At 67.9% G+C, this 57,671-nt stretch carries 51 protein-coding genes and 3 pseudogenes (1 of these 54 running past the window's edge); 19 read left to right on the plus strand and 35 right to left on the minus strand.

From position 1 onward, the window contains the following. Positions 1 to 933: pseudogene (locus tag ACLBYD_RS10215) on the plus strand (diacylglycerol/lipid kinase family protein); the annotation flags it as partial. Here ACLBYD_RS10215 and prcA read toward each other — a convergent pair. From prcA to arc, 6 genes are all read right to left on the minus strand, one after another. After that, on the minus strand, positions 834 to 1,646 hold the full coding sequence (gene prcA / locus ACLBYD_RS10220; RefSeq protein ID WP_447816335.1) for a proteasome subunit alpha: 813 nt from the start codon (positions 1,644 to 1,646) through the stop codon (positions 834 to 836). The pseudogene ACLBYD_RS10215 and the gene prcA overlap by 100 nt on opposite strands. Then, a complete protein-coding gene (prcB, locus tag ACLBYD_RS10225; RefSeq protein ID WP_420714436.1) occupies positions 1,643 to 2,497 on the minus strand; it encodes a proteasome subunit beta in 855 nt (284 codons plus the stop codon). Before prcB ends, prcA begins: the two co-directional genes overlap by 4 nt. Beyond that, positions 2,494 to 2,685, minus strand: a complete 192-nt coding sequence (locus ACLBYD_RS10230; RefSeq protein ID WP_006552173.1) for a ubiquitin-like protein Pup — start codon at positions 2,683 to 2,685, stop codon at positions 2,494 to 2,496. The genes prcB and ACLBYD_RS10230 overlap by 4 nt, the downstream gene beginning before the upstream one ends. 165 nt (positions 2,686 to 2,850) lie before the next feature. Further along, a complete protein-coding gene (gene dop / locus ACLBYD_RS10235) occupies positions 2,851 to 4,344 on the minus strand; it encodes a depupylase/deamidase Dop (protein ID WP_006552172.1) in 1,494 nt (497 codons plus the stop codon). Between the two features lie 55 nt (positions 4,345 to 4,399). Continuing rightward, on the minus strand, positions 4,400 to 4,786 hold the full coding sequence (locus ACLBYD_RS10240; RefSeq protein WP_447816336.1) for a nitroreductase/quinone reductase family protein: 387 nt from the start codon (positions 4,784 to 4,786) through the stop codon (positions 4,400 to 4,402). Between the two features lie 89 nt (positions 4,787 to 4,875). Further along, entirely contained in the window at positions 4,876 to 6,645 is a 1,770-nt protein-coding gene (arc, locus tag ACLBYD_RS10245) for a proteasome ATPase (protein WP_447816337.1), read from the minus strand. 187 nt (positions 6,646 to 6,832) lie between these two features. On the opposite strand from arc, the gene ACLBYD_RS10250 reads away from it, so the two are divergent. Then, on the plus strand, positions 6,833 to 7,312 hold the full coding sequence (locus tag ACLBYD_RS10250) for a nuclear transport factor 2 family protein (RefSeq protein WP_447816338.1): 480 nt from the start codon (positions 6,833 to 6,835) through the stop codon (positions 7,310 to 7,312). A 21-nt stretch (positions 7,313 to 7,333) separates the two neighbouring features. On the opposite strand, the gene ACLBYD_RS10255 is transcribed toward ACLBYD_RS10250, so the two are convergent. Further along, complete coding sequence (locus ACLBYD_RS10255) at positions 7,334 to 8,185, minus strand: tRNA (adenine-N1)-methyltransferase (protein WP_060653154.1); 852 nt, start codon at positions 8,183 to 8,185, stop codon at positions 7,334 to 7,336. A gap of 89 nt (positions 8,186 to 8,274) precedes the next feature. Here ACLBYD_RS10255 and ACLBYD_RS10260 point away from each other — a divergent pair, with 89 nt between their 5' ends. Together ACLBYD_RS10260 and ACLBYD_RS10265 are read left to right on the plus strand one after the other, a co-directional pair. After that, entirely contained in the window at positions 8,275 to 9,240 is a 966-nt protein-coding gene (locus tag ACLBYD_RS10260; RefSeq protein ID WP_447816339.1) for a RecB family exonuclease, read from the plus strand. Next, on the plus strand, positions 9,237 to 10,076 hold the full coding sequence (locus ACLBYD_RS10265; protein ID WP_447816340.1) for a thioesterase family protein: 840 nt from the start codon (positions 9,237 to 9,239) through the stop codon (positions 10,074 to 10,076). The genes ACLBYD_RS10260 and ACLBYD_RS10265 overlap by 4 nt, the downstream gene beginning before the upstream one ends. Before the next feature lie 41 nt (positions 10,077 to 10,117). Here ACLBYD_RS10265 and hisG read toward each other — a convergent pair whose 3' ends face one another. The 6 genes from hisG to metH form a co-directional block, all read right to left on the minus strand. Next, entirely contained in the window at positions 10,118 to 10,981 is an 864-nt protein-coding gene (gene hisG / locus ACLBYD_RS10270) for an ATP phosphoribosyltransferase (protein ID WP_447816341.1), read from the minus strand. A gap of 91 nt (positions 10,982 to 11,072) precedes the next feature. Next, positions 11,073 to 11,354 (minus strand): phosphoribosyl-ATP diphosphatase, encoded by a 282-nt coding sequence (locus ACLBYD_RS10275; RefSeq protein ID WP_170318512.1) that lies wholly within the window; start codon positions 11,352 to 11,354, stop codon positions 11,073 to 11,075. A gap of 40 nt (positions 11,355 to 11,394) precedes the next feature. After that, complete coding sequence (locus tag ACLBYD_RS10280; RefSeq protein ID WP_447816342.1) at positions 11,395 to 12,282, minus strand: pseudouridine synthase; 888 nt, start codon at positions 12,280 to 12,282, stop codon at positions 11,395 to 11,397. 4 nt (positions 12,283 to 12,286) lie between these two features. Beyond that, positions 12,287 to 13,147: an oxygen-dependent tRNA uridine(34) hydroxylase TrhO gene (gene trhO / locus ACLBYD_RS10285; protein ID WP_447816343.1), complete on the minus strand. Its 861-nt coding sequence runs from the start codon at positions 13,145 to 13,147 to the stop codon at positions 12,287 to 12,289. 1 nt (position 13,148) lies between these two features. Continuing rightward, positions 13,149 to 13,856: an HAD family hydrolase gene (locus ACLBYD_RS10290; RefSeq protein ID WP_447816344.1), complete on the minus strand. Its 708-nt coding sequence runs from the start codon at positions 13,854 to 13,856 to the stop codon at positions 13,149 to 13,151. Further along, positions 13,849 to 17,418 carry a methionine synthase gene (gene metH / locus ACLBYD_RS10295; protein WP_447816345.1) on the minus strand — a complete coding sequence of 1,190 codons (3,570 nt, stop codon included), beginning with the start codon at positions 17,416 to 17,418 and terminating at the stop codon, positions 13,849 to 13,851. The genes ACLBYD_RS10290 and metH overlap by 8 nt, the downstream gene beginning before the upstream one ends. Positions 17,419 to 17,469: 51 nt before the next feature. On the opposite strand from metH, the gene ACLBYD_RS10300 reads away from it, so the two are divergent. Both ACLBYD_RS10300 and ACLBYD_RS10305 read left to right on the plus strand, forming a co-directional pair. Beyond that, positions 17,470 to 18,369, plus strand: coding sequence for a PAC2 family protein (locus ACLBYD_RS10300; RefSeq protein ID WP_016690813.1), 900 nt, complete (start codon positions 17,470 to 17,472; stop codon positions 18,367 to 18,369). Then, positions 18,366 to 19,511 carry an MFS transporter gene (locus ACLBYD_RS10305; RefSeq protein WP_447816346.1) on the plus strand — a complete coding sequence of 382 codons (1,146 nt, stop codon included), beginning with the start codon at positions 18,366 to 18,368 and terminating at the stop codon, positions 19,509 to 19,511. The genes ACLBYD_RS10300 and ACLBYD_RS10305 overlap by 4 nt, the downstream gene beginning before the upstream one ends. A gap of 151 nt (positions 19,512 to 19,662) precedes the next feature. Here the strand turns inward: ACLBYD_RS10305 and ACLBYD_RS10310 are convergent, their stop codons facing one another. After that, on the minus strand, positions 19,663 to 20,679 hold the full coding sequence (locus ACLBYD_RS10310; protein ID WP_447816347.1) for an AraC family transcriptional regulator ligand-binding domain-containing protein: 1,017 nt from the start codon (positions 20,677 to 20,679) through the stop codon (positions 19,663 to 19,665). Positions 20,680 to 20,801: 122 nt separating this feature from the next. Here ACLBYD_RS10310 and ACLBYD_RS10315 point away from each other — a divergent pair, with 122 nt between their 5' ends. Further along, a complete protein-coding gene (locus tag ACLBYD_RS10315) occupies positions 20,802 to 21,710 on the plus strand; it encodes an SDR family oxidoreductase (protein ID WP_447816348.1) in 909 nt (302 codons plus the stop codon). A gap of 25 nt (positions 21,711 to 21,735) precedes the next feature. Here ACLBYD_RS10315 and ACLBYD_RS10320 read toward each other — a convergent pair whose 3' ends face one another. Then, on the minus strand, positions 21,736 to 22,197 hold the full coding sequence (locus tag ACLBYD_RS10320; RefSeq protein ID WP_447816349.1) for a 6,7-dimethyl-8-ribityllumazine synthase: 462 nt from the start codon (positions 22,195 to 22,197) through the stop codon (positions 21,736 to 21,738). 120 nt (positions 22,198 to 22,317) lie between these two features. On the opposite strand from ACLBYD_RS10320, the gene ACLBYD_RS10325 reads away from it, so the two are divergent. The 4 genes from ACLBYD_RS10325 to ACLBYD_RS10340 all read left to right on the plus strand — a co-directional run bounded on the left by ACLBYD_RS10325 (position 22,318) and on the right by ACLBYD_RS10340 (position 27,571). Then, a complete protein-coding gene (locus ACLBYD_RS10325) occupies positions 22,318 to 23,385 on the plus strand; it encodes a helix-turn-helix domain-containing protein (RefSeq protein WP_447816350.1) in 1,068 nt (355 codons plus the stop codon). Positions 23,386 to 23,492: 107 nt separating this feature from the next. Continuing rightward, positions 23,493 to 24,308 (plus strand): trehalose-phosphatase, encoded by an 816-nt coding sequence (gene otsB, locus ACLBYD_RS10330; protein WP_447816351.1) that lies wholly within the window; start codon positions 23,493 to 23,495, stop codon positions 24,306 to 24,308. 64 nt (positions 24,309 to 24,372) lie between these two features. After that, a complete protein-coding gene (locus tag ACLBYD_RS10335) occupies positions 24,373 to 26,790 on the plus strand; it encodes a glycoside hydrolase family 65 protein (protein WP_447816352.1) in 2,418 nt (805 codons plus the stop codon). A 16-nt stretch (positions 26,791 to 26,806) separates the two neighbouring features. After that, positions 26,807 to 27,571: an HAD family hydrolase gene (locus tag ACLBYD_RS10340; RefSeq protein ID WP_447816353.1), complete on the plus strand. Its 765-nt coding sequence runs from the start codon at positions 26,807 to 26,809 to the stop codon at positions 27,569 to 27,571. Positions 27,572 to 27,574: 3 nt separating this feature from the next. Here the strand turns inward: ACLBYD_RS10340 and ACLBYD_RS10345 are convergent, their stop codons facing one another. Continuing rightward, a complete protein-coding gene (locus tag ACLBYD_RS10345; RefSeq protein WP_447816354.1) occupies positions 27,575 to 29,941 on the minus strand; it encodes a phosphoketolase family protein in 2,367 nt (788 codons plus the stop codon). A gap of 531 nt (positions 29,942 to 30,472) precedes the next feature. Between ACLBYD_RS10345 and ACLBYD_RS10350 the strand changes: the two genes are divergently transcribed. Then, the gene (locus tag ACLBYD_RS10350) at positions 30,473 to 30,805 is read left to right on the plus strand and encodes a hypothetical protein (protein ID WP_447816355.1); all 333 of its coding nucleotides are present in this window, start codon (positions 30,473 to 30,475) and stop codon (positions 30,803 to 30,805) included. 96 nt (positions 30,806 to 30,901) lie between these two features. Here ACLBYD_RS10350 and ACLBYD_RS10355 read toward each other — a convergent pair whose 3' ends face one another. The 4 genes from ACLBYD_RS10355 to ACLBYD_RS10370 form a co-directional block, all read right to left on the minus strand. After that, positions 30,902 to 31,603, minus strand: coding sequence for a DNA alkylation repair protein (locus ACLBYD_RS10355; protein WP_447816356.1), 702 nt, complete (start codon positions 31,601 to 31,603; stop codon positions 30,902 to 30,904). Positions 31,604 to 31,733: 130 nt separating this feature from the next. Beyond that, positions 31,734 to 32,864, minus strand: coding sequence for a tyrosine-type recombinase/integrase (locus tag ACLBYD_RS10360; RefSeq protein WP_447816357.1), 1,131 nt, complete (start codon positions 32,862 to 32,864; stop codon positions 31,734 to 31,736). After that, positions 32,861 to 35,353 (minus strand): aminopeptidase N, encoded by a 2,493-nt coding sequence (pepN, locus tag ACLBYD_RS10365; protein ID WP_447816358.1) that lies wholly within the window; start codon positions 35,351 to 35,353, stop codon positions 32,861 to 32,863. Before pepN ends, ACLBYD_RS10360 begins: the two co-directional genes overlap by 4 nt. A 50-nt stretch (positions 35,354 to 35,403) precedes the next feature. After that, positions 35,404 to 36,249 carry an NmrA family NAD(P)-binding protein gene (locus tag ACLBYD_RS10370; RefSeq protein ID WP_447816359.1) on the minus strand — a complete coding sequence of 282 codons (846 nt, stop codon included), beginning with the start codon at positions 36,247 to 36,249 and terminating at the stop codon, positions 35,404 to 35,406. A gap of 121 nt (positions 36,250 to 36,370) precedes the next feature. Between ACLBYD_RS10370 and ACLBYD_RS10375 the strand changes: the two genes are divergently transcribed. Beyond that, the gene (locus tag ACLBYD_RS10375) at positions 36,371 to 36,745 is read left to right on the plus strand and encodes a winged helix-turn-helix transcriptional regulator (RefSeq protein WP_447816360.1); all 375 of its coding nucleotides are present in this window, start codon (positions 36,371 to 36,373) and stop codon (positions 36,743 to 36,745) included. A gap of 96 nt (positions 36,746 to 36,841) precedes the next feature. Here ACLBYD_RS10375 and ACLBYD_RS10380 read toward each other — a convergent pair whose 3' ends face one another. From ACLBYD_RS10380 to ACLBYD_RS10390, 3 genes are all read right to left on the minus strand, one after another. Then, positions 36,842 to 37,483 (minus strand): hypothetical protein, encoded by a 642-nt coding sequence (locus tag ACLBYD_RS10380; protein WP_447816361.1) that lies wholly within the window; start codon positions 37,481 to 37,483, stop codon positions 36,842 to 36,844. Next, entirely contained in the window at positions 37,480 to 37,725 is a 246-nt protein-coding gene (locus ACLBYD_RS10385) for a hypothetical protein (RefSeq protein WP_447816362.1), read from the minus strand. Before ACLBYD_RS10385 ends, ACLBYD_RS10380 begins: the two co-directional genes overlap by 4 nt. 202 nt (positions 37,726 to 37,927) lie before the next feature. Further along, positions 37,928 to 38,068: a hypothetical protein gene (locus tag ACLBYD_RS10390; RefSeq protein ID WP_447816363.1), complete on the minus strand. Its 141-nt coding sequence runs from the start codon at positions 38,066 to 38,068 to the stop codon at positions 37,928 to 37,930. A gap of 854 nt (positions 38,069 to 38,922) precedes the next feature. Between ACLBYD_RS10390 and ACLBYD_RS10395 the strand changes: the two genes are divergently transcribed. Next, on the plus strand, positions 38,923 to 39,360 hold the full coding sequence (locus ACLBYD_RS10395; RefSeq protein WP_447816364.1) for a carboxymuconolactone decarboxylase family protein: 438 nt from the start codon (positions 38,923 to 38,925) through the stop codon (positions 39,358 to 39,360). Between the two features lie 522 nt (positions 39,361 to 39,882). Here the strand turns inward: ACLBYD_RS10395 and ACLBYD_RS10400 are convergent. The 3 genes and pseudogenes from ACLBYD_RS10400 to ACLBYD_RS10410 all read right to left on the minus strand — a co-directional run. Beyond that, positions 39,883 to 40,026 (minus strand): annotated as a pseudogene (locus ACLBYD_RS10400) (LysM peptidoglycan-binding domain-containing protein); the annotation flags it as partial. Between the two features lie 132 nt (positions 40,027 to 40,158). Beyond that, positions 40,159 to 40,614 (minus strand): nitroreductase family deazaflavin-dependent oxidoreductase, encoded by a 456-nt coding sequence (locus tag ACLBYD_RS10405; protein WP_447816365.1) that lies wholly within the window; start codon positions 40,612 to 40,614, stop codon positions 40,159 to 40,161. 290 nt (positions 40,615 to 40,904) lie between these two features. Then, entirely contained in the window at positions 40,905 to 41,693 is a 789-nt protein-coding gene (locus tag ACLBYD_RS10410; protein ID WP_447816367.1) for an aspartate/glutamate racemase family protein, read from the minus strand. Between the two features lie 551 nt (positions 41,694 to 42,244). Here ACLBYD_RS10410 and ACLBYD_RS10415 point away from each other — a divergent pair. After that, the gene (locus ACLBYD_RS10415; RefSeq protein WP_447816368.1) at positions 42,245 to 43,312 is read left to right on the plus strand and encodes a hypothetical protein; all 1,068 of its coding nucleotides are present in this window, start codon (positions 42,245 to 42,247) and stop codon (positions 43,310 to 43,312) included. Between the two features lie 173 nt (positions 43,313 to 43,485). Next, entirely contained in the window at positions 43,486 to 46,962 is a 3,477-nt protein-coding gene (locus tag ACLBYD_RS10420) for an indolepyruvate ferredoxin oxidoreductase family protein (RefSeq protein ID WP_447816369.1), read from the plus strand. A gap of 75 nt (positions 46,963 to 47,037) precedes the next feature. Here the strand turns inward: ACLBYD_RS10420 and ACLBYD_RS10425 are convergent, their stop codons facing one another. Next, complete coding sequence (locus tag ACLBYD_RS10425) at positions 47,038 to 47,586, minus strand: RraA family protein (RefSeq protein WP_447816370.1); 549 nt, start codon at positions 47,584 to 47,586, stop codon at positions 47,038 to 47,040. 328 nt (positions 47,587 to 47,914) lie between these two features. Between ACLBYD_RS10425 and ACLBYD_RS10430 the strand changes: the two genes are divergently transcribed. Next, a complete protein-coding gene (locus tag ACLBYD_RS10430; RefSeq protein ID WP_447816371.1) occupies positions 47,915 to 48,400 on the plus strand; it encodes an Lrp/AsnC family transcriptional regulator in 486 nt (161 codons plus the stop codon). Between the two features lie 25 nt (positions 48,401 to 48,425). Here the strand turns inward: ACLBYD_RS10430 and leuD are convergent, their stop codons facing one another. From leuD to ACLBYD_RS10460, 6 genes and pseudogenes are all read right to left on the minus strand, one after another. Continuing rightward, positions 48,426 to 49,022, minus strand: a complete 597-nt coding sequence (gene leuD, locus ACLBYD_RS10435; protein WP_006552134.1) for a 3-isopropylmalate dehydratase small subunit — start codon at positions 49,020 to 49,022, stop codon at positions 48,426 to 48,428. A gap of 29 nt (positions 49,023 to 49,051) precedes the next feature. Continuing rightward, the gene (gene leuC, locus ACLBYD_RS10440) at positions 49,052 to 50,452 is read right to left on the minus strand and encodes a 3-isopropylmalate dehydratase large subunit (RefSeq protein ID WP_006552133.1); all 1,401 of its coding nucleotides are present in this window, start codon (positions 50,450 to 50,452) and stop codon (positions 49,052 to 49,054) included. 56 nt (positions 50,453 to 50,508) lie between these two features. Continuing rightward, positions 50,509 to 51,858, minus strand: coding sequence for a 2-hydroxycarboxylate transporter family protein (locus ACLBYD_RS10445; protein ID WP_039958044.1), 1,350 nt, complete (start codon positions 51,856 to 51,858; stop codon positions 50,509 to 50,511). A 210-nt stretch (positions 51,859 to 52,068) separates the two neighbouring features. Then, positions 52,069 to 52,797: pseudogene (locus tag ACLBYD_RS10450) on the minus strand (DJ-1/PfpI family protein). 73 nt (positions 52,798 to 52,870) lie between these two features. Continuing rightward, the gene (locus ACLBYD_RS10455) at positions 52,871 to 53,311 is read right to left on the minus strand and encodes a VOC family protein (protein ID WP_447816372.1); all 441 of its coding nucleotides are present in this window, start codon (positions 53,309 to 53,311) and stop codon (positions 52,871 to 52,873) included. 146 nt (positions 53,312 to 53,457) lie between these two features. Next, positions 53,458 to 54,054, minus strand: a complete 597-nt coding sequence (locus ACLBYD_RS10460; protein WP_006552128.1) for a hypothetical protein — start codon at positions 54,052 to 54,054, stop codon at positions 53,458 to 53,460. A gap of 80 nt (positions 54,055 to 54,134) precedes the next feature. Between ACLBYD_RS10460 and ACLBYD_RS10465 the strand changes: the two genes are divergently transcribed. Beyond that, positions 54,135 to 54,305 carry a hypothetical protein gene (locus ACLBYD_RS10465; protein ID WP_447816373.1) on the plus strand — a complete coding sequence of 57 codons (171 nt, stop codon included), beginning with the start codon at positions 54,135 to 54,137 and terminating at the stop codon, positions 54,303 to 54,305. Positions 54,306 to 54,329: 24 nt separating this feature from the next. Here ACLBYD_RS10465 and ACLBYD_RS10470 read toward each other — a convergent pair whose 3' ends face one another. Together ACLBYD_RS10470 and ACLBYD_RS10475 are read right to left on the minus strand one after the other, a co-directional pair. Next, positions 54,330 to 55,583 (minus strand): acyl-CoA dehydrogenase family protein, encoded by a 1,254-nt coding sequence (locus tag ACLBYD_RS10470; protein ID WP_006552126.1) that lies wholly within the window; start codon positions 55,581 to 55,583, stop codon positions 54,330 to 54,332. 57 nt (positions 55,584 to 55,640) lie between these two features. Beyond that, the gene (locus ACLBYD_RS10475; protein ID WP_447816374.1) at positions 55,641 to 56,603 is read right to left on the minus strand and encodes a helix-turn-helix domain-containing protein; all 963 of its coding nucleotides are present in this window, start codon (positions 56,601 to 56,603) and stop codon (positions 55,641 to 55,643) included. A 158-nt stretch (positions 56,604 to 56,761) separates the two neighbouring features. Between ACLBYD_RS10475 and ACLBYD_RS10480 the strand changes: the two genes are divergently transcribed. Further along, positions 56,762 to 57,671, plus strand: partial view of a cyclase family protein gene (locus ACLBYD_RS10480; protein WP_447816375.1) — the 5' portion only. Its footprint extends 65 nt past the window's final position; the window shows 910 of its 975 coding nt (coding positions 1–910); its start codon is at positions 56,762 to 56,764; its stop codon lies off the right edge, out of view.

Consider the following 57,671-nt stretch of genomic DNA (forward strand, 5'->3'; position numbering starts at 1 on the left):
CCGCCGAGGAGATCGCCGCGGCGGTCACCGCCGCGCTGCCGGGGGTGCGTCGCGTCGATCTGGATCCCGACGGCGATCCGGCGGAGCAGTTGGAACGGTTGCTGACCGAACATCGGCCGCAGGCGGTGGGGGTGTGCGGCGGGGACGGCACCGTCGCGGCGGTGCTCGACGTCGCCGTCGACGCGCGGCTGCCGGTGGCGGTGTTCCCCGGCGGCACCCTCAACCATTTCGCGCTCGATCTCGGCGTGGTGGACCTGGCGGAGACGGTGCGGGCGGTCACCGCCGGGCAGGCGGTGGCCGTCGGGCTCGGGCAGGTCACGGTGACCGGGCCGGACGGGCGCACGGTGCGGCGGTTCGTCAACACCGCCAGTCTGGGTGGCTATCCGGATGCGGTGCGGTTGCGGCAGCATTGGGAGCCGCGGATCGGCAAGTGGCCGGCGGCGGGGTTGGCGATGCTCGCGGTGCTGCGCACGGCGAGCCCGATGCCGGTGCGGATCGACGGGGCGGGGCGGGCGGTGTGGTTGCTGTTCGTCGGCAACGGCCGCTACACCCCGGCAGATCAGGTGCCGATGTCCCGCGCCCATCTGGATCCGGGCACCCTCGACGTGCGGTATCTACCCGCGGAGAGCCGGTTCTCGCGGCTGCGACTGCTCCTCGCTGCGGCGACCGGCACCCTCGGCGCGTCACCGATGTATCGGCAGCGGCACATCCCGGGCCTGGCGGTGGAGGTCATCGGGGATCCGGTGGCGTTGGCCACCGACGGGGNCCGACGGCACCGGTTTCGACTTCGAGGTGGTGCCGTCGGCGTTGACGGTCTATCGGCTCGCGGTGGATCAGCCCGCGTCGGGACCGGACTCGGTCTCCGAGCCGGTCGCGGTGTCGGACCCCGATTCGGGGGCCGGATCGGCGGGCGCCTCCGACGGCGCCGCCTGAGCGGACCCGGTGCTGGGCAGCAGCGCGTCGAGCGCCGCCCCCGAGATACGCCGGAAGGCGCGGCGCGGCCGCTGCTTCTCGAGCACCGCGACCTCGAGTTCCCCGCGGCCGAGCACCCGCGGCGCCGCGTCGGCGGTGGCGGGCTGCTGCAGCGCGGTCACCGCCACGGCGACCGCCTCGTCGAGCGGCAGACCCGGCTTGTACGACGAGCGCAGCGCGGTGACGATCGGTTCGGTGTTGCCGCCCATCACCACGAACTGCGGTTCGTCGACGATCGAGCCGTCGTAGGTGATGCGGTACAGCTGCGGGCCGTCGTCGGTGTCGGCGCGCCCGACCTCGGCGACGCAGATCTCCACCTCGTACGGCTTGGGCTGCTCGGTGAAGATCGTGCCGAGGGTCTGCGCGTAGGCGTTCGCCAGCGCCCGCCCGGTCACGTCCCTCCGGTCGTAGGAGTAGCCGCGCATGTCGGCGTGCATGATCCCGGCGCGCCGCAGATTCTCGAACTCGTTGTACTTGCCGACGGCGGCGAAACCGACCCGATCGTACAATTCGCTGATCTTGTGCAGCGCCTTCGACGGATTCTCCGCCACCAGCAGCACACCATCGGCGTAGGTCAACGCGATCACCGACCGGCCGCGGGCGATGCCCTTACGGGCCAGCTCCGAGCGATCGCGCATGATCTGCTCGGCGGACGCATAGTACGGAAGTGTCACCGGGCATCTCCTGCGGTGCGGTCGGCCACGATGGTGCGGGCCAGCTCGGACAGGGTTTCCTCCGCGACGGCCACGGCCCCGGCCGCGGTGATCACCACCGCCGTCGGGTAGATCCCGCGGGTGGTGTCGGGACCACCGGTGGCGGTGTCGTCGTCGGCCGCGTCGTACAGCGCCTCGACGGCGCTGCGCAGCGCGCTCTGCTCGTCGGCATCGGCGCGGTAGAGCTTCTTGAGCGACGAGCGGGCGAACAACGATCCGGAGCCGACCGCGTGGTAGCCGGCGCGTTCCTCGTAGCGGCCCCCGACCACGTCGTAGGACACGATCCGCCCGGCGCGGTGCGCATCGGCGGCGTCGAGGTCGAAACCGACCAGCAACGGCACCACGGCCAAGCCCTGCATGGCCGCACCGAGATTGCCGCGCACCATCGACGAGAGCCGATTGGCCTTGCCGTCGAAGGTCAGCGGCACGCCTTCGATCTTCTCGTAGTGCTCGAGTTCGACCGCGAACAGTCGCACGAGCTCGATCGCCAGGCCCGCGGTGCCAGCGATGCCGGCCGCCGAATAGTTGTCGGTGATGAACACCTTGTCGACATCGCGGGAGGCGATCAGGTTGCCCATGGTCGCGCGCCGGTCGCCGGCGATGAGCACGCCCCCGTCGAAGGTCAGCGCCACGATGGTGGTGCCGTGCGGGGCGAGGTCCACGTGGTCACCTCGTTCGAACCGGAACCGGTTCTCCGGCAGCATCTCCGGGGCGTGCATCCGCAGGTGGTCGGAGAACGACGACAAGGGCGACGCGAGGTGCAGCTTCGGCTGCACCTCGCGGTAGGGAAGAGAGGATCGTTCGGCTGTCACTGGCCACCTTTCTGCACATATGCCCGCACGAAGTCCTCTGCGTTCTCCTCGAGCACGTCGTCGATCTCGTCGAGAAGATCGTCGGTGTCCGAGGCGAGCTTCTCGCGACGCTCCTGACCGGCACCGCCGTCACCGACGACCTCGTCGTCGTCTCCGCCACCACCGCGTGTGGTCTGCTCCTGTGCCATAGCCGCCGACCTCCTCCTGTACTCGGCGCGGAACCGTCACCGGTCGACGATCGGTGTGGTCACCGCTGCTTCGAACTCCTACCCTACCCAGCGAACCGGTCCACCGGTGGCGACACGCGTACTCGCGGTCTGTGATCCGGCCACCGCGACCTGCCGGACGGGTGGTCAGTGGGTGAGCTGATCGACCAGTTCCGCCGCCGACTGCGCCGTCTCGAGCAGCTCCCCGACATGCGCGCGGCTGCCGCGCAGCGGCTCGAGCGTCGGGATGCGCACCAGCGATTCGCGACCGAGATCGAAGATCACCGAATCCCAGCTTGCCGCCGCGATATCGGCACCGAAACGGCGCAGGCACTCACCGCGGAAGTAGGCGCGGGTGTCCGACGGCGGGGTGTGCACCGCGTCGAGGACCTGCTGCTCGGACACCAGCCGCTGCATCGACCCGCGGGCCACGAGGCGGTTGTACAGGCCCTTGTCCAGGCGCACATCCGAGTACTGCAGGTCGACCATGTGCAGGCGCGGCGCCGACCAGGACAGTCCCTCGCGGTTGCGGAAGCCCTCGAGCAGCCGCAGCTTCGCGGGCCAGTCCAGCAGGTCGGCGCATTCCATCGGGTCGCGTTCGAGCAGATCGAGCACCATCGCCCACTTGTCGAGGATGTCGAGGATCCGCTTGTCCTCGGTGCCGTCGTGGAACTTCGCGACCCGCTCGTGGTAGATCCGCTGCAGCGCCAGACCTGTCAGCTCCCGGCCGTCGGCGAGCGCGACGGTCTTGCGCAGCGACGGGTCGTGGCTGATGTGGTGCACCGCGGTGACCGGACGGGCGAGCTGCAGATCCGACAGGTCGATGCCGGCCTCGATCAGGTCGAGCACCAGCGCGGTGGTGCCGACCTTGAGGTAGGTGGACATCTCCGCCAGATTCGCATCGCCGATGATCACGTGCAGGCGCCGGTACTTGTCGGCGTCGGCGTGCGGCTCGTCGCGGGTGTTGATGATGCCGCGCTTGAGGGTGGTCTCGAGACCGACCTCGACCTCGATGTAGTCGGCGCGCTGCGAGAGCTGGAAACCGGGCTCGTCACCGGACTGGCCGATCCCGACCCGGCCGGATCCGGTGATGACCTGGCGGGAGACGAAGAACGGGGTCAGGCCCGCGACCACCGCGGAGAACGGGGTCTCGCGGTCCATCAGGTAGTTCTCGTGGGTGCCGTAGGAGGCGCCCTTGCCGTCGACATTGTTCTTGTACAGCTGCAGTCGCGGCGCGCCGGGCACACTCGACGCGTGCCGGGCGGCGGCCTCCATCACCCGTTCCCCGGCCTTGTCCCAGATCACCGCGTCGAGGGGGTCGGCGACCTCCGGGGCGGAATATTCGGGGTGGGCGTGGTCGACGTACAGGCGCGCACCGTTGGTGAGGATCATGTTCGCGGCACCGACCTCGTCGGCGTCGATGACCGGGGCCGGGCCGTTGAACCGGCCCAGATCGAAGCCCCGCGCGTCGCGCAGGGGCGATTCGACCTCGTAGTCCCAGCGGGTGCGCCTCGCGCGCGGCACCCCTTCGGCGGCCGCGTAGGCCAGCACCGCCTGCGTGGAGGTCAGGATCGGGTTCGCCGATGGCTCGTTGGGTGAGGAGATCCCGTACTCGACCTCGATACCGATGATCCGCTGCATGCCCTCGAGCCTAGGCGATCCGGACGCTCACGGTCGTGAACAGCCCCGCCACCGGTCAGCGGTGCGGCTGTGGGGTGCAGTCCAGATAGCCGTGCGCCCCGATCGTCTGCAGCGCCACCCGCACCGGCAGCGGCGCCCAGCTCGCCTGCGGATCGGTCCCGAGCCGCGGGTCGCGCACCGGGATCGCCCTGCCCCGGGTGTGCACCACCGCGTCGCCGGCGGCGCACACGTTGCGCACCCAGTCGGTGTCGGCGCCGTAGGTCAACGCGATCCGCAGATCGTCGCCGACGGTGAACAGCAGCACCAGGGTGCGGAACACCCGGCCCGAGCGGCGCCCGCGATGCTCGACCACCGCGGTGCCCGGCAGCAGCTGCGCGAACGGGGTGGTGACCCGGTTGGTGACGATCTTGTTGAACCGGGCCATGGTGCGCAGCAACGGCACGGTCGGTCCTCCCCCGAGAGGCCGCGACGGCCGGACCGTCCGGAGGAGGAAGGCCCGGCCGCCGCGGATCGATTGTCGTGGGCCGATTCCTACAGGTACTGGCCGGTGTTCGACTCGGTGTCGATCGCGCGGCTCGCGCTGGCGTTCTTGCCGGTGACCAGGGTGCGGATGTACACGATCCGCTCGCCCTTCTTCCCCGAGATCCGGGCCCAGTCGTCCGGATTCGTGGTGTTGGGCAGGTCCTCGTTCTCGGCGAACTCGTCGACGATCGAATCGAGCAGGTGCTGCACCCGCAGACCGGGCGCCCCGGTCTCGAGCACCGACTTGATCGCGTACTTCTTCGCCCGGTCGACGATGTTCTGGATCATCGCGCCGGAGTTGAAGTCCTTGAAGTACAGGACCTCCTTGTCGCCGTTGGCGTAGGTGACCTCGAGGAACCGGTTGTCCTCGGACTCGGCGTACATCCGCTCGACGACCCGCTCGATCATCGCCCGCACGCACGCGACCCGATCGCCGCCGAACTCGGCGAGATCGTCGGCGTGCACCGGCAGGCTCTCGGTCAGGTACTTCGAGAAGATGTCCTGCGCGGCCTCCGCGTCCGGACGCTCGATCTTGATCTTCACGTCGAGGCGGCCGGGCCGCAGGATCGCCGGGTCGATCATGTCCTCACGGTTCGACGCGCCGATGACGATGACGTTCTCGAGCCCTTCGACACCGTCGATCTCGGCGAGCAACTGCGGCACCACCGTGGTCTCCACATCGGAGGACACACCGGAACCGCGGGTGCGGAAGATCGAATCCATCTCGTCGAAGAACACGATCACCGGGGTGCCCTCGGACGCCTTCTCCCGGGCCCGCTGGAAGATCAACCGGATGTGCCGCTCGGTCTCACCGACGAACTTGTTCAGCAGCTCCGGGCCCTTGATGTTCAGGAAGAACGACTTCGCTTCCTTCGAATCGTCCCCGCGGGCCTCGGCGATCTTCTTCGCCAGCGAGTTCGCGACCGCCTTCGCGATCAGGGTCTTACCGCAACCGGGCGGGCCGTACAGCAGCACACCCTTCGGCGGGCGCAGCGAGTACTCGCGGAACAGGTCCTTGTGCAGGAAGGGCAGCTCCACCGCGTCGCGGATCTGCTCGATCTGCCGGCCCAGACCGCCGATGTCGCTGTAGCCGACGTCCGGGACCTCCTCAAGCACGAGATCCTCGACCTCGGCCTTGGGGATCCGTTCGAAGGCGTAGCCGGCCTTGCTGTCGACCAGCAGCGAATCACCGGGGCGCAGCGTGAACGAATTCTCGTCGTCGACGAGCAGATCGGTCTTGTCGTCGGCGGCGGCCGCGGCGAGCGGGGCGGCCAGCCACACGATGCGTTCCTCGTCGGCGTGCCCGACCACCAGCGCGCGGGTGCCGTCGTCGAGCACCTCCCGCAGGGTGGTGATCTCACCGACGCGCTCGAAACCACCGACCTCCACGACGGTCAACGCCTCGTTCAGCCGCACCGTCTGACCGGGCCGGAAGGTGTCGAGTTCGAGATTCGGGGACACCGCGACCCGCATCTTGCGGCCCGAGGTGAACACGTCGACGGTCTGATCGTCGAACGTCTCGAGCAACACCCCGTAGCCGCTCGGCGGCTGGGCCAGCCGGTCGACCTCCTCGCGCAGCGTGATCAGCTGCTGGCGCGCATCCTTGAGGGTCTCGAGCAGTTTGCCGTTGCGGACCGTGAGGGACTCGAGCCGGGTTTCGAGGTCGCGTACCTGATCGGACGGTTCGCCGAGCCGACGACGCAAGGTCGCCACCTCTGCGCGCAACTCTTCGATTTCGCGTGCCGCCGCAACCGCATCCGGCTTCTCTGACGAGCTCATAGCGACTCCCTCCACTGTCGGTCATTCCACGCTACCGGGACATCGCCCCACATGGGGGAGGACACGAAACAGTCGTGTTCCGAACATGTGTCGCGTGTGGGACGCGCCATGGCGCCGCACTCCCGGCACGCTGTTAGGCTCCCCTAAATATCGTGCGTCGACCGTTTCTCTCGAAAGGTACTCCTCCGTGACCCCACGTCCAGTTCGCACACTCTGCGCCGCCACCGCGATCGCCGCCCTCACCGCCCTGACCGGCTGCAGCTCCGACGACGCCGGCGACGACACCGCTGCCACGACCAGCGCCACGACGACCACCAGCACCACCGTGACCGCCGCGGTCACCGTCGAGCAACTGCAGGAACAAATCGACGTGTTCTTCGACCCGGCCGCCACCACCGAGGACCGTGCCGCGGTCGTGGAGAACGGCGCCGCGCGCACCGCCGTGCTCGATCAGTTCACCGGTGTGCTCGCCGGTTACCCGCTCACCGGCACCGTCGGCGAGATCACCACGGTCGACGCCGACACCGTCACCGCGAACACCGAGGTCGCCGGCCCGCACGGCGGCGCCCCGATGCCGCTGACCTTCGAGCAGATCGACGGCACCTGGGTCATCGCCGACGAGAGCGCCTGCTCGATCCTGGCCCTGGGCACGCTCAGCTGCGAATAACCCCTGCCGGTCGGCGTCGGCTCAGCCCTTGCTGGGCCGACGCTGCGGCTTCGGGGTCTCCACCCCGTCCTGCAGGCGCCGGGCACTGACCAGGAACGCCGTGTGCCCCTGCATCCGATGCTCCGGCCGCACCGCCAGACCCACCACGTGCCAGCCGCGCACCATCGACTCCCACGAACGCGGCTCGGTCCAGCAGGTCTGCTCCCGCATCGCCTCGACCACCCGCGACAGCTGCGTCGTCGTCGCCACATAGACGATGAGCACCCCGCCGGGCACCAGCGCCTTCTTCACCGTCTCGAGCACATCCCAGGGGGCGAGCATGTCCAGCACCACCCGGTCGACGCGGCCGTACTTCTCGACGTCGTAGTCCGCCAGATCCCCGAGCACCGTCGTCCAGTTCGCCGGGCGCTCCCCGAAGAAGGTGTCGACATTCCGCTCGGCGTATTCGAGATGGTCCTCGCGCACCTCGTAGGAGATCACCCGGCCGCTCTCGCCGACGGCGCGCAGCAGCGAACACGTCAGCGCGCCAGAACCGGCGCCGGCCTCGAGCACCGTCGCGCCGGGAAAGATGTCGCCCTCCTGCACGATCTGCGCGGCGTCCTTCGGGTAGATCACCTGCGCACCGCGCGGCATCGACATCACATAGTCGACGAGCAGCGGACGCAACGCCAGATAGGGGGTGCCGTTGGTGGAGGTGACCACCACACCCTCGTCGGTGCCGATCAGATCGTCGTGCAGGATCCCGCCGCGATGGGTGTGGAACTCCTTGCCCGGTTCGAGCACCACGGTGTACTTGCGGCCCTTGGCGTCGGTCAACTGCACCCGGTCCCCCACCTGGAAGGGTCCGCTGCGCCCGAGTCCGCCTACTGCCATCGCCGTGTCCACCTTCGTTCCAGCCCCGCACCCGGGATCGGGCACGCGGGTCCGGCACCGTGTCGGACCCGCGTCCTAGCCTGCCAGGTGTGACCACAGCTGCGCCCACACCCCCCACCGACACGACGCGGCCGGTCGCCCTGTCCCCCTCCCGGGCCGCCGACTTCACCCGCTGCCCGCTGCTCTACCGCTTCAAGGCCGTCGACCGGCTCACCGCACCCCCGACCCGCGCCCAGGCGCGCGGCACCGTCGTGCACGCCGCTCTCGAAGCGTTGTTCGGCCTCGACGGACCGGCCCGCACCGCCACCGCCGCGCAGACCCTGCTGCCCGACGCCCTGGCCCGGGTCCTCGCCGCCACCCCCGATCTGGGCGTGGACACCGACGACGCGGGGTTCCTCGCCGAGGCCGCCGCGCTGCTGGACACCTACTTCACCGTCGAGGACCCCACCGCGGTCACCGCCGACGGCTGCGAACTGCGGGTGGAGACCACCCTCGACGGCGACGTCCCGCTGCGCGGCATCATCGACCGCCTCGATGTCGACGCCACCGGTGCGGTGCATGTCGTCGACTACAAGACCGGCCGCGCCCCGTCCCCGCGCGGCGAGCGGGCGGCGCTGTTCCAGCTGAAGTTCTACGCGCTGATCGTGTGGCGGCAACGCGGCATCGTCCCGGCCTCGCTGCGGCTGCTGTATCTCGGCGACGGTCAGGTGCTGCACTACCGGCCCGACCCCGAGGAACTGCGCCGCTTCGAACGGATCGTGCGGGCGATGTGGGCGACGATCCGGCAGTTGCGCGCCAGCGGCGACTTCCGCCCCAATCCCGGTCCCGGCTGCCGGTGGTGCGATCATCGGGCATTGTGCCCGGCGTTCGGCGGTACCCCACCGCCGTATCCCGTCGACGGCGTTGCGACGCAGTCGATCCAGTCGATGCAATCGACACCGTCGATCCAGTCGATGCAATCGACACCGTCGATCCAATCGACGCAATCGACACCGTCGATCCAGTCGACACCGGGTGCGCCCCACCGCATCGAGCAGCAGGAGAATCCCGAGTGAGCGACGCCGCCTACTACGTGCCGGTCCCCCGGCCGACCACCCCCACCGGCCCGGTCGACGACGTCGAGATCGCGGTGTTCCGCCCCACCGAACACACCGTCAGCACCTGGGGACCGCACCTACAGCACGGCGCCCCACCCTCGGCGCTGCTCGCCCGCACCATCGACCGGCACCGGCCCCGCCCCGACACCCGCCTGAGCCGGCTCACCGTCGAACTGCTCGGCCCCGTCCCCCTCACCGACCTCGAGGTGCGCACCCACATCGAACGACCCGGCCGCCGCATCGAACTGGTCGTCGCCGAATTGTGGGCCACCGCCCCCGACGGCACCGACCGCGCGGTCGCGCGCGGCACCGGCTGGCGCCTCGAAACCATCGACCTGCCGCAGGTCGCGCGGACCTCCGAGACCCCGCTGCCCGCCCCCGGCAACTTCGAACCCACCGCCCCGCACGCCTCCTGGAAGGGCGGCTACATCGACACCGTCGACTGGCGCATCATCGTCCCCTTCGGCGCTCCCGGCCTGTCGTCGGCGTGGATGCGCAGCGAGATCGCCCTCATCGAAGGCGAAACCCCCAGCGGCCTCGACCGGTTGATGAGCGTCGCCGACGTCGCCAACGGTGTCGGATCCAAACTCGACCCCCGCGAGTACACCTTCCTCAACACCGAACTGACAGTGCACCTGTTCCGCGCCCCCCAGTTCCGCGAACAGGACTGGGTCGGTATCGCCGCGGAGATGTCCGTCGGACCCGACGGGATCGGCATGACCGCCGGTCTGCTCTACGACGAGACCGGCGCGCTCGGCCGCATCGCCCAGAACGTGCAGGTGCGGCCCCGCTGATCAGCGGGGCCGCACCGGAAGATGTCGGGAACGGTGCGCGTCTATTCGGGGGCGCGCATCGCCCGGCACGAGCGGATGTTCGACGCGAGGATTGCGCGGGCACCGATCTCGGCGAGCCGGTCCATCACCGCGTTGTGGCCCTTGCGCGGCACCATCGCCCGCACCGCCACCGAGTTCTCGTTCGCCAGCGGCGAGATCGTCGGCGACTCGAGACCGGGGGTGACCTGCACGGCCTGCTCGAGCAGGTGCTTGGGGCAGTCGTAGTCGATCATCACGTACTGCTGCGCGAAGACCACACCCTCGAGACGGGCGATCAGCTGGTTGCGGGCCCGATCCGAGCGATCCGAACCCTCCCGCTCGATCAGCACACCCTCCGAATCGCACAACGACTCGCCGAAGGCGACGAGATCGTGCTGGCGCAACGTCCGGCCCGAGCCCACCACATCGGCGATCGCGTCGGCGACCCCGAGCTGGATGGAGATCTCCACCGCACCGTCGAGCCGGATCACCTCGGCCTCGATGCCGCGGGACTCGAGATCACGACGCACCAGATTCGCGTACGAGGTGGCGATGCGCAGACCCTGCAGATCCTCGACCGACCAGTCGCGGCCCTTCGGCGCGGCGTACCGGAAGCGCGAGGACCCGAAGCCCAGCGACAACCGCTCGGTGACCGGCGCCCCCGAATCCATCGCCAGGTCGCGGCCGGTGATCCCCAGATCCAGCTCGCCGGAACCGACGTAGATCGCGATGTCCTTCGGCCGCAGGAAGAAGAACTCGACGTCGTTGACCGGGTCGATGACCGTCAGATCCCGCGAGTCGGTGCGCCGACGGTAGCCGGCCTCCTGCAGGATCTCGGCGGCGGACTCGGACAGCGAACCTTTGTTGGGGACTGCGACGCGCAGCATGACGGATTGGGTCCTTTCGAACGACGAGCAGAAGCGAGGAAGGGATCTACAGGGCACGGACGGCGGCACCGGCACAGCGGGCCACCGGCCGTCACAGATGCTTGTAGACGTCCTCGAGCTTCAGACCCCGCCCCACCATCAGCACCTGCACCCAGTACAGCAGCTGCGAAATCTCCTCGGACAGTTCCTCGTCGGACTGGTACTCGGCGGCGATCCACACCTCACCGGCCTCTTCGAGTACCTTCTTGCCCTGGAAATGCACGCCGGCGTCCAGGGCGGCGACGGTGCCGGAGCCCTCGGGGCGGGTCGCGGCGCGTTCGGACAGCTCGGCGAACAGGGAATCGAAGGTCTTCACAGGGGTCGATTGTTTCATGCCCCGCCACCGGCCCCACAGCCAGGACACCAACCCTCGCTCAGAACTCGAGTTCCCGCCCGCTGACGAACCGCCGCTCCACCCCGCTGATCGGATCGGTGAACTCCAGCGACCGCGCCAGCAACCGCAGCGGATCGGTGAAATCGTCCGCGTCGCGCCGCCGGAACCGCGGATAGAAGTTGTCCCCCACGATCGGCACCCCCAACGACGCCAGATGCAGCCGCAACTGGTGGGTGCGGCCGGTGCGCGGGAACAACCGGTAACGGGCCAGCTCCCCACGCCGCTCGACCAGCTCGATGCGCGTCTCCGAATTCGGTTCGTCGGCGAACTGCTCGGCCGTCGGCTCCCCGTGCCGCTTGACGATCCGCGTGCGCACCACCTGCGGGAACGACAGGTCGGACCGATAACCGGCAACCGCCTCGTACACCTTGCGCACCCGCTGCCGCTCGAACAGCTCCTGATAGGGCCGCCGCCACGCCGGATCCGTCGTGCACAGCAGCACCCCGGCGGTCATCCGGTCGAGCCGGTGCACCGGCACCAGATGCGGCAACTCCAGCTCGCGCCGCAACCGCACCACCACCGACTCGCGGATGTGCGCTCCGCGCGGGATCGTCGCCAAGAAATGCGGCTTGTCCACGACCACGAGACCGTCCTCCCGATGCAACACGCGCACCGGGAACGGCACCGGCACCTCCGGCACCGGATCGCGGTAGAAGTACACGAACCGCGTCGGCTGATACGGCGTGCACGCATCGATGCGGCGGCCGTGCTCGTCGACCAGCTCCCCCGCCGCCATGTGCGCCGCCCAGTCCTCTTCGGGATGGCCGGCCTGCAGGAACTCGACGATCGTGGCCGCGTCGACGTCGGCGGGCATCCGGATGCGGTCGGGGCCGAGCCCGTCGCGCAGCGGCAGCGGTGCAGCACGCACCGGTCTACGCCTCCACGGGGTCCGGGACGCAGCCCTCGCACACCAGGGTCAACTCCCGGCCGTGGAGGTCCGGATGATTCCGGTACCGCGACGTCGGCGTCCCGCACAGGGTGCAGCGGCCGATCACCGTCGCCTCGGCGCTGAACTCGACGTTCATCCGCCCGTCGAAGACGTACAGCGAACCCTCCCACAGGCCCTCGTCGCCGAAGGTCTCGCCGTAGCGGACGATGCCACCGTCGAGCTGGTAGACCTCTTCGAACCCGCGGTTGCGCATCAACGCCGACAGCACCTCACAGCGCACCCCACCGGTGCAGTAGGTGACCACTGGGCGGTTCTTGAGATGGTCGTAGCGTCCGCTGTCGAGCTCGGCGACGAAATCGCGGGTCGTGGCGACATCCGGCACGATCGCATCCCGGAACCGGCCGATCTGCGCCTCGAAGCGGTTGCGGCCGTCGAAGAACACCACCTCGTCGCCGCGCTCGGCGACCAGCTCGTGCACGCCGTGCGGCGACAGATGGGTGCCGCCGTCGACGATGCCGTTCTCGTCGACCTTCACCTCGTCGGGCACCCCGAAGGTCACGATCTCCGGACGTACCTTCACCGACAGCCGCGGAAAGTCGTCGCCGGTGCCGTCGGACCACTTGATGTCGGTGTCCGTGAACGCCGCATAGCCGCGCAAGCCACGCACGTACTTCTTCACGTCGGTGATGTCACCGCCGACGGTGCCGTTGATGCCGTGCTCCGAGATGAGGATCCGCCCGGTCAGCCCCAGCGACGACGCGAGGGTGTGCTGCCACAACCGGATCGCCTCCGGGTCGGGCAGCGGGGTGAACTTGTAGAACAGCACGATCTTCGGGACCGCCACCTCAGGGCACCCCCGCACCGTGCAGCTCGTGCAGATCCTCGGCGCTCAACCCCTCGAGCGTGGACCGGAACACTCGCCGCTCCGCGCCGGGCACATCCACCAGCGACGGCACCACCAGCACCGTGCACCCGGCCGCATCCGCCGCGGCCGCCCCGGTCGGGGAATCCTCCACCGCCAGGCACTGCGCCGGATCCAGACCGAGCAACTCCGCGGCCCGCAGGTAGGGCGCCGGATCGGGTTTGCCGGCCGGCACCTCGTCGCCGCACACCGAATGATCGAAATGCGCGCGGCCCAGGGTCTCGAGGGCCACCTCGCACAGCGCCCGCTCGGTGTTGGTCACCAGCACCGACCCCAGTCCCGCCTCGCGGACGGTGCGCAGCGCGGCCTGCGCGCCGGGCCGCCACGTGAGTCCGTTAGCGAACAACCGGCCCATGTAGTCGGTCAGCCACGCCGCCGCAGCGGCCGCCTCGTCCGGGGTCGGTTCCAGACCCAACCCGGCGAAGGTGCGCAGCACCGCCAGATCCATCGGCCCCCCGATCGTGGAGATGCGGGTCTCGTCGCTCATCGGCCCACCGAGATGCAACGACAACTCGTGCATCCCGATGTCCCACAAGCGTTCCGATTCGAGCAGGGTGCCGTCCATGTCCCACAGCACCGCCCGCAGCGCACCGGTCTGCACCGCGAGCGGCGCCTCCACCCGATCAGACATTGAAGTACTTCGCCTCCGGGTGGTGCAGCACGAACGCATCGGTGGACTGCTCGGGATGCAACTGCAGCTCCTCCGACAGCTCCACCCCGATCCGCTCGGGTTCGAGCAGCTCGACCAGCTTGATGCGATCCTCGAGATTCGGGCACGCGCCGTAACCGAACGCGAACCGGGCGCCACGGTAGGCGAGCTTGAAGTACTCCGCGACCTCCTCCGGATCCTCGTCCGCGGCCGTGCCGCCCTCGGCGAACGCCAGCTCCTGTCGCACCCGCCGATGCCAGTACTCGGCCAGCGCCTCGGTCAGCTGCACACCGATGCCGTGCACCTCGAGATAGTCACGGTACGAATTCGACGCGAACAACTCGTTCGCGAAGTCCGCGATCGGCTGCCCCATCGTCACCAACTGGAACGGCCACACATCCACCTGACCCGACGCGAGCGCATCCTCCCGCGACCGCACGAAATCGGCGATGCACAGGAACCGCGAACGCTGCTGCCGCGGGAAGGTGAACCGGTAACGCTCGGGAGCATCCGGGCGCGGCTCGGTCAGCACCACCACGTCGTCACCCTCGGACACCGCCGGAAAGTAGCCGTACACCACCGCCGCGTGCTGCAGGATGCCCTCGGTCGCCAACCGGTCCAGCCAGTACCGCAACCGCGGCCGGCCCTCGGTCTCCACGAGCTCCTCGTAGCTCGGGCCGTCGCCACCGCGCTGCCCGCGCAGGCCCCACTGCCCCAGGAACAGCGCACGCTCGTCGACCAGCGCCGCATAGTCGGCCAGCGGGATGCCCTTGATCACCCGGGTGCCCCAGAACGGCGGCGTCGGCACCGGCAGATCCTTCGCGATGTCACTGCGCTCGGGGATCTCCGCCGGCGTTTCCGCGGCCTTGCGCTTCTCCGCGATTCGCTTGCTGCGCTCGTGCCGCTCCTTGCGCTCGGCGGCCTTGCGGGCGGCCTCGATCGCCTCTGGGCTGTCCGGCGCCGGACCCTCACCGCGCTTCTCGGCCATGACACGGTCCATCAGCGACAGACCCTCGAACGCGTCGCGGGCGTACGACACCTTGCCCTCGTAGACCTCCGCCAGATCGTTCTCGACGTAGCTGCGGGTCAGCGCCGCACCACCGAGCAACACCGGGAACTGCTCCGCGACCCCGCGGGAGTTGAGCTCCTCGAGGTTCTCCTTCATCACCACCGTCGACTTCACGAGCAGACCCGACATGCCGATCACATCGGCGCGCTTGTCCACCGCCGCGTCGAGGATCGTCGCGATCGGCTGCTTGATGCCGAGGTTGACCACCTCGTAGCCGTTGTTCGACAGGATGATGTCCACGAGGTTCTTGCCGATGTCGTGCACATCGCCCTTGACCGTCGCCAGCACGATCCGGCCCTTGCCCTCGTCGCCCGTCGACTCCATGTGCGGCTCGAGGAACGCCACCGCGGTCTTCATCACTTCGGCGGACTGCAGCACGAACGGCAACTGCATCTGACCCGACCCGAACAGCTCACCAACAGTCTTCATGCCCGACAGCAGCGTGTCGTTGATGATCGCCAGCGGCGGGGTGGTCCTCATCGCCTCGGTCAGATCGTCCTCGAGACCGTTGCGCTCGCCGTCGACGATGCGCCGCTCGAGCCGCTCGAACAGCGGCAACGCCGCCAGCTCCTGCGCCCGCGACTCGCGTGCCGACGCCGCCGACACCCCCTCGAACAGCTCCATCAGCTTCTGCAGCGGGTCGTAACCCTCGCTGCGCCGGTCGTACACCAGATCCAGCGCGACCTGCCGCTGTTCCTCCGGGATCCGCGCCATCGGCAGGATCTTCGACGCGTGCACGATCGCCGTGTCCAGCCCCGCCTCGGTGCACTCGTTCAGGAACACCGAGTTCAGCACCTGCCGCGCCGCCGGATTCAGACCGAACGACACATTCGAGATACCGAGGGTGAAGTGCACCTCCGGATGCGTCTCGTGGATGCGGCGGATCGCCTCGATCGTCTCGATCGCATCGCGCCGCACCTCCTCCTGACCCGTCGAGATCGGGAAGGTCAACGCATCGACGATGATGTCCTGCGGCGACAACCCCCACTTACCGGTCAGATCCGCGATCAGCCGCTCGGCGATGCGCACCTTGTGCTCGGCGGTACGGGCCTGGCCCTCCTCGTCGATCGTCAACGCGACCACCGCCGCGCCGTGCTCGACGACGTGCTCCATGATCCGCTCGAACCGCGAACCCGGACCGTCACCGTCCTCGTAGTTCACCGAGTTCACCGCGCAGCGGCCACCGAGATGCTCGAGGCCCGCCTTGATCACGTCCGGCTCCGTCGAGTCGATCATGATCGGCAACGTCGACGACGTCGCGAACCGCGACGCCAGCTCCGCCATGTCCGCCGCCCCGTCACGCCCGACGTAGTCGACGTTCAGATCCAGCATGTGCGCGCCGTCGCGGATCTGGTCCTTCGCGATGTCCAGGCACTTCTGCCAATCCGCGGCGAGCATCGCCTCACGGAACGCCTTCGACCCGTTCGTGTTGGTGCGCTCACCGATCATCAGGATCGACGCGTCCTGCTCGAACGGCACCGAGGTGTACAGCGACGACACACCCGGCTCCGGCTGCGCGGCGCGCGGCGCCGGCTGCACCCCGCGCACCGCCTCCGCGACCTGCCGGATGTGCTCGGGGGTGGTGCCGCAGCAGCCACCGACGAAGGTCAGCCCGTACTCGGAGACGAAACCGGCCAACGCCTGGGCGAGCTCCTCCGGCTGCAGCGGGTACTCGGCACCGTTCGCGCCCAGCACCGGCAGACCCGCATTCGGCATCACCGACACCGGGATCGTCGCGTGCTGCGACAGATACCGCAGGTGCTCGCTCATCTCCGCCGGACCGGTCGCGCAGTTCAACCCGATCAGGTCGATGCCGAGCGGCTCGAGGGCGGTCAGCGCGGCACCGATCTCGGAACCGAGCAGCATCGTGCCGGTGGTCTCCACCGTCACGTGAGTGACGATCGGGATCCGGCGACCGGCCTGCTCCATCGCCCGCTTGCTACCGATGATCGCGGCCTTCGCCTGCAACAGGTCCTGACAGGTCTCCACCAGGATCGCGTCGGCACCACCGTCGAGCATGCCCAGCGCCGCCTCACCGTAGGCGTCGCGCAGCGCAGCGAACGGCGCGTGGCCGAGGGTGGGCAGCTTCGTACCCGGACCCATCGACCCGATCACCATGCGGGCCATGCCGTCGGCGCCGGGGCCCATCTCGTCGGCGACCTCGCGGGCGAGGCGGGTACCGAGCTCGGACAGCTCACGGATGCGGTCGGCGATGTCGTAGTCGGCGAGGTTGGGCAGGTTGCAGCCGAAGGTGTTCGTCGAGACGACGTCGGCGCCGGCCTCGAAGTACGCCCGGTGGATCCCCCGGATCACATCGGGACGAGATTCGTTGAGGATCTCGTTGCACCCCTCCAAACCGCGGAAGTCGTCGAGCGAGAGATCCGCGGCCTGCAACATGGTGCCCATCGCCCCGTCTCCGATGACAACGCGCTGGGTCAGCGCATCGAGCAGGACAGAATGAAGTGGGGTGGACATGCCCTTCAGACTAGTGGGCGCCCGGATCGGCCCGGGTCGTAGGCTGGACGAGTGAGTACACCCGAGTATCCCGAGACCCCGGACCAGGACGTCCCCGTCCTGCGCGATCCGGTGCTCGTCGCCGCCTTCGAGGGGTGGAACGACGCCGGCGACGCCGCCAGCGGCGCCGTCGAGCACCTCGAGTTGATCTGGGACGCCGAGCCCTTCGCCGAGCTGGACTCCGAGGAGTACTACGACTACCAGGTCAACCGGCCACAGGTCCGTCTCGTCGACGGTGTCACCCGCGAGATCGACTGGCCCACCACCCGACTGTCGCTGTGCTCCCCGCCCGGCAGCGACCGCGACGTCGTCCTGCTGCACGGCATCGAGCCGAGCATGCGCTGGCGCAGCTTCTGCGACGCCATCATCGAACTCGTCGACGAGTTCGAGGTCCACACCGTCGTCCTGCTCGGCGCACTGCTCGCCGACACCCCGCACACCCGCCCGGTCCCGGTGACCGGCACCGCCTACAGCTCCGAGGCCGCCGAACGGTTCAAGCTGCAGACCTCCCGCTACGAAGGACCCACCGGAATCACCGGCGTGCTGCAGGACGCCTTCGTGCGCGCGGGCATCCCCGCGGTGTCGTTCTGGGCGGCGATCCCCCACTACGTGTCCAACCCGCCGAACCCCAAGGCCACCGTGGCGCTGCTGCGCCGCGTCGAGGACGTCCTCGACCTCGAGGTGCCACTCGGCGAACTCCCCCTCCTCGCCGAGGAGTGGGAACAGACCGTCACCGACATGATCGAGGACGACGAGGAGATCGCCGAGTACGTGCGCACCCTCGAGGAGCGCGGCGACGCCGAGGCCGAGGAGGACATCTCCGAGGTCATCGCCAAGATCGACGGCGACGCCCTCGCCGCCGAGTTCGAACGCTATCTGCGGCGACGGGGCCCCGGCGGCTTCAACAGGTGAGGGATCTGCGCGAACCGCTGCAGCGCACGGCGCTGTACGCGGGGGGATTCCTCGGTCCCTTCGGCGGCAGTGTCGTCGTGTCGATGCTGCCCGAGATCGGCGCCGACACCGGTGTGTCCACCGGCACGGCCGCGACGACGGTCACCGCCTATCTCGGTGTGTTCGCCGCCGCGATGCTGTTCTCCGGCACGCTCGGCGCACGGTGGGGACGCATCCGCACCGTGCGCACCGCCTATCTCGTCTACGCGGCGGTCTCGATCGCCGCGGCGCTGGCGCCGACCTTCTCGGTGCTCATCGGCACCCGCATGCTGCAGGGCGCGGCCAACGCGTTCACCACTCCGCTGCTGCTCGCGGCGCTGGCCGTCATCACCCCGAAGGACAGGCTCGGCCGCGCTCTCGGATTGTTCGGGGCGATGCAGGCCGCCGGCCAGACCGTCGCCCCACTGATCGGCGGTCTCGCCGCCGAGGTGAGCTGGAGATGGGCGTTCGTCGTGCTTGCCGGCGCCGCGCTGCTCCTGGCGCTCGCCGGCCTGCCCGAATCGGTGCGCGACGACCCGTCCGGTACCACTCGGGTCCGACTGCGCGATGCGCTGACCCCGCGCGTCCTGCGTATCGGGCTGGTCGCGTTGCTCGGTTGGGGTGCGCTCGGCGGACTCGGATTCCTCCTCGCCTTCCGGGTCGAGGACGACTTCGGGTTGTCCCCGTCCGAACGCGGCGTGGTACTCACCGTGTTCGGACTCGCCGGCATCCTCAGTTCCCGGCCGGTCGGGATGCTCATCGACCGCGTCGGTGCCCGCGCGATCGTGCTCATCGGCGCGGTGAGCGGCGCAGCGCTGGTCGTGGTCGTCGGTACCGTCCCGTGGCTCGTCGTGCTCGGCGTCGCGTGGTTCCTGGCAGGTATCGCTTCGCAGTTCATCCTCGTCGGGGTCAACGCCGCGGTGCTCGGTGGGCCGAGCGGCAACCGCGGTGGCGCGGTGTCCGTCGTGCAGGCCTTCCGCTTCGGTGGTGCGGCCTTCTCCCCTCTCCTGCTGACGCCGGTGTACGGCGCCGACCCGGTCCTCGCGTTTCTGCTGCCCGCCGCGCTGCTCGGTGTGCTCGTTCCCCTGGCCATGACTCGACGCCCGGAGGCATCGAGCCGCTGACACTGTGGCCCTCTTGGCTGGGCTAGTGGTTGTTAGCTGGTGCTGCGGTGTGTGGTGAGTAGGTCGTGAGGGAGGATGAATTCTGGTTTTCTATGGTTTCCGTATTACTCAGAATATCTCCACGGGCTCTCGAACCGGTCCCGCAGTCGCCTCAGACCGAGCGTCTCTCCCGTCGTCGCCCACCCGGCGTCCGGCCGGTCCACCGCTTGAACGCCACCGAGAAGCTCGACGCATCGGCGTAGCCCAGACGGTGCGCCACCCTCTCCACCGGCAGGCCCGCATCCAGCAGCTCCCCCGCCATCGTCCCCAGCGTCTCGGCCACGATCGCCCGGTACGAGGTCCCCTCCTCCCCCAGCTGCCGCCGGAGGGTGCGCACACTCGACCCCAGCTCCGCGGCCACCTGGTCCTGCGTGGGGCCCTCCGCGGCCCGGCGCAGCAGCACTTCCCGCACGCGGGCACCGAGCTCGCCGTGGTTCTGTCTGCGCTGCAGCAGTTCCGCGCACTCCCGCAGCAGTACGGCGGCGGCCTCCGGGCTCGCGGTCGGCATGGGCCGGTCCAACGCCCGCGCGTCCACTACCACCGCATGCGTCGACGCCGTCGTCTCCACCAGGAACCCCCGGTCGCGGAACACCGGCGCGATCCGCTCACCGAGCGATTCGGCCACCTCGATGCGACGGATCTCCGACGGCTGCCCCCACAGCGCACCCCAATGGGCGAGGATCCCCGAGACGTCGCGCTCCAGCAGGAAGCCCCGCAGCTGCGCCGGCACGTGCCGGTCGTCGAGGCAGAAGCGGACCTCGTCGCCCGCATACTCCAGGGCGGCGCGCGAGAAGGCGAAGGTGAGATCGAAGAAACGGGTGCCCACCTCGATGCCGTCGCGCACCGTCGCACAGCTCATCAGGGCGTAACCGAAGATCCCGTGCACCGCCGCCTGGTAGCGCAGACCGAGGGCGTACCCTTCCCCGGGCCGATCGTCGAGCGCGGACACGAGATTCGCGATCACGGCCAGTTCCTGGTCGTCGGTGATCTCCCCGCCCGGATGGGTGATCTCCCCCTTCCCCAACCCGGTACCTGCCAGCAACGTGTCGGGGTCGAGACCGCGCTCGCGTCCGAAGGACACCATCAGGGTCGCGCTCGTCGCCGCGCGGCGGGAGGTCCAGGGGTTCACGAGGCTCCATCCTCGGCAGCGTGGCCGAAATTCACAAGAACTTGCCGATAGTGGCATGGATCACGGAGAGCTCGGTTCGTACCGTCGATTTCACCAGCACAGCGAGGAAAGGACGACACGGCATGAGCCTGAACGTGCACGGCAAGAGGGTTGTCATCACCGGCGGAGCGCGCGGCATCGGACAGGCGACGGCCGAAGCCCTCGTCGCAGCCGGCGCGCGAGTGGCCATCGGCGACATCGACAAGGATCTCGTGCAGGACACCGCCGCCCGGATCGGTGCGCGCTTCGGCACCACGGTGCTCGGGTTGCCTCTGGACGTCACCGACCGAGGATCCTTCGACGAATTCCTCAGCCTGGCCCACATGGAGTTCGGCGGGATCGACGTGCTCGTCAACAACGCCGGCATCATGCCCACCGGCGCGTTCCTCGAGGAGACCGACACGGTCACCGACCGGCAGATCGACGTCAACGTCCGCGGCGTGATCCTCGGTTCGAAGCTGGCCGCCGCGCGGTTCACCGAACAGGGCTACGGACACATCGTCAATCTCGGCTCCGTCGTGGGCATCGAAGGCGCCCCCGGCCTCGCGGTGTACTCCGCGACCAAGCACGCCGTGATCGGCCTCGGATCGGTGCTGCGCCAGGAGCTTGCCGACTCGAACGTCGTGGTCTCCACGATCGCCCCGGGCTTCGTGCGCACCGAGCTGATCGCGGGCATGAAGCCGAACGCGCTCATCGAGAAGCTCGCCATGGTCGGCCCGGACGAGGTCGCCGCCGCGATCGTGCAGGTGATCGCGACGGCTCGTCCCGGCCTGCGGTACGTGCCCCGCACGGCGGGTGCGATCCTCGGAGCGCTGAAGGCGGTGCCGGAGGCGACCCGTCACCGCATCTCCGCGGCATTCGGTCTGCAGTCGCTGGCACTGAATACCGACGAGACCGCGCGGGCGGCCTACCGTCGGCGCACCGAGGCTCCGAACCAGGCAGCGGCCGGCGAGGACTCGGTGGCGAAGGATCCCTCCGGCAGCGCACGCTGATCCGACGCGCGCTGCCGGCCGGGGCTCAGTCTCCGGTCGGCAGCGCGCGCAGCGAGCGCACCGTGGCGTCGACGGCGCGAGCCGCCTCGGCGCCCTTCTTGAGGAAGTGCCGCGTGAAGTACTCGACGTGCTCGTCGTGCTCGTGGAAGTTGTGGGGGGTGAGGACGACGGAGAAGACCGGCACATCGGTGTCGAGCTGGACGCGCATCAGGCCGTCGATCACCGCGGTGGCGACGAAGTCGTGCCGGTAGATGCCGCCGTCGACGACCAGCCCGGCCGCGACGATCGCGTCGTAGCGCCCGGTCTTCGCCAGTCGCTTGGCGTGCAGCGGGATCTCGAAGGCGCCGGGGACGTCGAAGAAGTCCAGGGCGTCCTGCGAGACGCCGAGGCGGGTGATCTCGTCGGTGAAGCCTGTACGTGCCTGGTCGACGATGTTGCGGTGCCAGGTCGCCTGAACGAACGCGATGCGCCCGGTGATGTCGGTCATGGTCACGAAACTAGCGCATGCCGCGTCATAGTTTGCGGTGCGGGAGGGGCGCTGTTCCGCCCTATGGGATTTCGTTTATTTCTCTTTTCCGTCATGCACAGAGTGACTACGGTGGTGGATGTGACACAGTCGGCTCCCGCCCCCGAGAACACCGTCGGTCCCCGCCCCGAGCGGTACATCGACATCTACCGTCGCGCCACCGCCCGACTCGAGGCGTGCCTGCCGCTCGGCTGGTCGCTGTCGAGCGACCGCCCCCGCTCCCCCGAGGCACCCACCCGGATGCTCGTCTCCGCCCCCGACGGCGACACCGTGTCCTTCTCCGTGGTCGCCTCCCGCGGTGTGCTCTCCGGCGACGTCGCGCGCATCGCCGCCGACCTGTCCGACTCCGACCGCGGCTTCGTGTGCGCCCACTATCTGTCCGATCCGGTGCGCCGCCAGCTCGACCGGCACGGCATCTCCTACGCCGACGCGACCGGCAACCTCTCGCTCGTCGCCGACCGTCCGGCGGTGTGGGTCCGCGACCGCGGCGCCGACGCCGACCCGTGGCGCGGCCCGGGCCGCCCGTCCGGGGTGCTCACCGGCGAACCGTCCGACCGCGTGGTGCGCGCACTCGCCGATCACGTCGGGGAGATCTCCGTCCCGGAACTGATCAAGCTGTCCGGCGCGTCCACCGGCGCGACCTACCGCGTCGTCGAGGTGCTCGTCGAACGTGAGCTCGTGCGCCGGGTCCCGCGCGGCCCGATCGTCGAGGTGCGCTGGGAACCGATGCTGCGGGCCTGGGCCGCCGAGCGGAAGGTGTGCGCGGTCCGCCGGTTCACCGCCCCCGAGGGCGTCACCGCGACCCGCGCGCGACTGGCCGAACGCATCGACATCCCCTACGCGCTCACCGGCGTCGGTGCCACCGACTACGCGGCCCCGGCGCTGCTCGAGGTCTACGCCGACGACCCCGACGACTTCGCCGACAGTCTCGGCCTGCGCCCGGTCGAGCACGGCGGCGACGTGGTGGTGGCGATTCCCTGGTCGCCGGTGGTCTTCGAACGGATGGACCGCCGCGGCGGACTGCGCCATGCCGCGATCTCACACGTGTACGCCGACCTGCTGGCCGGCCCGTTCCGCAACGACGACGCCGCCGAACACGTCCGCTCCCGGCTCACCGCGGACGAGCACTGGCGACGCCCGGTCCGCTGACCGCTGCATCCGGCCGGTCCCCCTCCCCGGATCACGGCCGAGCCTTTCGATCTTTGTGTACGGTGCGAACCATGACGGGTCGCCGCGACGACAGGAGTACCGATCAGATGACCGCGCCGCGTACCGTGGAGGACCTACCGTCGGCACTCGACGGCGTCGCCCTGTCCGACCGTCTCGCGGGCCGTCGGCCCGCGGTCTTCCTCGACTACGACGGTGTGCTCACCCCGATCGTCGCCCGTCCCGAGGACGCGGTGTGGTCGGATACCATGCGCCGCACCGTCCGCGAGCTCGCCGACCGCGTGTCGGTGTGCATCGTCACCGGCCGCGACCGCGACGTCGTCCAACAGCTCATGGGTGTCGACGATCTCGTCGTCGCCGGCAGCCACGGTTTCGACATCTGGAGCCCCACCCACGGGCAGATCGCCCACGACGTCCTCACCGACTTCACCGATCTGATCACCGAGACCACCGAGACCCTGCGCACCCGCCTGGACGGTCTCGACGGTGTCGGCATCGAACCGAAGCGCGCGTCGGTTGCCGTGCACTACCGGCAGGCCTCCCCCGAGGTGCACGACCGGGTGGGTGCGATCGTCGAGACGCTGTTGCAGGAGAACCCCGACCGGCTCGCCGTGGTGCCGGGAAAGATGGTCTACGAACTCAAACCGGCCGTGGACTGGAACAAGGGCAAGGCGGTCCTGCACCTGATCGAGGTCCTCGGTCTCGCCTCCGACGACGTCGTGCCGCTCTATCTCGGCGACGACATCACCGACGAGGACGCCTTCCGGGCGTTGCGGGGTCGCGGCATCGGGATCCTCGTCGGCAGCCCCGACGACCCGGAGATGGCCGGACGCCGCACCGACGCCGAGTTCGTCCTCGCGTCGGTCGACGACGTCGAACGTTTCCTGTCGGCCCTGGGTAGATGACAGCGCCGCCGGGTGACAGCACCGCCGGACAGTTCGTGTCGACTACGACCGCCAGGAGGTTCGCGTGTACGACCCGGAGTTCACCCTCGACTACGACGGTTTCGATCCAGACGACGAACCCCTGCGCGAAGCCCTGACCTCGACGGGCAACGGCTACTTCTGTTCACGCGGCACCGCCGAGTGGGAGGACATGGGCGAGGTCCATTATCCGGGGACCTACGCGCATCGTTGCTACAACCGCGAGACCACCATCATGGGTGGCAGCCCGGTCCTGAACGAGGATCTTGTCAACCTCCCGAACTGGCTCGTGCTGAAGCTGCGCATCGACGGCGGCGAGGCGATCCGCCTGGCACAGGTGGAGATCCTCGACTACCGGCACGTCTACGACATCCGCACCGCCACCGTGGTCCGCGAACTGCGGTTCCGGGATCGGCACGGCCGCGAGACGTCGCTGCGCAGCAGGCGGTTCGTGAGCATGGAGCATCCGAACCAGGGGGCGCTCGAATGGTCGCTGACCCCGGAGAACTGGTCGGGGCGGGTCGAGATCGTCTCCGCCCTCGACGGCCGGGTCTCCAATCGCGCGGTCGCCCGCTACCGCGATCTCGAGGCACGGCACCTCGATCCGGTCTCGCCGCGCACCTACGGCCCCGAGACGATCGCGCTGAAGGTGCAGATCCGCCAGTCCGACACCTACATCGCCCAGGCCGCACGCACCCGGGTCTTCCGGGAGGGTTCGGGAGGAGCGATGCTCGTCGACCGCGATCTGTACCAGATGGAGGACTACATCCAGCAGGTCCTCTCCTTCGACATCGCCGAGGGCTCGACGGTGCGGATCGAGAAGATGGTGGCGATGTTCACCTCCCGCGACGACGCGATCACCGAGCCCCTGGCGTCGGCGGGCCGGCACGTGTTGCGCTATCCGGATTTCGCCGAGGCGTACGACGAGCACGTCGCGGCCTGGGACGAGCTGTGGGACATCTGCGACATCCGGCTGCCGCGGGAGTCGCGCGCGCAGTTGCTGCTGCGCCTGCACGTCTCGCACGTGCTGCAGGTCTGCTCACGGCACACCGCGCGCCTCGACGCGGGAGTGCCGGCGCGCGGACTCAACGGCGAGGCCTATCGCGGGCACGTGTTCTGGGACGAGATGTTCGTTTATCCCTTCCTGAACCTGCGGGTGCCGGAGATCACCAAAGGCCTGATCCTCTACCGCTACCGCCGGTTGGGTGAGGCGCAGGCCGCGGCGAGCGAGGCCGGTTACCGCGGCGCGATGTTCCCCTGGCAGAGCGGCAGCGACGGCACCGAGGAGACCCAGACGGTGCATCTGAACCCGATGTCGGGGCAGTGGGATCCGGACCTGAGCCGCAACCAGCGTCACGTCAGCGCCGCGATCTTCTACAACGTGTGGCACTACTACCAGGCCACGGACGACGTCGACTTCCTCGCCGACTACGGCGCCGAGATGATGCTCGAGATCGCGCGGTTCTGGGCGTCGATCGCGCACTACAACCCGGATCGGGACCGCTACGAGATCCATGGGGTGATGGGCCCGGACGAGTTCCACGAACGGTATCCGGGGTCCAGCGAAGCCGGTCTGCGCAACAACGCGTACACGAACGTGATGGTCGCGTGGATCGCGGCGCGCGCCCTGGACGTCTTCGAGGTGCTGTCGAAGAGCCGGCGCACGGCCCTGCGGGCCCGGTTGCGGGTCACCGACGAGGAGCTGCGCACCTGGTCGGAGATGAGCCGGAAGATGTTCGTGCCCTACCACGACGGGGTGATCAGCCAGTTCGAAGGCTACGAGGATCTCGAGGAACTCGACTGGGAGCACTACCGCACGGAGTACGGCAACATCGGCCGGATGGACCGCATCCTGCGCGCCGAGGGCCGCGACCCGGATGCCTACAAGGTCGCCAAGCAGGCCGACACGGTGATGCTGTTCTTCCTGTTCGACGACGCCGAGCTGCGGCAGGTGTTCGAACAGCTCGGTTATCCGTTCGATCGCGACCTCGTGCGCCGCACCGTCGACTACTACGACCAGCGCACCTCGCACGGGTCGACGCTCAGTCACGTGACGTTCGCCGGTGTGCTCGCCACCTTCGATCCGCAGTCGTCGTGGCTGCGGTTCAAGCTCGCGCTCGAGAGCGACGTCAGCGACCTGCAGGGCGGCACCACCAAGGAGGGCATCCACATGGGGGTCATGGGCGGCACCCTCGATCTGGTGCAGCGCTACTACGTCGGTGCCCGCGCGTACGGCGACGTGCTCGTCTTCCGGCCCAAGCTGGTCTCGCACCTCGACGGGGTGTCGTTCTCCATGCGGTACCGCGGCACTCCCCTGCGGGTGCGGATCGACGGCGACAAGCTGTCGGTGCGCGCCGAGACCGAGGGCTTCCGGGTGCCGGTGCAGGTCGCGGTGGACGGCGAACTCGTCGAGCTCGGCGCCGGCGAGTCGCACGAGTTCCGGCTCGCCGCCGTCCCTGCCTGACCGCGAGGAGGACATCGTGGCCGAGACGCAGTCGCGGTTCCGTGCGGTGATCTTCGACGTCGACGGGGTGCTCGTCGATTCACCGCACGAGACGGCGTGGCGGGAAGCGCTGGCGGAGTTGATGACCGGCGACTGGCGCGACCTGCAACCCGAGACCTCCTGGCAGGCGCACGCGTTCACCGCGGAGGTGTACCGGCAGATGCTGTCGGGCCGGCCGCGGATGGACGGTGCCCGCGCCGCCCTCGAGTACTTCGCGGTGCCCGACGCCGAGCGCCGCGCGGTGGACTACGCCGAGCGCAAGCAGGTTCGGTTGCTGCGGTTGATCGACGAGCGCCGGTTCCGCGCCTACGACGACGGGGTGCGCTTCGTCGCGGCCGTGCAGGCGGCGGGGATCGCGGTGGCCGCGGCGTCCTCGTCGAAGAATGCCGGACTGTTCCTGCGGGCGGTCCCCGCCCACGACCGTCCCGGCGAGACACTGCTCGACCGGTTCGACGCCGATCTGTCCGGGCGCCCGGTCGCCCACGGCAAACCCGATCCGGAGCTGTTCCTCACCGCCGCCGACGAACTCGGGGTGCCCGCGCAGGCGTGCGTGGTGGTCGAGGACGCGATCAGCGGGATCCGGGCGGCGAAGGCCGGCGGCATGTGGGCGCTCGGTGTCGCCCGTTTCGACGACACCGCCGACCTCGAAGACGCGGGCGCCGATCTGGTGGTGACCTCCCTCGACGAGGTCGACGTCGACGCCTTCACCGCCGGGCGACTGGTCTGTCGCGGATCGGAGTGATGCTCAGTCGATTCCGACGCCCTGCCAGTGCCAGTCGGTGATCACCGGCATGTCCTCGCCGTGGGTGCGCACGTAACGGGTGTGCTCGGCGAGCATGTTCTCGAGCTCTTCACGGGCGTGCCCGGCGATGGGCCGGATCCGCTCGACGCGGTCGAGGACGTCGAGCGCGAGGTGGTAGCGGTCGATGCGGTTGAGCACGCACATGTCGAACGGCGTGGTGGTCGTACCCTCCTCGATGTAGCCGTGGACGTGGAAGTTCTCGTGGTTGGTGCGCCGGTAGACGAGACGGTGGATCAGCCACGGATACCCGTGGTAGGCGAAGACCACCGGCTTGTCGGTGGTGAACAGCGCGTCGAAGTGCGCGTCCGGCAGCCCGTGCGGGTGCGCCCGGTCGTCCTGCAGCCGCATGAGGTCGACGACGTTGACCACCCGGATCCGCAGGTCGGGGAAGCGGCGGTGCAGGATGTCGACGGCCGCGAGGGTTTCCATCGTGGGGATGTCGCCGGCGCAGGCGAGCACCACATCCGGTTCGGCGTCGCGGTCGGTCGAGGCCCACTGCCAGATCCCGATGCCCTTGCGGCAGTGGGTCATCGCGTCGTCGATGTCGAGGAACTGTACGGCGGGTTGCTTCCCGGCGACGATCACGTTGATGTACTGGCGGGTGCGCAAGCAATGATCGGCCACCGAAAGCAGGGTGTTGGCGTCCGGCGGCAGGTAGACGCGCACGACCTCGGGTTTCTTGTTGACGACGTGGTCGATGAATCCGGGGTCCTGGTGCGAGAAGCCGTTGTGGTCCTGCCGCCACACGTGGGAGGTGAGCAGGTAGTTCAGCGACGGGATGGGGCGGCGCCAGCGGATCCGGTTCGTGGTGAGCAGCCATTTGGCGTGCTGGTTGACCATCGAGTCGACGAGGTGCGCGAAAGCCTCGTAGCTGGAGAACAATCCGTGCCGGCCGGTGAGCAGGTACCCCTCGAGCCAGCCCTGGCAGGTGTGTTCGGACAGGATCTCCATGACCCGGCCGTCGGGGGCGACCCGGTCGTCACCCGGGTCGATGCGCGCGTTCCAGGTGCGGTCGGTGGCGTCGAGGACCGCGTCGAGGCGGTTGGAGTTGTTCTCGTCGGGCGCGAACATCCGGAAGTTCGTGGCGTTGCGCCGCATGACGTCGCGCAGGAAGGTGCCGAGGATGCGGGTGGCCTCGCCGGTGGCGGTGGCCGGTTCGGGAACGTCGACGGCGTAGTCGCGGAAGTCGGGCAGGATCAGATCCCGCAGCACCGCTCCCCCGTTGGCGTGCGGGTTGGCGCTCATCCGCCGGGTGCCACGGGGCGCGAGGTCGCGCAGGGCCGCGACGGGAACGCCGTCGTCGTCGAACAACTCCTTCGGCCGGTAGCTGCGCAGCCACTCCTCGAGGAGGCGGCGGTGCTCGTCGTTCCCGCGCGGATCACCGATCGGCACCTGGTGGGCGCGCCACGTGCCCTCGACCGGGGCGTCGTCGACCTCCACCGGGCCGGTCCACCCCTTCGGGGACCGGAGCACGATCATCGGCCAAGCCGGGCGGGTCGCGTTTCCCGAGCTGCGGGCGGTCTGCTGGATCTCGGAGATGCGGTCGAGCGCCGCGTCGAGGGCGGCGGCGAAGCGCCGGTGCATGTCGGCGGGATCGTCGCCGGCGACGACGATCGGTTCGTGCCCGTAGCCGCGCAGCAGCGAGATCAGTTCGTCCTCGCCGATGCGGGCGAGCACCGTCGGGTTGGCGATCTTGAAGCCGTTGAGGTGCAGGATCGGCAGCACCGCGCCGTCGCGGCGCGGGTCGACGAATTTCGTCGAGTGCCAGCTCGCGGCCAGCGGTCCGGTCTCGGCTTCGCCGTCGCCGACGACCGCGGCGACGATCAGGTCGGGATTGTCGAAGGCGGCGCCGTAGGCGTGCGAGAGGGAGTAGCCGAGTTCACCGCCCTCGTGGATCGAGCCGGGGGTCTCGGGGGCGACGTGGCTGGGAATGCCGCCGGGGAACGAGAACTGGCGGAACAGGCGTCGCATGCCGTCCTCGTCGCGAGAGACGTCCGGGTAGACCTCGCTGTAGGTGCCTTCGAGCCACGCCGCGGCCACCGGTCCGGGCCCGCCGTGGCCGGGACCCATGACGTACATCATGTCCAGCTCGCGGGCGGTGATGGCGCGGTTGAGGTGTGCGTAGACGAAGTTCAATCCCGGTGTGGTGCCCCAATGTCCGAGCAGCCGCGGTTTGATGTGCTCGGGCCGCAGCGGTTCGCGCAGCAGCGGATTGTCCATGAGATAGATCTGGCCGACCGACAGATAGTTCGCGGCCCGCCACCACGCGTCGAGGGTGTCGAAGTCGGTGTCGGTGGTGGGGAGCTGCATCGTTCTCCTCGTCGTCGCTGATATCCGGCCTCGGCCGGGGTTTCCCGCGAAAGCGCATGCGGGGCCCGGCCTGCCGCGTACCCTCGCTCGGAACGGTACCCATTCGGGGAGGTGCCCACTCCCGGTACCGACCGGAACGATCCGACGTGGGAAGCCGAATGCGTATGGCCTGGGCCAGGACCGCACAGGAACGCACAGTCGAACACGAAGCCCCGCAGCAACGGGTGATCCATCCGTTCGTGGGCCGCGCGGTGGGGGTGATCGCGGCGCTCGTGGCGGTCGCGCACCTGGTCGCGGCGGTGGCCGGTGCCCGCGGCCATTGGTTCGACGAGATGTACATGCTGGCCGTGGGCCGCAATCACCTCGACTGGGGGTCGGCCGACCAGCCGCCGGTCGCGCCGCTGATCGCGTGGGTCGCCGATGTGGTCGTGCCCGGGTCGGTCCTCGTGCTGCGGATACCGGCGATCGTGGCGACAGTCGCTGCGGTCGTGGTCGTCGCGCTGATCGCCCGCGAGCTGGGCGGTGATCGGCGTGGCGCTCGCCGCGCTCGTGCCGTCCGTCTCGGTGCCGATGTCCAACAGCGACGTCGGGGAACGGATCGCCGCGAGCACCGCGGGCGCGTACGGGGATCTGTCGGCGGACGAGCAGCGCCGCACGGTGCTGTCCGGCGAGTCGTACATTCTCGCGGCCTATCTCGACGGCTACTCCGAGCGCTTCGATCTTCCGCCCGCGCACAGCCCCAACCGCGCGTACGGGTACTTCCCGCTCCCGGACGAGTCGAGCACCGCTGTGCTGTTCACCGGCACCGATCCGTCGGACCTCGAACCGTACTCACCGACATCGGCGAGGTGCGCAGAGCGGTGAGCGACGACATCGACGCCCGGGTGTGGCTGCTGACGGGACGGACCACCGGGTGGAACGAGATCCGGCAGCAGATCCGCACCCTCGACGTGGCCTGAGCTACGGCCGGATGGTCTTCGCTTCGTTCTTCCGCCGCACCATCTCGCCTATCCAGGCCGGCGCGTACGGCGACGTGCAGCCCGGGGACGTCGGATAGTCCTTCAGCACCTCGAGGCGTTCGCCGATGTCGAGCGCGCGGGCGCGGTGGCCGGGGTGTTCGATGCCGATCTGCGCCAGGCACGTGTTCATCGCCCATTGCAATCGTTCGGGGGCGTCGCGCATCTGGGCGTCGATGGTGTCGAGCAGACTGGACAGGTCGACGCCGTCGGCGTTCTTGACGACGCGCTCGGCGGTGAGCGCCCAGCCCGCGCTCGCGACGATCGGATCGGGGTCGGTCATCCACCTGCCCCGCAGCTCCTCCGCATGCGGGTTCTTCTTCACGACGTAGTTGACGAACCAGTGGTGCACCTTCGGGGTGCCGGTCTCGCGGACCATCGCGTCGAGCTCGTCGACGGTGAACGCCTTCGGGCGGCAGATCAGCAGCGCGAGCAGCCGGGCGGCGGTGTCACCGGTGGCCCAGAGTTGCTGCGCGAGCTCGTGCTGCGTCTTCACCCGCTTGGCGACGGCGCGCAGGGCGGAGAGGTTCACGCCGTGGTCGTTGCCGTGTTTCTCGTTCACCGCGCGGATCTTCGGGTCGTCGAGCGCGGCGAGTTCGGTGAGCAGCTCGTCGACGGTCGGAGCGTCCGTTTTCGTCTGGGCCACCGCGATCTCCTGTCCGTGTGTGTCGGTCGCGCCTCAGCCTACGAGTGCCGGGCGACAGCCTGTGCCGGTTCCGTCTTCGATTCGGGTGGGTTCGGCCCCGCTGAGCGGGGTCGGATCCACCCGAATCCGCTCACAGGCCGAGTTGGGTGACGGCGTTGCCGACGAGACCGGCGTGGTGGCGGCTGTACAGCGCGACCATCCGTTCGTCCGCGTGCCCGGTCTGCGTCATGATCGTCTGCGTGGTCGCGCCGCCGCGCACCGCCTGGGTGACGAACCCGGCCCGCAGGCTGTGCCCGCCCAGGGTGGCGACGAGGTCGTCGCTGAACCCGGCGCGGCGGGCGCGGCGCTGGATCATCGAGTGCACGGACTGCCCCGACAGCGCGCTTGTCCCCACCGTGCCGCTGTGGTGCACCGGCCGGAACAGGGGCCGGTCGCCGTCCTGCGTGCGCCCGGCCGCCAGACCGCGGCAGCAGTGCTCGGCCGGGTCGGCGGCGGTGGTACCGAGCAGGTCGACGACGGCCTCGCGTCCGGACTCGTCCCATGCATCGAGCACCTCCCGCCAGCGTCGATAGGCGCACACCGGGCAGGTGTGCGGATCGGACCCGTACGGCAGGGTGACGGTGCGGCCGCGGGCGCTGCGGTCGGTCTTGGACCGGCGGACCGTCACATAGAGCCCGTCGGCGCGGTGCGGGACGACGTCGGAGACGACGAGCCCGGTGAGCTCGGAGCGGCGCAGCGCCCCGGCCAGTCCCATGAGCAGCAGCGCCGCGTCGCGGCGTTCGGCGACGCGTTCGGCCCACCCGCCGTCGGCCGCCTCGACGCGCATCGCGGTGAGGATGGTGCGGATGTCGTCGGTGAGCAGCGGGGTGCGGCGCGCCGGCGGGGTGGCCCGGTCGCGCCGGATGCCGCGTAGCAGATCCCGAACCGATTCGTGCCCACCGGGTTTCGGTAGGCCTGCCAGGGCGTGCATCTTGTTGATGGTCGACACCCACCGCGACAGCGTCGACGGCGCGTACGCCCAGCGTCCGTCGGGGCGCACTTCGGCGGCCTTCTCGGTGAGGAACCAGCTCAGTTGCTCGGCGGTGGCCGGCATCGGACTGTGCCCGGTGCGTTCGCACCAGCGGGTGAAGATCGTCCAGTCGCCGATCTGGGCGGCGCGGGTGTTCTCCGAAGTCGCCTTCTCCCGCAGTCGCCGCATCGCGGTGGCGACCGTGTCCGGTACCGCGGGCACCTCGGGACGAGGCAGATCCGGGCTGGTCACGGCGTGTTGATCCTCTGGACACGCAGGTCGCGGGCGAGATGGTCGCGCTGTTCGATCACCAGGCGCCGCAGCGCGGCCGGAGCGTCGGTGTGGGCCTCGAGCCAGGTGTCGACGGGTTCGAGGCTGTCGGCCGCGGGAAACAACCCGACGACGATGCGGCGGGCGATCTCGATGCTGCGGCTCGTCCACGTCTCACGGAGCACCGCGAAGTAATCGGTGTCGTAGGCGGAGATCAGGTCGCGGCGCGCCCCGGCGCGGAACCCGGCGATGGTCGCGTCGAGGTGGTCGTTGGTGAGGGTGTGGTCGGCGAGGATCGTCGCCCACGCGTGCGCCTTGACCTCGGCGCGCGGGCGAGAGGCGAGCGCGCGCAGGTGCGCGGTGCGTCCCGAGGCGGTGTCGTCGTTGCGCAGTTCCTCGTCGAGGTCGGCCTCGTCGGCGTCGCCGGTCGTGGTCAGCGCTGCCCACCAGCTCCACCGCAGGTCGGGGTCGAGGCGCAGGCCCTCCGGCGGTGCGACGTTGCCGCACAGGATCGCTCGCAGGTCGGCGGCGTGCCGGTCGTCGACGCTCGCCGCGACACCGACGGCGCGGGCGAACGCCAGCTGGGCGTCGCTGCCGGGTGCGGCACCGTACATTCCGTCCCAGACCGCGTCGAGCCAGCGACGCCGCGCGTCGGGGCGCGCCGAGTCGGGCACATAGTGTTCGACGGCCTGGGCGGCGTTGGCAAGCACCGCGGTGAGCAGCGCGATGTCCGCCTCGTGCGGGGCGAACCCGGCGGCCATCGACAGATAGCGGTCGACGGCGAGTTCCCCGTCGCGGGTCACGTTCCACAGCGCCGACCACAGCAGGCCGCGCGCGAGCGGTTCGCGGACGCGGTCCAGGGAGGACTCGACCGTGTCGAGCGACCGCGTGTCGAGGCGAATCTTGGCGTAGGTGAGGTCGTCGTCGTTGAGCAGCACCAGCGCCGCCTCGGGCAGGTCGACGGGGGTGCGTTCGTCGGCGAGGTCGACCTCGACGCGGTGGGTGCGGACGAGGTCGCCGGAGTCGTCGGGGTCGTAGCAGCCGACGGCGAGGCGGTGCGGCCGCGGATCGCTCTGCACGATCTCGTACCCGGTCCCGGACTCCTCGAGATGCAGGGTCGACACCCCGGTGGTCTGCAGCCACGCCTGCGCCCAGGACGACAGGTCGCGGCCGGAGGTGCTCGACAGTTCGACGAGCAGATCGTCGAGGGTGGTGTTGCCGAAGGCGTGCTTGCGGAAGTACCGGCGGGCACCTTCGAAGAAGGCGTCGCGGCCGACATAGGCGACGAGCTGCTTGAGCACGCTCGCGCCCTTCGCGTAGGTGATGCCGTCGAAGTTCAGCTTCGCGGCCTCGAGGTCGACGATGTCGGCGACGATCGGGTGCGTCGTGGGCAGCTGGTCCTGCAGATACGCCCAGGCCTTGCGGCGGTTCGCGAAGGTCACCCACGCGTCGGTGAACTTGGTGGCCTCGGCGCTGGTGAAGGCGCCCATGAAATCGGCGAACGACTCCTTCAGCCACAGGTCGTCCCACCACTTCATGGTCACCAGATCGCCGAACCACATGTGGGCCATCTCGTGGAGGATCGTGTTCGCGCGACCCTGATGCTGGGCGGCGGTGGCGGCACCGCGGAAGACGTACGCCTCGGTGAAGGTGACGCAGCCGGGGTTCTCCATCGCACCGAGGTTGTATTCGGGCACGAACACCTGGTCGTACTTGCCGAACGGATACGGATAGTCGAAGTGTTCGGCGTAGAAGTCCATGCCCTGCCGGGTGACCTCGACGATCTCGTCGGCGTCGAGATGCTCGGCGAGCGACGCGCGGCACAGCACTCCCAGCGGCACCGTCAGCTCGTCGCGGCTCCACGACGCGTCGACCCGGTGGTACGGGCCGGCGACGATCGCGGTGATGTATGTGGAGATCGGCTGGGTCGGCGCGAACGTCACGGTCTGGGTGTCGTCGCGCTGCACCGTGCGCTCGGCGGCCTCGTTCGACAGCACCTGCCAGCGGCGCGGCGCGGTGACCACGAAGGTGAACGGCGCCTTGAGATCCGGCTGTTCGAAGCACGCGAACACGCGGCGGGCGTCGGCCGGTTCGTACTGGGTATAGAGATAGGTTTCGCCGTCGACGGGGTCGACGAAGCGGTGTAGCCCCTCCCCCGACCGGCTGTACCGGCCGGTCGCGACGACGGTGACGACGTTGATCTCCTTCAAACCGCCGATCGTGATCCGCGCGCCGTCGTAGACGACGGGCATGAGCTCGCCGTTGATCGTCACCGACTCGACGGAGTCGCCGATGAAATCGAGCCAGGCCTCGTCGGTGGAGGCGGTGAATTCGAGCGTCGTGACCGTGGGGAATCCGGTGCGGCGGGCATCGACGGCACCCCGCAGGTCGAGTTCGACGCGGTAGGAGTGCACGTCGAGTGCGCGGGCGCGCGCGGCGGTTTCGGCACGGGTCAGATTCGCGGAGCTCACGAGTCCCGATCCTGCCATCACGCGCCCGGACTCGACGGGATTAGCGAGTGTCAGGCACCGATCGCTTCGACTGCCGGCGTCGCGGAGCGTCCGATGAGGCGCTCGAGATCGCCGCTGTCGGTGTCGAGCGCGCCGACGGCGATGCCCGCGTCGGAGTCGGCGAGCACGGCGGCGAACTGTGCGGGCACACCGGCGTTCTCGAGGATCTTCGCGTACTCCTCCTTCGGCAGATCCTTGTAAGTGACGGGCACGCCGACGATGCCGGAGAGGACCTCCGCCAGTTCGGTGTAGGTCAGTCGCTGACCGCCGAGTTCGTAGACGGCACCGGCGTGTCCCTCGGTCGTGAGGACCGCGGCGGCGGCTTCGGCGAAGTCCTTGCGGGCCGCCCCGGCGACGCGGCCGGCGCCGGCCGAACCGAACAGCGCACCGGAGGCAGCGGCAGCGGCGACCGAGCTGTCGTAGTTCTCCCAGTACCAGCCGTTGCGCAGCAGGGCGTGGTCGATGCCGGAGGCGGCGAGCAGTTCCTCGGTGGCCTTGTGTTCACCGGCGAGGATCAGCGGGCTCGTCGCCGCGTTCAGGATCGAGGTGTAGGCGATGAACGCGACGCCGGTGGCCTTGGCGGCGTCGATGATGTTGGTGTGCTGGGGCAGTCGCTGCCCCACTTCGCTGCCGGAGACGAGAAGCAGCTTGTCGACACCGGCCAGCGCCTCGCGCAGGGCCGCCGCATCGGCGTAGTCCGCAACACGGACCTGCACCCCGTCGGCGGCCAGGTCTGCGGCCTTCGCCGCGTCGCGCACGACGGCGACGATGTCGCCGGCGGCGATTCCGCGGGTGCGGAGAGCGGTGATGGTCAGGCGACCGAGGTGGCCGGCGGCTCCGGCGACAGCGATGGTCATGGGACTCCTCGAAGTGGTCGAGCGGGATCGGGAACTCCACCATTCCATCACTTACTTTTTGTAAGTGCAACCGCTCGAGTCAGTACGTATCGCTTGCATAGTCGCCGTATACTCGGCGTTCATGAGCACCGATCGCCTCCCCGAAGCCGACGTCTTCGCGCGCGAGTGCCCGTCACGTCCGGTGCTGCAGCGCATCACCGGGCGCTGGGGTGTGCTGGTTCTGGCAGCCCTCGTCGACGACCCGCGCCGGTTCTCGGAACTGCGCCGCCGGGTCGACGGCGTGAGCGAACGCATGCTGTCGCAGACCCTGCAGACCCTCGAACGCGACGGCCTGATCCACCGCGCCGTTCTCGGGACGATCCCTCCGCACGTCGAGTACTCGCTCACCGGCCTCGGACGCCGCATCACCGCGCCCCTGCTGACGCTCATCGACGCCGTGGAGGAGTCGATGCCCGAGATCGTCGCCGCGCAGGACGAGTACGACCGCACCCACTGATCCGACGGAATCGATTTTCTCGATGGCGTCTGCTCGGTGGAAGTGCCCTCCGTCGAGCAGAACACCGCCCGACGGAGGACAGCTTGTTCGGGGCGGTCACGTCCCGTACGGACGCCGCTGCGGACGAGAGCGAACCCGCTCCTCCGGCCCCTGTTCGGGCAGCGGGATCCGGATCGGTGGTCGCACCTCCCAGTGCACCGGAAAGTCCGCTTTGCGGCTCAGCAACGGTGGCGTAGCGCCGGCGAGCGACAGACTCACCGTGAGTTCACCTGCCTCACAGTCGATGAAATCGACCGCGCCGTGCTGAAGGGAGATCGAGGTGTGGCCCATCGCGAAGACGACCTCGAGGTCGAAATCGACGCGCGCCGATTCCTGGTTCTCGACGAGTAGCGCCACGTAGGCGGAGCGACGGACCGGGATCCGGTATGGATCCTGAATGGTTGCGACCACCCTGCGACCCGGGTCCGCCCGGGTGGCGCGAGCCGCGTCCATCACCTCCTGCAGTGCTCCGAGTCCTTTGGCGAACAGCGGGCCGGGGTCCTCGTCGAGAAGACTCAGAGCCGTGGCCAGGATTCGGCTCTCGAGGAGCTTCAGAGCCGTCCGGGGAAGACGCGCGCCGCGCGTCCCGTCCGTCAGTCCCCGAGGGGGAAGGTTCGACGTCATCTGCTCGATCAAAGGGGTGTCGTCGCTGTCGAACACCAACGATCGAAGGGTCGTGCGAGTCTCGACGGTAATCATGACTCCTCCTGGTTCGAGATTCTCAGTTCGAGATGGATGGAGCGGGTCGGTAGTGGACCCTCCGGCATATCGACCACGAAGGGTGCTGTGCCGAGCCGGGTTTCGCCTTGGGCGGCGGGCTCACGACGTGACCTGTGCTGCTGGTAGGCACGCGCCACGCGCACAATCAGGAACGTCGCTGCGAGCGCCGCGGCGAAGAGCAGCCAGGCTCGGAAGTCCGTGACGACCGCTTTCGTCTCCACATCGGCAGTCGACGGAGGTGGTAGGGGCGCCGGTGGGGCCGGTGGAGCGGGAGCTCCAGGTGCGGCTTCGGATTGGGGCGGCGCCGGTGTCACGTTGTCAGGTACCTGTTTCCGTTCCGGTTCAGCGGGTGGTGGGGTGACAGGATCTTCCGGGGTAAGCGTGTATTCAGGGGTGGCGCTTGCTGGTTGTTCCCCTTCCGGCTCAGGGGAATTGGTGGGCGGCGGCGCGGGAGTCGAGACTTCGGGCGACTCCGGTGTCGACGATCGCGCAGAGGACGGCGGTGTCCACGTAGGCACATGTGAAGGCGGTCTCCACGAAGGGACGTGCGAAGGGGGTGTCCATGGGGGAAGCTGAGGCGGTGGCCAAGAAAAGCTGGGGATCGGGATTCGCGGGATAACGACATTCCCACCCGTACCGCCGGAACTCCGATTCGAATCGGATCCGTCGCCTCCCGAGGTCCCTCCTCCGGTCCCGGATTCGGATTCCCCATGGTCGGGCGGTGGACAGGGCGAACACACGTCGAGTCTGGGCTTGTCCTGTGCGGCAGCGTGCGTTGTGGGCATCCCACCTATGAAGGCGACCGCTGTGAGGCAAAGCGTGGCCAAGACGATGCAGTGGCGTGGCGATGTAGCCATTGTTCCCTCCCTCCGTGACATCCACCTTCGCCTCGATTCGCAGGGGACTCGCGAGTAGAGCACTACGTGAATCGGCGCATGCGCTGGCGTAGATAGGTAGCCGTAGGATCCGGAGATGACCACGACCCGCTACGGAATCCTCGTCTACGACGACGTCGAAGTGCTCGACGCCTTCGGCCCGTTCGAGGTGTTCTTCGTCGCCGCGTGACTGTCGTCCGGAACCGAGCACGAGATCGGCGGTGCCAAATTTCTGTCCGCCTATCGGGATCGCGAGGTCGTGGCAGCACATGGTGGTTTGCGGGTGCTCACCGACGCATCGATTACCGACGCACCACAGTTCGACGTTCTACCGATCCCCGGAGGCATCCCCGGTCTCGTCGAGCACGACGCCGGGTCGAGCGACAGATGGGCTCCCGGTGGAAGGAGTCCCTGGTCTCGACGGAGAGAGACCGGCCGATCTTCCTGATGGCGATGCCAACCGCCCCCCTGGCCCGGATGCGACTGACAGAATGAAACGGCCGGTCGCTCCGGCCGGCGTCGCCCGCCGGAAGGACATCCACGATGGCGCACGTCAACCTCGGAAAGCAGCACCCGGCCGCCTACAAGAGCGTGCTGGCATTGAACAAGGAGGTCGAGGAGGCCGTCGCGAGAGCCGGCCTCGACGCGAAGCTCGCCGAACTGGTGAAGATCCGCGCGTCGCAGCTCAACGGGTGCGCGTTCTGCCTGCGCATGCACACGCGGGACGCCCTGGAGAAGGGCGAGACCACCGATCGTCTCGCGGTCCTCGCGGCCTGGTGGGAGTCGCAGTACTTCACCGACGAGGAGCGGGCCGCGCTCGCGCTGGCGGAAGAAGTCACGCAACCCATGGAACCCGGTCGTCACGAGTGGGACAACGGTGCACTCAGTGACGAGCAGGTCTCCGCGGTCACGTGGCTTGCGATCGTCATGAACGCGTGGAACCGCATCGCAGTTCGGAGCCACTACCCCGTCGCCCCGTGACCCGCACCGGCCTCACGGCCTCCCTTGTCAGAAGCTGGTGAGGTTCGGGAAGAACAGCACCTGCCCGACGGTGATCCTGTTCGGATCGGCGATGTGATTGGCAGCCGCGATCATCGCGAACATCTCCGCGTTCCCGTAGTGGTCCTCCGCCAGAGCCCGCAGGGTATCGCCAGGGACGACGGTGTGCCGGTAGTTGAGCCCCGGACGAATCAGCACGCGGCCGACCTCGACGTGGTCGGGGTCGGTGATGTGGTTCGGGAACGAGATCACCGGATACAGGTGCGCCTCGCCGTACCAGCGGCGTGCGAGCTCCGAGAGGGTCTCGCCGGCGACCACGGTGTGGTGCCCCACGTCCCCGAGTTCGGGAATCAGCAGTGAGCGGCCGACCTGGATCACGTTCGGATCGGCGATGTGGTTGGCCGCGGCGAGCACCGGGAACAGGGTCCGGTCGCCGTAGAAGTGTTGCGCCAGTCCCGACAGTGTCTCGCCGGGCGCGACGGTGTGGCGGCTGGTGATGTACGGGATGAGCAGTTCCTGACCGACGGTGATCTCGTCCGGATCGGTGATGCCGTTCGGAACAGCGATGACGGGATACAGCGTCGCGTCACCGTAGAACCTCTGCGCCAGCTTCGAGAGGGTGTCGCCTGCGACCACTTCGTATTTCGTAACCATGACCGTGCCTCGGAGTTGTAGAGGGTCCGCGATCGAATCGAATCGACGAGGATCATGGTGCTCACCATCGGCGGCAGACACACGCGTAGCGCGCTACCCGAATTCCGTACCGAGGAGTTCCGTCGACTACGTCGGTGGCAGCAGTTCGAAGACCGGATGGTGGCCGGCCTCCGCGACGAACCGTTCCACCGGGTCGTTCCTGCTTGCCTCGAAATACCGTCGGGTGGCGGACGCCAGTTGGATGTACCGCTGCAGGACCGGCCCGGCCTCCTCTGCCGATACCTCGCGGATCGAGTAGCGGTGCGTGTCGCGACGCCTGCTGAGTTCGACTTCGCCGGCGGCACGCGCGTTGTGCACCCACCCCACCGATCCGTACGGGGCGACCAGCCAGCGTTTTCCGTGCAGATCGACGATCAGCACGGGGTTGCGGCGGATCTTCCCGGTGCGCCTACCGCGTGTGGTCAGCAGAGAGGAGTGCGGCACCAGCCCCGCACGAGTAAGCGTGCTCATCATGGCGTTCTCGATATGTCGCCACCGGCTCGGTCGGTAGGTGCGCTCGGGACGGAACGAACTGCCGGTCATGGTCTGCCCCCATGCCCGTCGCGTACGGCACTCGGAACGTGTTCGACAAGGTTGGGGCACCGACGTCCGACGTACCCCGGGCTCCCTGAGCCGGGGCAGTGTGGCCGACATGTCCGCATGTGGCCGGTCGGGCGGCGACCTGTCAGTGCCGGCTGGTGGATTCGTCGGTGACGAGGCGGTACAGCACGTACACCGCGAACCACGCGATGAGCACCGACGCGATCACGAGCGCGATCTCGTAGAAGAGGACCATATGCTCGATGCTACGACCCACCGTGGCTACCTGCCTCTTATCGCCGGAACTGTCCGCCGCGCCAGGTCGGCAGGTCGCGCGTTCCGAGTGCCACTTCGAGGGCCGCCTGTCCGGACAGTCGTGTCGAGTCCAGTACCGGTAACGGTGAGTCGTCCGGGGAGACCAGAAGTGGGATCTCGGTGCACACCAGCGCGACCGCGTCGCACCCGGAGTCCGCGAGTCTGCCGATGAGGTCAACGAAGGACGTCCGCGTCTCGTCCCGGAAGATGCCGTGCACCAGTTCGTCGAAGATCGCCGCGTGTACCAGGTTCTGGTCGCCGCCTGTCGGGATGACGGCCTCGATTCCCCGTGCCGCCAGTTCGCGGGGATACAGAGGGCCCTGCATGGTGAACCGCGTTCCCAGGATGCCGACGCGTCGGTGCCCGGCACGCTGCTCTGCGTCGGCCACGATGTCGATCAGGTGCAGCCCGGGAATCGTGAGTGAATCACCGGGTGCTTCAAGCGCGAGAGGAGCGGTGTTGTCCGGGCACACGAGAAGTCGCAGCCGGCCCGGGCCAGACGATCGACGCTGGTTGCAAGCACGGCGCGCACCGCTTCGTAGTCCCCGCGCTCCCACGCGGGCATGCAGTGCTCGAAGGAGATGCAGTCCATGGTGACGTCCGGATGTGCCGGATGCCCGAGACGGTTGCTGTGCTGACACACCTCGCGCCAGCACAACGAGGCACCTTCCCAGCTGTGGCCCAGGATGCCGACATGTTTCACCCCTGCACCCCCTCTGTCCTGCGCCTGTGGTCGCTCTCCGTGTGACGAGCGGGAGAGCGACCACGGTGGTGACGGATCAGGATCCGGACGACGATCCGGTCTCGATCAGCTGCGTGATGACAGCGACGAGAACATCCGCGAGGAACGTTACTGCAGAGCCCATTCGATTACCTCTTCTCTTCGGTGTGCGGGTACGCGCGCTCGGCCGAGCGCAGACTGCCCAGCGCTGCAATGTGTTTTATCGCATCCGCCGGCCGAGGCAGACAGTAGACAACTCCTGCCCCGCACACTCGGTGACCGGCACCACAGTCGAGGGTCCTCCTCCCTCGGCAGCCTTCCCGGTCCCCAATCCGAGGGGTGCACAGTTTTCGACCCGCGCGCGTGTCTGGTCGTCATAAGTGGGGATTATGACGATCAGTGCTCACACTCGATCGTGGACACAATCGAGTGGTTTCTACCAAGTTCGTCGTTACGAAACCCGCACTCCTACAGTGATAACCAGTTCAAGGCGTTTCATATCGTTTCGTTTCATCACGTTATTCTTGTTAATTACGTAATTAAATACGATACGATACCTGCGACCTGCGATTTCGACATGCCACGACGAGGACATCCATGACCGACGCACACTCCCCCACCCCCGAAGCGACCACCGACGAGGACGACTCAGGCAAGCCCCGGGTGGGACGCCCCCGGAAGTACGCCACCGCGGCCGACCGTGTGCGCGCTTATCGCGAACGCGAACGCGCCAAGAAGGAAGCGGCCGGCATGGCCCCATCGGTCGTCGAGAGCCCGGACGATGCGGTCTCCGCGCTCACGGCCGCCACCACCGCACTACGCGCCCTGGCCACCAACACCGTCGAGCAGTACTCCGCGATCGCCGAACGGATCACCACCGCGGTCGACAAGCTCACCGACGCCGAGGCCCTCGAGGCGCAGATGACGCGGTCCGCCGCCGAACTAGCGAAGGTCAAAGCCGACGCCGACGCGAAGATCGTCCGGCTACGCGAACAACTCGCCCAGGCACTCGAGGACCGCGACAACGCCGACGCCGCAGTGGCCGCCGTCGACGCCGAGCTCACCGACGCTCGTACCGCACACACCGAACAGGTGCGCAGACTCGAAGAGGCGCATCACGCCGAGCTGACGCGCCTGAAGGACGAGCACGCCGCAACACTGCAGCGATGGAAGGACGAGTTCGAGGCTGCAACCGCCGAGCACACACGGACCGTCGGCGACCTGCGTGCGACGATCGTCCAGCAGGACGAGTCCCTCACCTCACAGCGACGGGAACTCGACGACGCGGCTGCCCAGCGTGAGCGCGCGACCGTCGAGATCACCGATCTGCGAGCCGAGATCGCGCGCCTGCAGGCCGCGCTCGACCGGGAGGTCGCGACCCGCGAGCGCCTCGATACCGAGCTCACCACCGAGCGCGACCGCACCTCCGAGCTACGGAGCCGACTCGAGGAATCGCGCATCACCGCCGCGACGGCCCAGGCGGCCGAGACCGCGGCGCGAGCGCGCGGCGACGAACTGCGGGCCGAACTGTCGGCACTGCGTGAGGAGATCACCGCCCTGCGCGACGAGACGAAGACGCTTCAAGCCGAGAACCTCGCCCTCAGAGCCGAAACGACCTCGTTGCGAGGCGAGCTCGAAGGATTCCGACGACCGAAGAGGGGTTGACACGCTTTCCCGCAGTGGGCCAGTTGCCGGACCAACATGTAACCCGCGTAGCCCGAATGAACCATTGGTATCGAATTTTGCCGACTTCTTGACCACTATTCCGCCCAACGCAAGCCTGATCGGTACCAATGTCGAAGCGGTGCGCCGGTGTGCGGGAAAGTGGGACTGCTGTTGTGACCCAACTGAACGATGTCGCGCGAGCGACTGACCGAACAGATCTGTCGGAGCGGTACCGGACGTCGTCAGGGCCGGTGTTGATAACCGGTGTGCAGTCGATTGCCCGGCTGCTGGTCGAACAGCACGAACGCGATCGACGCGTCGGAAAACGTATCGCTACATTCGTTTCCGGCTACCAGGGGAGCCCGCTGGCGGGTCTGGATCGGTTGCTGGCGAGCATCCCGGCGCTCGCATCCGAGCACGACGTGCGTTTGGTTCCCGGGATGAACGAAGAGTTGGCAGCGACGTCGGTGTGGGGTAGTCAGCTCGAACTGCCCAAAGGCGAGCGCACCCACGACGGGATCCTCGGCGTCTGGTACGGCAAGGGACCCGGGTTGGATCGTGCCAGTGACGCGCTACGACATGCCGCGATGTACGGCGCGCACCCTGCCGGAGGTGCACTTGCCCTGGTCGGCGATGACCCGGCAGCGAAATCGTCGTCGGTGCCGGCCGCGAGCGAACGGTCGCTGGCGGCGCTGTCGATGCCGATCTTCTTCCCGCGCAACGCCGAAGAGATCATCGCATTCGGCCTCCACGCTGTCGCATTGTCCCGTGCGTCGGGCTGCTGGCCCGCACTGAAACTCGTCGCCGATGTCGCCGACGGTCTGTGGACGCTCGATCGCGACTTCACGGAATTCCCCATCACCGTCCCGGACCTGGAGTGGGAGGGTCGACCCTGGACGTATCGGCAGCGGGTCCTCGCGGCCCCGCCGGACAGTGTGCTCGCCGAAGCGGACCTGTACGGACCACGGTGGGCGATGGTCGAAGCGTTCAACGCTGCCAACGACATCGATCGCATCGAGGTCGATCCCGAGGACGCCTGGCTCGGGATCGTCGCGGTCGGCACCGCATACGACTCGGTCCGCCAGGCCCTGCACGAACTCGGACTCGACGAGACCGATCTGCTACGCGAAGGTATCCGCGTTCTCCGAGTGGGTATGCCCTACCCGCTCGGCACCGACAGAGTCCGTCGCCTCGCCGCCGGGGTCGAGAAGGTGATGGTCGTCGAGGACAAGACCCCCTTCGTCGAATCCCAGGTGAAGGACGCCCTATACGGAAGTGCGACCCCACCGCTGGTGGTCGGCAAGCGCGATGAGGACAACCGCCCGCTCATCCCTGCCGACGGTGAACTGACCGCGGCGCGACTCACCGGTCCCCTACGCAAGGTGCTCCGCGAGCGGATCACAGTGACCACGCCGCCTCCACCTCCTTTGCAACTGACGGTGCTACCGACCAAGCGCACCGCGTACTTCTGCTCCGGTTGTCCGCACAACCGCTCCACCGCCGTACCCGAGGGCTCACTGGCCGGCGGCGGAATCGGCTGTCACACCCTGGTCACCATGTCCTCGCGTACCGATTCGCAGGTCACCGGGTTGACCCAGATGGGCGGGGAGGGCGCGCAATGGATCGGGCAGGCCCCGTACACCGACATCGACCACATTTTCCAGAACGTCGGTGACGGAACCTATTTCCATTCCGGACAGCTCGCCGTGCAGGCCTGCGTGGCCGCAGGGGTGAACATCACCTACAAGATCCTGTACAACGCCGCGGTGGCGATGACCGGCGCTCAGGATGCCGAGGCCGCCCTGACGGTGCCGCAGCTGACCCACAAGCTGAGCTCGGAAGGCGTTGCGAAGATCATCGTCTGCGCGGAAGAACCCGAACGGCACAAGGGTGCGGTCTTCGCCGACGGTGTGCTCCTGTGGAACCGTGACCGCCTCGACGAGGCACAGCGCCTACTGCGCGATACGAAGGGTGTGACCGTACTGATCTACGACCAGCAATGTGCTGCGGAAGCACGCCGCAAACGCAAGCGCGGCACCCTGACCCCGCGCCGCACTCGCGTCGTCATCAACGAAGCGGTCTGCGAGGGATGCGGCGACTGCGGCATCAAGTCGAACTGCCTGTCGGTCCAACCGGTCGACACCGAATTCGGCCGCAAGACCCGCATCGACCAGACCTCGTGCAACACCGACTACAGCTGTCTCGACGGCGAATGCCCGTCCTTCGTCACCGTCGAACTACCCGAGAACCTCTCGTCGCCGAAACGAGAGATTGCTCCGGTCCCGGTCCTCACCGAGCCGGACCTCCCCGCTCCGTCCGGGACCCACAACATCTTCCTGGCCGGGATCGGGGGCACCGGCATCGTGACCGTCAATCAGGTTCTGGGCATGGCGGCACTGCGGTCCGGTCTGCACGTGGAAGGACTCGACCAGACCGGCCTGAGCCAGAAGGCCGGACCGGTGACCTCGCACCTGCGGGTGAGCTCGCAACCCGAGGAGACCTCGAATCGGATCAACCCGTCCTCGGCCGACTGCATCCTCGCATTCGACCTACTCACCGCCGCAGACGCCAAGTACGCCGGCTACGGACACTCCGATCGCACCATCACCGTCGCATCGACGAGCAGAACCCCCACCGGGGACATGGTCTACGACGGATCGATCCTGTACCCGGACAACACAACGCTGATCGAACGTCTCGACGTCTCCAGTCGCCGACTGATCACCTTCGACGCGATCACCGCCGCCGAAATCCTGTTCGGCAACTCCGCCGCGGCGAACTTCCTGCTCGTCGGCGCCGCATACCAGTCCGGCGGACTACCCATTCCCGCGTCCTCGATCGAGGATGCCATCGCACTCAACGGCGTTGCGGTCGAAGCGAACCAGGCAGCCTTCCGATGGGGTCGCGCCGCAGTGTGCGCATCCGAAGCCTTCGCCGCTGCGACCGTCGCGACCACTCGCACTCAGCGCAGCGACGACACCGTCCCGGGCCACCTGATGCAGCGGTCGACCGTCTCCGGGGAGGTGCGCACCACGGTGGAACGACGTGCCGCGCAACTGATGGCATATCAGGGAGAGGCACTCACTGCTCGCTATCTGGATATCGTGCAGACGGTGTGGGATGCGGAAAAGAGTCTCGGGGACCGCACCGATCTCACCGATGCGGTTGCCCGCGGGTTGCACAAGCTGATGGCCTACAAGGACGAGTACGAGGTGGCGCGCATGCTCACCGACCCGGCCTTCCTCGAGGCTGTGCGCACTGAGGTTCCCGGCGCAGGCAACCTCACCTACAAGCTCCATCCCCCGGTGCTCAAAGCGTTGGGGCGGAAGAAGAAGATCGGGCTCGGGCCTCACACCCATGTCGCACTGCGTCTGCTGGCCAAAGGCAAGCATCTTCGGGGCACCGCCTGGGATCCGTTCGGCTATGCGAAGGTACGCCGACTCGAACGCCGCCTCCTCGCACACTACGAACAGATGGTGTTGCGCTCGGCGCGTGAATTGACGCCGAGCACCTACGACACGGCGATCGCCGCAGCCGAGGCAGCTGATCTGGTGCGCGGTTACGAGGACGTCAAGCTCCGGAGCATCGACACCTACCTGGCACGGTTGCGCAGTCTGGGAATCGATACCCCGGAACTGCTCGATCACTGACGGACACCGGACCACATAAGAGGGGCTCGACGCACGGCGNGCCCCTCTTATGTGTCGCGGACAGCCGAGCAGTACTCAGCGGTCGAACGCGCTGACCGGACGGTCCTGCAATTTGTTCAGAAGGTCGGGGATGGACTCGCTCGCCTGCAGCTGGGCGAGCAGTTCCCGTTCGACACGGTCGGCTTCCACACACAGTGCCACCGCGTCGGCCAACCTGGCGGCCGGGATGACTGCAACGCCATCGTCGTCCGCGACGACGATGTCCCCGGGATGGATCAGATGTTCGGCCAGGCGAACCGGTTCACCGATCGACTCGGTGACGTACCGGAAACGGGCGGCGTGCGGGGCCCGCGCCATCGACCAGACCGGCAGACCGCTGTCGACGATGGACACCGAATCGCGCACCGCTCCCCCGACGACGCAGCCGGCCACGCCGGCCAACTGTGCCCAGCGGGCCGAGAGCGCACCGACGACCGCTGTATCGGCCGGAGCGGGACAGTCGAAGACCGCCACGTCCCCGGGCTGGGCGTGGGTGTAGAGGTCTCGGTCGCCGAGGCGGGCACCGAGACCTGCCGTTCTGTTGTCGGTGAGCTCCCCGGCCAGGCGCCGATACCGCAACGTCACTGCAGGCCCGCAGATCCTCTGCCCGCCACGCAGTGGGGCAAGGACACCGGNATCACGGCGCCGGTCCCGAGGTGGTCGAGGGCATCGGCGACCGCACAGGTCACGTCGGCGACCTGGGACAGTGAAGCCAGCAGAGCGGCGCGGTCGCGTCGGACTGTGGGGTCGAGACGGTACGGCTGGGACATGGTGTTGCTCCATTCGTCATGAACTGCGACCGGGCTTCCTTACCCGTCGCGGATGAGCCATTGGTATGTACTGAACAGAGATTGGTGACCGAACGACTCGCTCGAGTGTCGAAGAATGAGCCGATCTCGGGCACAATCAGGGAATGCAGAGGGCCAACAATCTGGACAAGCTCGATCTCGATCTCTTGCAACTGATCGTCGAGGAACCCAAGGCCGGGGTACGCGAGTACGCTCGGCGCCTCAACGTCGCGCGCGGCACCGTGCAGTCTCGCCTCGACAAGTTCGCCCGGGACGGGGTCATCACCAGTTACCGCCCCCAGATGCAGCCGACCGCGCTCGGGTACTCCATCCTGGCCTTCGTACACCTGGACATCGCACAGTCGATGATGGACGCCACGTGCGAGTCCCTGGCCGGCATCCCCGAAGTCCTCGAGGTCAATTCCGTTGCCGGCAAAGGCGATCTGCTCTGCCGGGTGGTGGCGAAGGATCACGAGGACTTCGAACGGGTACTGCAGGAGATCATCGCCGCCGAGGGCGTTCTCCGGACGCAGTCCGAACTTGTGCTCAGCCGGCGTATCGCCCCGCGAATCGTGCCGTTGCTGAAAAAGAGACGGACCGAGACACCCTGAGGGTCCCGGTCCGTCTCGCAGCACCTCAGCGGATCGATGCGGTCGAGGGCAGCGCACGACGACGTTGCTGCTCGTAGCCGGCGATCGTCGCGGCATGGGCGAGGGTCAGATCGATGTGGTCGAGCCCTTCGAGCAACCGCCAGCGCGTGTTGTCGTCGAGGTCGAACGCAGCGACGATCGTCCCTGCACGGACCTCACGCTCGACCAGATCGATGGTGATCTGTCGACCCGGTTCCGCTTCGAGCAGGGTCCAGATCGCTTCGACGGTCTCACTGGGCAGTGTCACGGTGAGCAGACCGTTGGTCAGGGCGTTGCCGCGGAAGATGTCGCCGAACCGGGGTGCGATCACGGCCCGGAAGCCATAGTTCTGCAACGCCCACACCGCGTACTCCCGGGACGATCCGGTACCGAAGTCCCGACCGGCCACCAGAATGGTCGAATCAGCGAAGGACGGGTCGTTGAGGACGAAATCGGGCTCTTCGCGCCAGTCGTGGAAGAGTTTGTCGGAGAACCCGGTCCGGGAACTGTGAGTGAGGAATCGGACGGGGATGATCTGATCGGTGTCGACGTCGGTGCGACGCAGGGGTGCGGCGACGCCGGTGTGCACAGTGAACGGTTGCACGGTAGTCCTCGGAGTCGAAACGGATGGGGTCAGTTCAGGTCGGCAGGTGCCGCCAGGTGGCCGGCCACCGCCGTCGCAGCCGCGACGGCCGGGGAGACGATGTGCGTACGCGAGCCCTTGCCCTGGCGGCCCTCGAAGTTACGGTTGTTCGTCGACGCGGCGCGCTGGCCGGGCCGCAGCCTGTCCTCGTTGAGTGCGGCACACATCGAACACCCGGCGAAGCGCAGTCCCGCCCCGGCAGCCTCGAACACCTCGTCGAGACCTTCGTCGATCGCCTGTCGACGCACTTTCATCGAGCCGGGAACGATCATCAACTCCACTCCGGGCGCGACCTTGCGACCGTCGAGGACCCGAGCGACCTCCCGCAGGTCTTCGATACGACTGTTGGTGCACGAACCGATGAACACCACATCGACCGGTAACCCGCGGACCGGCCGCCCTGGGGTGACATCCATGTAGGCCTGCGCGCGTTCCACAGCGGCCCGCTCGACCGGATCCGAGAACTGGTCCGGATGAGGCACCGGATCGCCGAGCGGGGCAGCCTGTGCGGGGGTGGTGCCCCAGGAGACGAACGGGGTCAGCGAGGAGGCATCGATGACGACCTCTTTGTCGAAGATGGCGTCGTCGTCGGTGAACAGGGTGCGCCAGTAGGACACCTCGTCATCCCATGCGGCTCCGGTCGGAGCGGCCGGACGGCCACGCAGATACTCGAAGGTCTTCTCATCGGGAGCGATCATGCCGGCACGAGAGCCGGCTTCGACGGACATGTTGCACACCGTCATCCGTCCCTCCATGGACAGCTCTTCGATGGCCTGCCCCCGATATTCGATGATGTGCCCCTGCCCGCCGGCGGTGCCGACCCGGGCGATGATCGCGAGAATCAGGTCTTTTGCCGTCACGCCCTCGGGCAGCGATCCGTTCACGGTCACGGCCATGTTCTTCAACCGCGTCATCGGCAGCGTCTGCGTGGCCAGCACATGCTCGACCTGACTTGTACCGATCCCGAAGGCCAGGGCACCGAATGCGCCTTGGGTGGCGGTGTGCGAGTCACAGCACACGATCGTCGAACCCGGATGGGACAACCCGAGTTCGGGACCGATGACGTGCACGATGCCCTGATGTTCCTCGCCGAGCCGGAACAATTCGATCCCGAATTCGGCGCAGTTCTTACGCATCAAGGACACCTGCTCGCGGGCCGCGGGGTCGACGATCTCCTTGTCCACAGCCACGGTGGGAGTGTTGTGATCCTCGGTGCCCAGCGTCAGATCGGGGCGCCGCACGGTGCGGCCGCTCGCCCGGAGTCCGTCGAAGGCCTGGGGGGTGTTCACCTCGTGCAGGAGGTGCATGTCGATGTAGAGCAGGTCCGGTTCGTTCTCCCCGCGACGCACCACGTGTGCATCCCACACCTTTTCGGCAAGCGTCTTACCCATGTACGTTCATTCTCCTCATCGAATACGCGCCGACATCGCTCGTCGACTGCGAACAATCAGCCGTAGAAAAAGGCCAGGAATCCCGACGCCGACAGCAGCACCAGTCCACCGCCGAGCCTGGAGGTGATCTGTGCGAACGGCAGGAGATGCATGCGGCGGGTCGTGCCGAGGGTCGCGATATCGCCGGATCCGCCGAGGTCGGTCATACACAGACCGGCTGTGATCGAGGATTCGACGAAGTACAACTTCAGCAGCCACCCGACGAAACCTGCGATCAGAGCCGTGATCAGCACAGTGGCGACCGTGAAGGCGAGATAGGCAGGACGTGAGGCGAGTTCGGCGATCTGCTCGACGTCGATCAGCGACACCCCGATCCCGACCAGCGCTGCCGGGACCCACAACTTCACGACGAACTGGTACCACTCGGTGGTCGACTCCTCGACCTCTCGCGGCAATACACCCGCCAGCTTGATCACTGCAGTGAGCAGGATGACCCAGGCGTAGAGGTGCACCGGCGGAACGACGGCCTGCAGCATGGCGCCCACAAGGTAGATGGCCCCGGTCATCAGAAGTCCGGTACCCAGACCACTGATCGTCAGAGGTCGCTTCTCGGACAACGCGGCGGCCTGCTGCGGGGTTGCTTTCACACGCAGCATCTCGCCGTTGCCGTTGAAGCCGACGAACAACTGTGTGCGGCGACGGGTGAGGTTGGCGTACACCGATGCCAGGGCGATGCACAGCAGGTTGGCGCAGATGATCGGCGGCACGATGCTCGACATGTACTGCTGGGCGTCACCGCCGATCGTGTCCGCGTACATCTGCGACAGCGGGATGGCCCCGCCCGAAATACCACCGGCCATGATCGGAATGGTGACGTCGAGTACGGCGGTTCTGAACCCGAACCCGGTGACCGCGGCAATCGTCCCGATGATCGTGACCACCAGCGCGAACGCCACCACGATCACCGCGCAGAAGCGGCCGCCCGCCTTGATCAGGAAACGCCGGTCCATCCCCAGGATGCTTCCGGCGATGATCGACGCGACCAGGATTTCGACGAATCCGTAACCGGTGAACCAGTCCTTGACGATGGTCGAGAAGCTGTCCGGAACCAGTCCGAAATACACGGCGAGGGCCGGGACGAAGACGCACAACAAGGGGCCGCCGCCGATAGCGGACAATGCCGGCGTGCGGTCGCCGATCCAGAACAGCCCGCAGCCGATGATCATGGCGATGGCCAGGCCGCCGAAGATGTTCTCCGGGAGCGTGCCGGTATAGACAGCAACCAGACCTACCGCGACCAGAGCGAGGTACCACGGCCAGGGCATGGACAGGATCTTCGCGCGATCAGGTCCGTGCCGGGCAGGAACTGTCACCTCTGTACCGGGTACCGCATCTTTGATTTCCACGTTTGCCTCCTGCGCCGCGCCGGCGGGGCTGCGCCGACCACAGAGAATCTTGGGAGTGACTCACATCACTGGCCAGGAACGCTAGCGTTCGCGTGGCCTTGGATTCCAACGGCTGCGGAAAATAAATACCAATGGCACAGTCGATTGCGACTGGTAACGGCCGATAAGGACAACTGGTCCGATCAGCGAAGTTAGAACCGAGCGTTCGATTCAGCGGCGAGCCGAGGACCGACGCCCACGCACTCTTCGGATGACGGCCGACCACGCCAGACGACTTCCCGCGGTCATATTGGAGACGCGAACGGCATCGCGCGTGAGAAGTGCGTTGGCCAGCACTTTCGTATGCCGCGACGCGGAACTTGTGTGACCGCTGCCGAATGGCGGGTCGGGGTCGTACTCGATCATCAGCTGGATCGCCTTCGCGCGTTCCTCCCCCGCGATCCGGGCCGCGAGCGACAGTGCCAGGTCGATACCGGCGGAGACGCCGGCGCAGGTGGCGAGTTCGCCGTCGAAGACCACCCGTTCGTCACCGCACGGCACGGCACCGAACGCACGCAGCGGCGTCAGCGCCTGCCAGTGCGACGCCGCTCGCCGGCCCTCGAGAAGTCCCGCCGCGGCGAGAACCAGCGCCCCGCCGCATACGGAGACGGTCTACGTCGATGTCCGGTGTGTGCTGCGCAGCCATTAGCGGAGACGCTTGTCCTCGGCGGCGACGGCGATGGCTGTCCCCGAGCCGGGTACGAGCACTATGTCCGGGGACGGTGTCTCGTCGAAAGTGTGGGTCGCGCCGAGCGCGAGTACTCCGCTGTCGGTGACGACCGGTCCGGTCTCGTGCCAGACGAAGCGCACGTCCGCCTCGGGGAGATACCGGAGCACTTCGTACGGTCCGACGACATCCAGTGCGGTCAGACCCGGGAAGACGACGACGGCGATCTGCACCCCGGCACCCTAGCAGTCTGCGCACGCATGTACTCAGACTTTCGGTGCCGATCTCCGCGGGCAGGGGCAAGCGTCAACCGAGCTGTTCGAACAGCGAGACGATGATCCCGTCGGGTCCCCGTACGTACGCCATTCGCACACTGTTCTCGTACTCACCGATGCCCCCGACGAGGCCGTATCCCGGCTCGGCGACAGCATCGACGGCAGCTTGGAGGTCGCCGACCTCGAAGGACACATTGCGGATCCCGAGCTCGTTGGGCATCGCCGTCGGCGAGCCGGAAAGATGGTCGGGTGCGATGAACCTCGACAGTTCGAGCCGGGCTCCTCCGTCCGGGGGCCGAAGCATCACGATTTCGCAGTGCGTGCCGGGAAGGCCGCAGACGGTCGCGGGAAAGTCGCCCTGCACAGAGCCGGTGCCTTCGACCTCGAAGCCGAGGCCGACGAAGAACGCCGTCGCGACGTCGAGGTCCGAGACGGTCAGGCCGACATGATCGAAACGTCGTAAGTGTGTCATGGGATCCACCCTTCGATGTTGTCTCGTCCGTTTGCTGCTGGGACGGAGCCGGTGCTCGGATCTCGACATTGTGCGGACTCGGCGCGACCTCGACATCGCACGCGAAGCGGTTCGACGCCGATCGTTCCCGCGACCGCATCGATGAGCTACGACGCGCCCACCGCCCTGCGACGCGCACCTCTGATCCAAGCGGCCCTGACAAGCATCAGCAGGCACAGTCCGATGCCCCATCCGATCTCCGACAACATCACTCCCACTCCCGCCTGACCGGTGTCGTCGGTACTGGCAACCACGCTGAATGCGGTGGTGAACCCTGCTGCCGTGCCGATTGCGGCGGCCAGTCCGCCGCTCACGACCCAGCGGGATCGACGAGCGGAAAGGAAGCACGCCAGCACGACGGTCACTCCACAGGCGATCACCTGCCAGGTGGGGAACTCGTTCGGTGCGGGCAGGCCGGGACCTCGGAACTCGCCGTCGTGCTCGACCGACCAACTCAACCAGCCCGCGCAGGACAAGAATCCGAGTGTGAATGCGGTTGCACCGGTCGCCCACAGGCCGCGTCGGCCGAGACCCACGGGTCGAGCAGCGGTCGGCTCGTGGTCGCTCGACGGACGCCGGACACCGGCACGCTCCCGCTGCCAGGCGACCCACACGATGCTCACGCCGATCAGGGTCGGCACACCCACGAAGATGAGCACGGTCCACAGGAATCGAGCCCAGAAGAAATCGAAACCGGCGGCCATAGGCAGACAATATGTCGAGTGGAGGGAAAGTCCGACGCACGGTCGTGATCGGCCTACGGTGCCCGGCTTACGATCGGACCGTGCACGTCGACGTGTATGGGCTCGACATCGCTTTCGAACGCATCGGGACCGGGCCGGCAGTAGTCCTGGCGCACGGCTTCGTCGATGACGCCCGCTCGACGTGGGGTCACCAGATCGAGGCCCCGAACGACGTCACCCGCGAGCTGCGCCGCTTCCTACGCTCGGTCTAGTCGCCCTTTCTATGAGGAGTGCGGTCACCTCGGGTACTTGCGCAGTTCGTTCTTGGCGATCGTGCGCAGGTGTACTTCGTCGGGCCCGTCGTAGATGCGCATGGCGCGGTGCCAGCCGTACATCGCGGCCAAGGGAACGTCGTCGCTCATACCCGCTCCGCCGTGCACCTGGATCGCCCGGTCGATGACCTCGAGGGTCATGCGCGGCACTGCGACCTTCGCGGCGGACACGTACGGGGCGGCGGCCTTGTTCCCGTGTTCGTCGATGGTCTTGGCCGCAAGACGACACAGCAGCCGGGCCTGTTCGATCGCGACGCGCGATTCGGCGATCTGATGCTGCACGACACCCTGCTCGGCCAGTGTCTTGCCGAAGGCGACACGCCCTTGCGCGCGCGTGGTCATCAGCGCCAGGGCCCGTTCGGCGGCACCGAGTGCGCGCATGCAGTGGTGGATGCGGCCGGGCCCGAGACGTGCCTGCGCCATGGCGAATCCACCACCTTCCTCCCCGAGGAGGTTCTCGGCGGGCACGCGGACGTTGTCGTAGACGACTTCGCAGTGACCGTGCTGGTCGTGTCGTCCGAACACCGGCAGGTCGCGGACGATTGTGACCCCCGGAGTGTCGATCGGCACCAGGATCATGGACTGCTGACGGTGGGTGTCGGCACTCGGATCGGTCTTGCCCATGACGATCAGCAACTTGCAGCGAGGATCCGCGGCGCCACTGGTCCACCACTTGCGACCGTTGATGATGTAGCTGTCGCCGTCGCGCTCGATTCTGGTCTCGATGTTGGTGGCATCGGAGCTGGCCACGGCGATCTCGGTCATCGAGAAGGCGGACCGGATCTCGCCGTCCAGCAGCGGGTCGAGCCACTGCTTCTTCTGATCATCGGTGCCGAACAGGTGGAGCAGTTCCATGTTGCCGGTATCGGGAGCCTGCCCGTTGGTGGCTTCCGGTGCGAGATGCAGGCTCCAACCGGTGATCTCGGCGAGTCCGGCGTAGTCGAGCTGTCCGATGCCGGATTCGGAGGGCAGGAACAGATTCCACAGTCCGCGCTTGCGGGCCTCCTGTTTGAGGGTCTCGATGACGGGCGGGACGGTGTGGTCGTCGGGGCCGACGTTGCGGCGGTAGGCCTCGTATTCGTGTTCGGCGGGGAACACGTGGCTGTGCATGAACTCCACCAGCGCCTGTTCGAGTTCGAGTGCTCTGGGAGACGGTCGAAGATCCAGTGATCCGGTGTTCGTCTGCGCGGTGAGCATGCTGTTGGCAACGTCGGTCATACGGTTTCTCCCTCGAAGGTTCGGTCGGGGACGTCGTGGAATGAGGTCGAGGTTCGGTCAAGGACCGCGGTCGAGGTCTGCGCCTCGGTACTGCATGAGATCGAGGGCGTACTCCACGTAGAGGTTCGCGACTTCCTCCGGGCTCATCCGCCCGCCCGGTCGCCACCAGGTGGGGAGAGCGGTACACATCGAGACCACGGCGCGAGCGGCGTCCTCGGGGTTTCGGACCCGGAACGATCCGGCGCGCACGGCGGCCAGCACCCTCTCGTCCACGACCGCTTGCTGCCAATTCCTCTTGTTGGCGATGATCCGCCGGTTCTCCGTTGTGAGAGAACGCATCTCACTGGCACCGATGAAGCCGAATTCGCGGCGGTGCGTGTGGTACAACGCCAGGTTCTCGACCAGCAATGTGAAGACCGTGACGGGATCTCGGCCGGCCCCCTCGGCGAGTGCGCCGCGCGTGCGCTGCTCCAGATCAGCCATCGCCACCTGATAGATCGTCATCAGGATGTCCTGCTTGCTGGTGAAGTAGTTGTAGATGCCGGGAACCGACAGGCCGCAACGCTTGGAGATCTCGCGCATGCTCGTGCCGTGGTAACCCACGGCGAGAATCTCCTCCAGCGCGGCCTGGACCACGGGCGCGAGCGACAACGGCTCGTACTCACGCCACTGCCGACGCGCTTCGGTCTGCCCGGGTGGGTCCGACCGGGTCGCGACGAGGGTTTCCGGTTCCTCTGTGGGTACTGCGGGTGCCACCCGACCGGCTTCGAGGATTTCCGCCGGCCTCACCCCGAGTGCGTCGGCGATGCGGTTCAAGCGCTCGACGGTCAGTCCGGTCTTGTCGTTCTCGATCTGACTCAGCGTGGCCGGGCTGACCTCGATGCGCTGGGCCAGGCCCCGCAGCGTCATGCCGCGCGCCGTTCGCACCTGACGCAAACCGACCCCGACCGACGCCGACCTGTCGACCGAAACCGCGCTCACCGACAACCCCCGTGTTTGGAATAGCTGAACACTGCCCACACGGCCCTCATCCGTTCCGGGCAGCGTATCCACTTCCACGGCTGCGTCGCAGGCATTTTCGCGAAAATATCGAACCGTTGACGTCACCATGTGTGACGTGCACCATAAGCGACACCGAGCGTGTGCTCGCTTCCGCTGTTTATCCGATGGAGGACAACATGACCGAGGTCGACGCTCCCGCAATGCGTGAACTGCTCGGAGAGAAAGCGCCGAGCAATTGGGGCAAGTGGGGACCCGACGACGAGCTGGGTGCACTGAACTACCTCGATGCACGGGAGGTTCTGCGCGGCGTCCAGCACGTCGAGTCGGGCGAGACCTTCACACTCCAGATCCACATGGGACGCGCCGAGAGCCCGGGCGACCCGCTCTGGCCGGGTCGCGAGGGAATCAAGCGGCAGAACGTGCTGGACGAGAGTTCCTGGGATGGCGACGGGGCTCCGTCCTTCCCGGGTGGTCTGCACTACGCCGACGACACCGCCTTGGTCTTCCTCCAGGGATCGACCCAGTACGACGCACTCGGACATGTCTGGTACGACGGCAAACTCTGGAACGGATACGACGCCCGCAGCACCGTCGGAGGGATGGACAAAGCCTCCGTACTCCCGATCGCGGAGAAGGGCGTCGTCGGTCGCGGTGTCCTCATCGACATGGCCCGCCATCGCGGGAAGCCCTATCTCGACAAGGGTGAAACCTTCGATCATCGCGACCTCGAGGAGGCTGCGACCGCCCAGGGCGTGACCATCGAGCCGCACGACATCCTGATCATCCGCACCGGATGGCTCAGGTACTGGTACGAGCTGAACAACCCCGAGCAGTTCTACGACGGATTCTGCGAGCCCGGCCTGACCTACTCCCCCGAACTCGTGGAGTGGTTCCAGGACAAGGAGATTCCGAACCTGGTGACCGACACGATCGCCAACGAGGTCACCTACGACCCGCAGAGCGGCGTCGCGCTGCCACTGCACTGCGCGCTGATGCGCAACCTCGGTGTCACGCTGACGGAGATCGCCTGGCTCGACGACCTCGCCGACGCCTGTGCCGCGGACGGCCGATGGAGCTTCCTCTACA

The organism is Rhodococcus sp. C26F, assembly GCF_053345925.1.

Bases quoted from the DNA above. Each gene is read 5' to 3' on its own strand.
- ACLBYD_RS10230 (WP_006552173.1), bottom strand. From the start codon at position 2,685: ATGGCACAGGAGCAGACCACACGCGGTGGTGGCGGAGACGACGACGAG.
- dop (WP_006552172.1), bottom strand. From the start codon at position 4,344: ATGCAGCGGATCATCGGTATCGAGGTCGAGTACGGGATCTCCTCACCC.
- arc (WP_447816337.1), bottom strand. From the start codon at position 6,645: ATGAGCTCGTCAGAGAAGCCGGATGCGGTTGCGGCGGCACGCGAAATC.
- ACLBYD_RS10255 (WP_060653154.1), bottom strand. From the start codon at position 8,185: ATGGCAGTAGGCGGACTCGGGCGCAGCGGACCCTTCCAGGTGGGGGAC.
- hisG (WP_447816341.1), bottom strand. From the start codon at position 10,981: ATGCTGCGCGTCGCAGTCCCCAACAAAGGTTCGCTGTCCGAGTCCGCC.
- ACLBYD_RS10275 (WP_170318512.1), bottom strand. From the start codon at position 11,354: ATGAAACAATCGACCCCTGTGAAGACCTTCGATTCCCTGTTCGCCGAG.
- ACLBYD_RS10290 (WP_447816344.1), bottom strand. From the start codon at position 13,856: ATGTCTGATCGGGTGGAGGCGCCGCTCGCGGTGCAGACCGGTGCGCTG.
- metH (WP_447816345.1), bottom strand. From the start codon at position 17,418: ATGTCCACCCCACTTCATTCTGTCCTGCTCGATGCGCTGACCCAGCGC.
- ACLBYD_RS10315 (WP_447816348.1), top strand. From the start codon at position 20,802: ATGAGCCTGAACGTGCACGGCAAGAGGGTTGTCATCACCGGCGGAGCG.
- ACLBYD_RS10320 (WP_447816349.1), bottom strand. From the start codon at position 22,197: ATGACCGACATCACCGGGCGCATCGCGTTCGTTCAGGCGACCTGGCAC.
- otsB (WP_447816351.1), top strand. From the start codon at position 23,493: ATGACCGCGCCGCGTACCGTGGAGGACCTACCGTCGGCACTCGACGGC.
- ACLBYD_RS10345 (WP_447816354.1), bottom strand. From the start codon at position 29,941: ATGCAGCTCCCCACCACCGACACCGACTTCGACACCCTCGACGCGTGG.
- ACLBYD_RS10370 (WP_447816359.1), bottom strand. From the start codon at position 36,249: ATGACCATCGCTGTCGCCGGAGCCGCCGGCCACCTCGGTCGCCTGACC.
- ACLBYD_RS10375 (WP_447816360.1), top strand. From the start codon at position 36,371: ATGAGCACCGATCGCCTCCCCGAAGCCGACGTCTTCGCGCGCGAGTGC.
- ACLBYD_RS10380 (WP_447816361.1), bottom strand. From the start codon at position 37,483: ATGATTACCGTCGAGACTCGCACGACCCTTCGATCGTTGGTGTTCGAC.
- ACLBYD_RS10390 (WP_447816363.1), bottom strand. From the start codon at position 38,068: ATGGACACCCCCTTCGCACGTCCCTTCGTGGAGACCGCCTTCACATGT.
- ACLBYD_RS10395 (WP_447816364.1), top strand. From the start codon at position 38,923: ATGGCGCACGTCAACCTCGGAAAGCAGCACCCGGCCGCCTACAAGAGC.
- ACLBYD_RS10405 (WP_447816365.1), bottom strand. From the start codon at position 40,614: ATGACCGGCAGTTCGTTCCGTCCCGAGCGCACCTACCGACCGAGCCGG.
- ACLBYD_RS10415 (WP_447816368.1), top strand. From the start codon at position 42,245: ATGACCGACGCACACTCCCCCACCCCCGAAGCGACCACCGACGAGGAC.
- ACLBYD_RS10430 (WP_447816371.1), top strand. From the start codon at position 47,915: ATGCAGAGGGCCAACAATCTGGACAAGCTCGATCTCGATCTCTTGCAA.
- leuC (WP_006552133.1), bottom strand. From the start codon at position 50,452: ATGGGTAAGACGCTTGCCGAAAAGGTGTGGGATGCACACGTGGTGCGT.
- ACLBYD_RS10455 (WP_447816372.1), bottom strand. From the start codon at position 53,311: ATGACACACTTACGACGTTTCGATCATGTCGGCCTGACCGTCTCGGAC.
- ACLBYD_RS10460 (WP_006552128.1), bottom strand. From the start codon at position 54,054: ATGGCCGCCGGTTTCGATTTCTTCTGGGCTCGATTCCTGTGGACCGTG.
- ACLBYD_RS10470 (WP_006552126.1), bottom strand. From the start codon at position 55,583: ATGACCGACGTTGCCAACAGCATGCTCACCGCGCAGACGAACACCGGA.